The 56603-nt window shown below is 58.0% G+C and carries 56 protein-coding genes (2 of these 56 cut by a window edge); 25 read left to right on the top strand and 31 right to left on the bottom strand.

Going from position 1 to position 56603, the window contains the following annotated elements; translation table 11 throughout:
• The 3 genes from glxR to pyk all read left to right on the top strand — a co-directional run.
• Positions 1–602: the 3' portion of a 2-hydroxy-3-oxopropionate reductase gene (gene glxR / locus D3871_RS16670; RefSeq protein WP_274381775.1), read on the top strand. The gene continues 307 nt to the left of window position 1, outside the view; the window shows 602 of its 909 coding nt (coding positions 308–909); its start codon lies off the left edge, out of view; it ends in the stop codon at positions 600–602.
• A 50-nt stretch (positions 603–652) separates the two neighbouring features.
• Complete coding sequence (locus D3871_RS16665) at positions 653–1921, top strand: glycerate kinase type-2 family protein (RefSeq protein ID WP_119770244.1); 1269 nt, start codon at positions 653–655, stop codon at positions 1919–1921.
• A gap of 84 nt (positions 1922–2005) precedes the next feature.
• Positions 2006–3433 (top strand): pyruvate kinase, encoded by a 1428-nt coding sequence (gene pyk, locus D3871_RS16660; protein ID WP_119770243.1) that lies wholly within the window; start codon positions 2006–2008, stop codon positions 3431–3433.
• A gap of 141 nt (positions 3434–3574) precedes the next feature.
• Here the strand turns inward: pyk and D3871_RS16655 are convergent, their stop codons facing one another.
• The 9 genes from D3871_RS16655 to D3871_RS16610 form a co-directional block, all read right to left on the bottom strand.
• Positions 3575–4942 (bottom strand): pyridoxal phosphate-dependent decarboxylase family protein, encoded by a 1368-nt coding sequence (locus D3871_RS16655; RefSeq protein WP_119770242.1) that lies wholly within the window; start codon positions 4940–4942, stop codon positions 3575–3577.
• Positions 4943–5106: 164 nt separating this feature from the next.
• On the bottom strand, positions 5107–7230 hold the full coding sequence (locus D3871_RS16650) for a catalase (RefSeq protein ID WP_119770241.1): 2124 nt from the start codon (positions 7228–7230) through the stop codon (positions 5107–5109).
• A 65-nt stretch (positions 7231–7295) separates the two neighbouring features.
• Positions 7296–8027 (bottom strand): intradiol ring-cleavage dioxygenase, encoded by a 732-nt coding sequence (locus tag D3871_RS16645; RefSeq protein ID WP_119770240.1) that lies wholly within the window; start codon positions 8025–8027, stop codon positions 7296–7298.
• 452 nt (positions 8028–8479) lie between these two features.
• Complete coding sequence (locus D3871_RS16635) at positions 8480–8932, bottom strand: bacteriohemerythrin (RefSeq protein ID WP_119770238.1); 453 nt, start codon at positions 8930–8932, stop codon at positions 8480–8482.
• 11 nt (positions 8933–8943) lie between these two features.
• The gene (locus tag D3871_RS16630; RefSeq protein WP_119770237.1) at positions 8944–9813 is read right to left on the bottom strand and encodes an alpha/beta fold hydrolase; all 870 of its coding nucleotides are present in this window, start codon (positions 9811–9813) and stop codon (positions 8944–8946) included.
• An 84-nt stretch (positions 9814–9897) separates the two neighbouring features.
• Positions 9898–10953, bottom strand: a complete 1056-nt coding sequence (gene dmpG / locus D3871_RS16625) for a 4-hydroxy-2-oxovalerate aldolase (RefSeq protein ID WP_119770236.1) — start codon at positions 10951–10953, stop codon at positions 9898–9900.
• A 13-nt stretch (positions 10954–10966) separates the two neighbouring features.
• A complete protein-coding gene (locus D3871_RS16620) occupies positions 10967–11908 on the bottom strand; it encodes an acetaldehyde dehydrogenase (acetylating) (RefSeq protein ID WP_119770235.1) in 942 nt (313 codons plus the stop codon).
• A gap of 25 nt (positions 11909–11933) precedes the next feature.
• Positions 11934–12716: a 2-keto-4-pentenoate hydratase gene (mhpD, locus tag D3871_RS16615; protein ID WP_119770234.1), complete on the bottom strand. Its 783-nt coding sequence runs from the start codon at positions 12714–12716 to the stop codon at positions 11934–11936.
• 171 nt (positions 12717–12887) lie between these two features.
• Positions 12888–13847, bottom strand: coding sequence for a 3-carboxyethylcatechol 2,3-dioxygenase (locus D3871_RS16610; RefSeq protein ID WP_199724826.1), 960 nt, complete (start codon positions 13845–13847; stop codon positions 12888–12890).
• Positions 13848–14148: 301 nt separating this feature from the next.
• Between D3871_RS16610 and D3871_RS16605 the strand changes: the two genes are divergently transcribed.
• From D3871_RS16605 to D3871_RS16565, 8 genes are all read left to right on the top strand, one after another.
• Positions 14149–15417, top strand: coding sequence for an aromatic ring-hydroxylating oxygenase subunit alpha (locus D3871_RS16605; RefSeq protein WP_119770233.1), 1269 nt, complete (start codon positions 14149–14151; stop codon positions 15415–15417).
• A 29-nt stretch (positions 15418–15446) separates the two neighbouring features.
• A complete protein-coding gene (locus D3871_RS16600; RefSeq protein ID WP_158597956.1) occupies positions 15447–15932 on the top strand; it encodes an aromatic-ring-hydroxylating dioxygenase subunit beta in 486 nt (161 codons plus the stop codon).
• Positions 15933–16005: 73 nt separating this feature from the next.
• Entirely contained in the window at positions 16006–16983 is a 978-nt protein-coding gene (locus D3871_RS16595; protein WP_119770231.1) for a Bug family tripartite tricarboxylate transporter substrate binding protein, read from the top strand.
• A gap of 17 nt (positions 16984–17000) precedes the next feature.
• Positions 17001–18056 (top strand): alcohol dehydrogenase catalytic domain-containing protein, encoded by a 1056-nt coding sequence (locus D3871_RS16590; protein ID WP_158597955.1) that lies wholly within the window; start codon positions 17001–17003, stop codon positions 18054–18056.
• 12 nt (positions 18057–18068) lie between these two features.
• The gene (locus tag D3871_RS16585; protein WP_119770229.1) at positions 18069–19025 is read left to right on the top strand and encodes a PDR/VanB family oxidoreductase; all 957 of its coding nucleotides are present in this window, start codon (positions 18069–18071) and stop codon (positions 19023–19025) included.
• Between the two features lie 64 nt (positions 19026–19089).
• Positions 19090–19899: an IclR family transcriptional regulator domain-containing protein gene (locus tag D3871_RS16580; RefSeq protein ID WP_119770228.1), complete on the top strand. Its 810-nt coding sequence runs from the start codon at positions 19090–19092 to the stop codon at positions 19897–19899.
• Positions 19900–19983: 84 nt separating this feature from the next.
• Positions 19984–20832 carry an alpha/beta hydrolase gene (locus D3871_RS16575; RefSeq protein ID WP_119770227.1) on the top strand — a complete coding sequence of 283 codons (849 nt, stop codon included), beginning with the start codon at positions 19984–19986 and terminating at the stop codon, positions 20830–20832.
• Between the two features lie 365 nt (positions 20833–21197).
• Entirely contained in the window at positions 21198–21992 is a 795-nt protein-coding gene (locus D3871_RS16565; protein WP_119770225.1) for an alpha/beta fold hydrolase, read from the top strand.
• Positions 21993–22145: 153 nt separating this feature from the next.
• Here the strand turns inward: D3871_RS16565 and D3871_RS16560 are convergent, their stop codons facing one another.
• On the bottom strand, positions 22146–22529 hold the full coding sequence (locus D3871_RS16560; protein WP_119771395.1) for a cupin domain-containing protein: 384 nt from the start codon (positions 22527–22529) through the stop codon (positions 22146–22148).
• A 485-nt stretch (positions 22530–23014) separates the two neighbouring features.
• On the opposite strand from D3871_RS16560, the gene D3871_RS16555 reads away from it, so the two are divergent.
• Together D3871_RS16555 and D3871_RS16550 are read left to right on the top strand one after the other, a co-directional pair.
• Positions 23015–23413 (top strand): LysM peptidoglycan-binding domain-containing protein, encoded by a 399-nt coding sequence (locus D3871_RS16555; protein WP_199724825.1) that lies wholly within the window; start codon positions 23015–23017, stop codon positions 23411–23413.
• 225 nt (positions 23414–23638) lie between these two features.
• Complete coding sequence (locus D3871_RS16550; RefSeq protein WP_119770223.1) at positions 23639–24328, top strand: DUF4197 domain-containing protein; 690 nt, start codon at positions 23639–23641, stop codon at positions 24326–24328.
• 231 nt (positions 24329–24559) lie between these two features.
• Here D3871_RS16550 and D3871_RS16545 read toward each other — a convergent pair whose 3' ends face one another.
• Positions 24560–25492 (bottom strand): helix-turn-helix domain-containing protein, encoded by a 933-nt coding sequence (locus D3871_RS16545; protein ID WP_119770222.1) that lies wholly within the window; start codon positions 25490–25492, stop codon positions 24560–24562.
• Positions 25493–25772: 280 nt separating this feature from the next.
• On the opposite strand from D3871_RS16545, the gene D3871_RS16540 reads away from it, so the two are divergent.
• Both D3871_RS16540 and D3871_RS16535 read left to right on the top strand, forming a co-directional pair.
• Positions 25773–27671 (top strand): tannase/feruloyl esterase family alpha/beta hydrolase, encoded by a 1899-nt coding sequence (locus tag D3871_RS16540; protein ID WP_119770221.1) that lies wholly within the window; start codon positions 25773–25775, stop codon positions 27669–27671.
• Between the two features lie 277 nt (positions 27672–27948).
• Positions 27949–28263 (top strand): monooxygenase, encoded by a 315-nt coding sequence (locus D3871_RS16535; protein WP_119770220.1) that lies wholly within the window; start codon positions 27949–27951, stop codon positions 28261–28263.
• 175 nt (positions 28264–28438) lie between these two features.
• On the opposite strand, the gene D3871_RS16530 is transcribed toward D3871_RS16535, so the two are convergent.
• The 6 genes from D3871_RS16530 to paoA all read right to left on the bottom strand — a co-directional run bounded on the left by D3871_RS16530 (position 28439) and on the right by paoA (position 34640).
• Positions 28439–28720, bottom strand: coding sequence for a hypothetical protein (locus D3871_RS16530; RefSeq protein WP_119770219.1), 282 nt, complete (start codon positions 28718–28720; stop codon positions 28439–28441).
• 306 nt (positions 28721–29026) lie between these two features.
• Positions 29027–29875 (bottom strand): carboxymuconolactone decarboxylase family protein, encoded by an 849-nt coding sequence (locus tag D3871_RS16525; protein WP_199724824.1) that lies wholly within the window; start codon positions 29873–29875, stop codon positions 29027–29029.
• Positions 29876–29919: 44 nt separating this feature from the next.
• Positions 29920–30432 carry a (R)-mandelonitrile lyase gene (locus tag D3871_RS16520; RefSeq protein WP_119770218.1) on the bottom strand — a complete coding sequence of 171 codons (513 nt, stop codon included), beginning with the start codon at positions 30430–30432 and terminating at the stop codon, positions 29920–29922.
• A gap of 330 nt (positions 30433–30762) precedes the next feature.
• The gene (paoC, locus tag D3871_RS16515) at positions 30763–33030 is read right to left on the bottom strand and encodes an aldehyde oxidoreductase molybdenum-binding subunit PaoC (protein ID WP_119770217.1); all 2268 of its coding nucleotides are present in this window, start codon (positions 33028–33030) and stop codon (positions 30763–30765) included.
• A 9-nt stretch (positions 33031–33039) separates the two neighbouring features.
• On the bottom strand, positions 33040–33984 hold the full coding sequence (locus tag D3871_RS16510) for an FAD binding domain-containing protein (RefSeq protein ID WP_119770216.1): 945 nt from the start codon (positions 33982–33984) through the stop codon (positions 33040–33042).
• The gene (gene paoA, locus D3871_RS16505; protein WP_119770215.1) at positions 33981–34640 is read right to left on the bottom strand and encodes an aldehyde dehydrogenase iron-sulfur subunit PaoA; all 660 of its coding nucleotides are present in this window, start codon (positions 34638–34640) and stop codon (positions 33981–33983) included. The genes D3871_RS16510 and paoA overlap by 4 nt, the downstream gene beginning before the upstream one ends.
• Before the next feature lie 750 nt (positions 34641–35390).
• Between paoA and D3871_RS16500 the strand changes: the two genes are divergently transcribed.
• Positions 35391–35780 carry a hypothetical protein gene (locus D3871_RS16500; protein ID WP_119770214.1) on the top strand — a complete coding sequence of 130 codons (390 nt, stop codon included), beginning with the start codon at positions 35391–35393 and terminating at the stop codon, positions 35778–35780.
• 95 nt (positions 35781–35875) lie between these two features.
• Here the strand turns inward: D3871_RS16500 and D3871_RS16495 are convergent, their stop codons facing one another.
• Positions 35876–36607, bottom strand: coding sequence for a FadR/GntR family transcriptional regulator (locus tag D3871_RS16495; protein ID WP_119770213.1), 732 nt, complete (start codon positions 36605–36607; stop codon positions 35876–35878).
• Positions 36608–36702: 95 nt separating this feature from the next.
• Here D3871_RS16495 and lhpH point away from each other — a divergent pair, with 95 nt between their 5' ends.
• Both lhpH and D3871_RS16485 read left to right on the top strand, forming a co-directional pair.
• Positions 36703–37713, top strand: coding sequence for a trans-3-hydroxy-L-proline dehydratase (gene lhpH / locus D3871_RS16490; protein WP_119770212.1), 1011 nt, complete (start codon positions 36703–36705; stop codon positions 37711–37713).
• Between the two features lie 9 nt (positions 37714–37722).
• Positions 37723–38637 carry a delta(1)-pyrroline-2-carboxylate reductase family protein gene (locus D3871_RS16485; protein WP_119770211.1) on the top strand — a complete coding sequence of 305 codons (915 nt, stop codon included), beginning with the start codon at positions 37723–37725 and terminating at the stop codon, positions 38635–38637.
• Between the two features lie 33 nt (positions 38638–38670).
• On the opposite strand, the gene D3871_RS16480 is transcribed toward D3871_RS16485, so the two are convergent.
• The 4 genes from D3871_RS16480 to D3871_RS16465 form a co-directional block, all read right to left on the bottom strand.
• Positions 38671–39459 (bottom strand): DUF899 domain-containing protein, encoded by a 789-nt coding sequence (locus D3871_RS16480; protein WP_119770210.1) that lies wholly within the window; start codon positions 39457–39459, stop codon positions 38671–38673.
• Positions 39460–39572: 113 nt separating this feature from the next.
• Positions 39573–40259, bottom strand: coding sequence for a Vgb family protein (locus tag D3871_RS16475; protein WP_119770209.1), 687 nt, complete (start codon positions 40257–40259; stop codon positions 39573–39575).
• 45 nt (positions 40260–40304) lie between these two features.
• Positions 40305–41525 carry a helix-turn-helix domain-containing protein gene (locus D3871_RS16470; RefSeq protein WP_119770208.1) on the bottom strand — a complete coding sequence of 407 codons (1221 nt, stop codon included), beginning with the start codon at positions 41523–41525 and terminating at the stop codon, positions 40305–40307.
• 122 nt (positions 41526–41647) lie between these two features.
• Positions 41648–41854, bottom strand: coding sequence for a DUF6494 family protein (locus D3871_RS16465; protein WP_119770207.1), 207 nt, complete (start codon positions 41852–41854; stop codon positions 41648–41650).
• Between the two features lie 385 nt (positions 41855–42239).
• Between D3871_RS16465 and D3871_RS16460 the strand changes: the two genes are divergently transcribed.
• From D3871_RS16460 to D3871_RS16450, 3 genes are all read left to right on the top strand, one after another.
• A complete protein-coding gene (locus tag D3871_RS16460) occupies positions 42240–43646 on the top strand; it encodes a selenium-binding protein SBP56-related protein (RefSeq protein ID WP_119770206.1) in 1407 nt (468 codons plus the stop codon).
• Positions 43643–44305: a hypothetical protein gene (locus D3871_RS16455; RefSeq protein WP_119770205.1), complete on the top strand. Its 663-nt coding sequence runs from the start codon at positions 43643–43645 to the stop codon at positions 44303–44305. The genes D3871_RS16460 and D3871_RS16455 overlap by 4 nt, the downstream gene beginning before the upstream one ends.
• A 131-nt stretch (positions 44306–44436) precedes the next feature.
• A complete protein-coding gene (locus D3871_RS16450; RefSeq protein WP_119770204.1) occupies positions 44437–44769 on the top strand; it encodes a GYD domain-containing protein in 333 nt (110 codons plus the stop codon).
• Positions 44770–44807: 38 nt separating this feature from the next.
• On the opposite strand, the gene D3871_RS16445 is transcribed toward D3871_RS16450, so the two are convergent.
• Genes D3871_RS16445 through glnH form a run of 7 tightly spaced genes read right to left on the bottom strand, consistent with a single transcriptional unit; the run spans position 44808 to position 50951 of the window.
• A complete protein-coding gene (locus D3871_RS16445; protein ID WP_119770203.1) occupies positions 44808–45410 on the bottom strand; it encodes a carboxymuconolactone decarboxylase family protein in 603 nt (200 codons plus the stop codon).
• Positions 45411–45412: 2 nt separating this feature from the next.
• The gene (locus D3871_RS16440; RefSeq protein ID WP_119771393.1) at positions 45413–46750 is read right to left on the bottom strand and encodes an aspartate aminotransferase family protein; all 1338 of its coding nucleotides are present in this window, start codon (positions 46748–46750) and stop codon (positions 45413–45415) included.
• Positions 46751–46810: 60 nt separating this feature from the next.
• On the bottom strand, positions 46811–47731 hold the full coding sequence (locus tag D3871_RS16435; protein ID WP_119770202.1) for a MurR/RpiR family transcriptional regulator: 921 nt from the start codon (positions 47729–47731) through the stop codon (positions 46811–46813).
• A gap of 23 nt (positions 47732–47754) precedes the next feature.
• Entirely contained in the window at positions 47755–48786 is a 1032-nt protein-coding gene (locus D3871_RS16430; protein ID WP_119770201.1) for a C45 family autoproteolytic acyltransferase/hydrolase, read from the bottom strand.
• Between the two features lie 4 nt (positions 48787–48790).
• Positions 48791–49519, bottom strand: coding sequence for a glutamine ABC transporter ATP-binding protein GlnQ (gene glnQ, locus D3871_RS16425; protein ID WP_119770200.1), 729 nt, complete (start codon positions 49517–49519; stop codon positions 48791–48793).
• Complete coding sequence (gene glnP / locus D3871_RS16420) at positions 49516–50172, bottom strand: glutamine ABC transporter permease GlnP (RefSeq protein ID WP_119770199.1); 657 nt, start codon at positions 50170–50172, stop codon at positions 49516–49518. Before glnP ends, glnQ begins: the two co-directional genes overlap by 4 nt.
• Before the next feature lie 29 nt (positions 50173–50201).
• On the bottom strand, positions 50202–50951 hold the full coding sequence (glnH, locus tag D3871_RS16415) for a glutamine ABC transporter substrate-binding protein GlnH (protein ID WP_119770198.1): 750 nt from the start codon (positions 50949–50951) through the stop codon (positions 50202–50204).
• 90 nt (positions 50952–51041) lie between these two features.
• Between glnH and D3871_RS29860 the strand changes: the two genes are divergently transcribed.
• Both D3871_RS29860 and D3871_RS16405 read left to right on the top strand, forming a co-directional pair.
• Positions 51042–51878 (top strand): hypothetical protein, encoded by an 837-nt coding sequence (locus tag D3871_RS29860; protein ID WP_147376828.1) that lies wholly within the window; start codon positions 51042–51044, stop codon positions 51876–51878.
• A gap of 65 nt (positions 51879–51943) precedes the next feature.
• Positions 51944–52441 (top strand): DUF1801 domain-containing protein, encoded by a 498-nt coding sequence (locus tag D3871_RS16405; protein ID WP_119770196.1) that lies wholly within the window; start codon positions 51944–51946, stop codon positions 52439–52441.
• A gap of 720 nt (positions 52442–53161) precedes the next feature.
• On the opposite strand, the gene D3871_RS29855 is transcribed toward D3871_RS16405, so the two are convergent.
• Positions 53162–53821 carry a hypothetical protein gene (locus D3871_RS29855; RefSeq protein WP_147376827.1) on the bottom strand — a complete coding sequence of 220 codons (660 nt, stop codon included), beginning with the start codon at positions 53819–53821 and terminating at the stop codon, positions 53162–53164.
• 1042 nt (positions 53822–54863) lie between these two features.
• Here D3871_RS29855 and D3871_RS30885 point away from each other — a divergent pair.
• Complete coding sequence (locus tag D3871_RS30885) at positions 54864–55313, top strand: phage integrase N-terminal SAM-like domain-containing protein (protein WP_233575679.1); 450 nt, start codon at positions 54864–54866, stop codon at positions 55311–55313.
• 48 nt (positions 55314–55361) lie between these two features.
• Positions 55362–55763, top strand: coding sequence for a tyrosine-type recombinase/integrase (locus D3871_RS30880; RefSeq protein ID WP_338016863.1), 402 nt, complete (start codon positions 55362–55364; stop codon positions 55761–55763).
• On the opposite strand, the gene D3871_RS31380 is transcribed toward D3871_RS30880, so the two are convergent.
• On the bottom strand, positions 55760–56603 hold the 3' portion of the coding sequence (locus tag D3871_RS31380; RefSeq protein WP_119770194.1) for a methyl-accepting chemotaxis protein. Its footprint extends 827 nt past the window's final position; only the last 844 of its 1671 coding nucleotides appear in the window; the start codon falls outside the window, past its right edge; the stop codon is at positions 55760–55762. The genes D3871_RS30880 and D3871_RS31380 overlap by 4 nt on opposite strands.

Genomic DNA, 56603 nt, shown 5'->3' with positions numbered 1-56603 from the left:
TCGCCACCAAGGGCTTTGCAAAGAAGATCAACGAACTCGGCTGCCAGTATCTCGACGCGCCGGTATCCGGCGGCGAAGTCGGCGCCAAGGCGGCATCGCTGACCATCATGGTGGGCGGCTCCGAAGGCGCGTTCAACGACGTCAAGCCCTTGTTCGAGTTGATGGGCAAGAACATCACGCTGGTCGGCGGTAATGGCGATGGCCAGACCACCAAGGTGGCCAACCAGATCATCGTTGCGCTGAACATCCAGGCAGTCGCGGAAGCCTTGCTGTTCGCGTCCAAGGCCGGCGCCGATCCGGCGCGCGTGCGCCAGGCATTGATGGGCGGTTTCGCTGCTTCGCGCATCCTCGAAGTGCATGGCGAGCGCATGGTCAAGCGGACCTTCAATCCAGGTTTCCGTATTGAATTGCACCAGAAGGATCTGAATCTCGCGCTGCAAGGCGCCAAGTCGCTCGGCGTGTCGCTGCCTAACACGGCGGCTGCCCAGGAATTGATGAACGCCTGCGCCGCCAATGGCATGAGCGGACTGGATCATTCGGCGCTGTGCCGGGCGATTGAAATCATGTCGAACCATGAGATCGCAAAAGCAGCGGACGCGTAATTGCGTACAATAAACCCAATGCCGTTTCTTTAACCTTGCTCACGACTCTCATGCCAGACATTAATCCCCGTCAGTTGCTGCTCGACATGTACACCGCGGCGGTCGATGCCGTCAGTGCGGAAAAATGCCTTCCCGCTTTCCTGCCCAAGCCGTCGATCACTGGCCGTACGCTGGTCATCGGTGCCGGCAAGGGCGCGGCGGCAATGGCGCAGACGGTGGAACGGCATTGGGAGGGTGAGCTCAGTGGCTTGGTGGTCACACGGTACGGCCATGGCGCGGACTGCAAGCGCATCGAAGTGGTCGAAGCGGCGCATCCGGTGCCCGATGAAGCGGGCCGCCGCGCCGCCGGTCGCATCATGGACATGGTGCAGGGCTTGAGCGAGAACGACCTTGTGCTTTGCCTGATTTCCGGTGGCGGATCGGCTTTGCTGGCCTTGCCGGGCGAAGGCATCACGCTGGAAGAAAAGCAGGCGATCAACAAGGCCTTGCTGAAAAGCGGTGCGACGATTTCGGAAATGAATTGCGTGCGCAAGCATTTCTCCGCCATCAAGGGCGGACGCCTTGCGCTGGCGTGCGCGCCGGCCCGGGTCGTGACCCTGCTGATTTCCGATGTGCCCGGCGACGACCCCGGCGTCATTGCCAGCGGGCCGACCTTGCCGGACCCGACCACCTGCGCGCAGGCGCTAGCTATCCTGAACAAGTACGAAATTGCAGTGCCGCCGGTCATGGAAGACTATCTGGCATCGGGTGCCGGCGAAACACCCAAGCCCAACGATCCACGCTTTACCGGCAATAGCCATCATGTGATCGCCACAGCGCAGCAGGCGCTGGAAGCTGCAGCCGCGAGTGCACGCGCGGCCGGCATCACGCCCTATATCCTGTCGGACGAGATGGAAGGCGAGGCACGCGATGTCGGCATGATGCACGCCGCGCTGGCGCGCCAGATCGCATTGCGCGGCCAGCCTTTCGCCAAGCCTTGCGTCTTGATCTCCGGCGGTGAAACCACCGTTACCGTGCGCGGCAAGGGCAGGGGAGGGCGCAACGCCGAATTCCTGCTCAGTTTTGCCGCCACCGTGGGTGGTCAGCGAGGCGTGCATGCGATTGCCTGCGATACCGATGGGATAGACGGTTCGGAAGACAATGCCGGCGCGATTTGCGGTCCCGATTCGGTGGCGCGCGCCGAGGCGATGGGTATGCGCGCACGCGCCATGCTCGACAACAACGATGGATACGGTTTCTTCAACGCGCTGGGCGACCTGATCGTCACCGGGCCGACACGCACCAACGTCAATGATTTCAGGGCAATCCTGATTCTCTGAGTTTTATCCGTTTTTAACGACAGGCGGGCGTCACGGGACGGTCCGGTGGTCGCGCACGCCTGTACGAACTGCAAAGTGAACAACATGCGACGTCAACGCAAGGCAAAAATCGTGGCAACCCTTGGACCGGCAAGCTCGACCATGGAAGCCATAGAAGCATTATTTCAGGCCGGAGCCGATGTGTTCCGCTTCAATTTCAGTCATGGCTCGCACTTGGACCACAGTGCACGCTACGACATCGTGCGCGAAGTCGAACGCAAGGTGGGACGGCCTATCGCGATCTTGGCGGACCTGCAGGGCCCCAAACTGCGCATCGGCCAGTTCGCCGAAGGCAAGGTCACGCTCGCCGCGGGCGCGGAATTCATACTCGACCGCAATCCCGATCCTGGCACGGCTGCACGGGTTTGCCTGCCGCATCCGGAATTGTTTGCGGTGATCGGCGCGGGCCAGGCACTGCTGATCGACGATGGAAAACTGCGACTGGAAGTCATAGAAAGCAATGGCGACTGTATCCGCACGAAGGTTGTCGCCGGCGGCGTCGTATCCGACCGCAAGGGCGTCAATGTGCCGGATGTCGTCCTGCCGATTCCCGCGTTGACCGAAAAGGACAGGCGCGACCTGGAGTTTGCGCTGGCGCTGGGCGTGGACTGGATCGCCTTGTCTTTCGTGCAGCGTCCGGAAGACTTGCTGGAAGCACGGGAACTGATCAAGGGCCGCGCCGGGCTGCTCGCCAAGCTGGAAAAACCCGCCGCGCTCGACCGGCTCGACGACATCGTGGGCGTATCGGATGCGGTGATGGTGGCGCGCGGCGATCTCGGTGTCGAATTGCCACCCGAGCGCGTGCCCGGCGTGCAAAAGCGCATCCTGCGTGCCTGCAGCAGACAGGGCAAGCCTGTGGTCATTGCGACGCAGATGCTGGAATCGATGATATCGGCGCAGGTGCCGACCAGGGCTGAAGCATCCGATGTCGCCAGCGCGATCTATGACGGCGCCGATGCGGTCATGCTGTCGGCCGAATCGGCCAGCGGCGCCTATCCGGTCGAAGCGGTGGCAATGATGGACCGGATCATTTCGGAAGTCGAGCGCGATCCCTTGTACCGCAGCGTGATCGATGCCCAGCGTGGCGATCCCTTGCCGACGCGCGGCGATGCGATTTGCGCGGCACTGCGCAGCGTCACGCAGATTCTTGGCGCCCGCGTCACGATTACCTACACCACGTCGGGTCATACCAGCCTGCGTGCCGCGCGCGAGCGGCCGGCCGCACCGATCCTCAGCATCACGCCGCATCTGTCGACCGCGCGCAAGCTGGCGCTGGCGTGGGGCGTGCATACCACCGTCAGCCCGGATGTGCGCAGTGTGGATGAAATGGTGTCGGCGGCCTGTCGCACGGCGTTGCGGGAGGGATTTGCACAGCCCGGTGATCAGGTGGCGATTGCTGCGGGTATGCCGTTTGCCGAGTCGGGAACGACCAATCTGTTGAGGATTGCCGAGGTGTGGGCGCAACCGGCGTAATGCGTGATCAAGCGATAAGGTCGGTTAGGTCATTGGGAATTTTTGTGAGGCTGTACCATTGCCCGGCCTTAGGCACCGCGCAGGAATAACTTGCACGTTTTTTCTGGCCGTAGCTCGCTACGGCCAGAAAAAACGTGCGATTTATTTCTTGACAGGCCCTTTGTACTTCGCGGCTATACGCAAGATCGCTTCGATACTCCGTTCCACGTCCGCGTCAGTCGTGGCCCAGCATACGACACTGATCCGCATCGCCGTATGGCCCTGCCACAGGGTACTTCCACACCAGCACGTCCCGTCGGCTTGAATGTCGTCGATCACGCGCTTCGTTATTTCGGGCGTACCGAACGAGACTAAAACCTGATTGAGCACAACCTCATTCAACACGTGATATCCCGCAGACGTCAGTGCCTCGGCAAAACGGCGAGCATAACGACACGTGCGTTCAATCAGATCGGACAACCCTATACGCCCCAATGAGCGTAAGGCGGCCCAAACCTCGACCCCGCGCGCGCGTCTCGAGAGTTCAGGGGTGTAGTCTGCAGGATTACGATATTCACTCACCGTCGGGAGGTAATCGGCAGTAATCGCCATGGCAGCTCGTAATGCATCCGGGTCGCGAACAAACGCCACACCGCTGTCGTACGGTACATTCAGCCACTTATGCGCATCGGTCGCCCAGGAGTCAGCGCCTTCGATACCCTCGACAAGATAGGCACGTGACGGGGCGGCTGCAGCCCACAGCCCAAATGCTCCATCAACATGCACCCATGCACCTACATCATGTGCGCGTTCGCAGATCTGCTGAAACGGATCGAATGCGCCCGTGTTAACGTTTCCCGCCTGCACACAGACAATTGTGGAACCAGTCATAGGAGGCAATGCATCAAGGCGCATGCAGCCTTGACTATCGACTGGCACTGTCACGACGCGACTACGCCCCAGGCCCAGCATGCCTAAGGCCTTCAACACTGTTGGATGGACTTCTGCACCGACGATGACCGTAATGGGTGGAGCGCCGAACAATCCATCGGCTTCCACATTCCAGCCAGCTTTTGCCAGAGCAGCATGCCGTGCCGCAGCGAGTGCAGTGAAATTCGCGACGGTCGCACCCGTAACAAATGCACCACCACTTTCAGGCGGCAATTTCAGGACGTCGAGGAGCCATCCGAGTGCGATTTGCTCAAGCGCCGCAGTGGCCGGAGTCACATTGTAGAGGCCGCTATTTTGATCCCAGGCAGTTATTAGCCAGCTGGCGGCTAATGCCGCAGGAAGCGAACCGCCGATGACAAAGCCGAAGAAGCGCGGCCCTGCCATCGCCATTGTCGCCGGTGAGCCAAGTTCATCCAGTTGCTGCAAGATGGATTCCGGGCTGGTGGGTTCATTTGAAAGTGGTATATCAAGCGAGGCAAGGCGAGCAACTGCATCTATGCTTGGAGCAACACTCCGAGTCCCCAAATCTTCGAGATAACAAATTGCCCGTTCAGCAGTCGTCGATAATAATTCTCTCATGCCAGTCCTCGTTTGATGCGCATCTATCAGGCTAAGGCACCGCGCAGGAATAAGTTGCACAACTTATTCCTGCGCGGTGCCTAAAGCCAACCGGAGACGAAATCCTGACATCGTCGTCGCACGGAGACTCTGATTTGCGTTTCTACATAACCTCGGTCGATCAACTACGCCAGAATGCGCACCGATTCTTCGCGCTCCCATTGCCGTGTCTTGGCCGCCGCGATGAAGCCTTTCATGTCCTTCGCATCGAGCACACCTTTGTCTTTCTCGATGTTCGCTTGTTCGAGCAGTGACCGGCCGCCCTGATCCGCCGCGATCGCCTTCAGGTGGCCGAACGCGTGACGCACGAAATCGATAGCCGCGGATTCCTTGCTCAGTAGCTTGACTCCTTCATCGGACAAGACAACGGCAATCGCGTCGAACATCACCGAAGGCGTGCCCGCCAGTTGTCCGTCGGCTTCCATCATCGTGCCGTCGGCAAGCTTCGCGCCGCCCACCTTGGGAGCGACGACCTTGACCTTCGCGCCGGCCTCAGCTGCGACTTTGATGATGTCGCTGACGATGGCGCCGTCCGAACCGTCCGCAATCAGAATACCGATTGCGCGTCCTTCTAGCGTGTCCTTCATCCTGCCGATGATTTGCAGCGCCGGCGATTGATCGAAGTCCTGCACCGGCGCTGCGGCCTCTGCGGGTTTCGGCAAGGTGCCGAGACCAAGGCCATCGGCTACGCGCTGGGCCAGTTCTTCTTCAATGTGGCGCAGATGTGCAACCATCGCCTGCCGCACATGCAGATGATCGACTTTCGACAGCTCAAACACCAGCGCAGACGCGATATGTGCCTGCTCGTACTTGCTCTGGCTGCGATAGAACTGACGCGCCTGGCTGTAATGGTCGGCAAAGCTCTCCGCGCGAATGCGGCCTTTTTCGCCGCTTTCGCTGACGCGTGCGCTAGGGAAACCCCTGTCCGGCGTTTCTCGCGGGGCGGTTTCCGACAACGAATTCGGCTCATATGCGACCCTGCCTTTCGGCTGCGTCATTTGCATCTTGCCGTCGCGCTGAAGGTTGGCGAAGGGGCACTTTGGCGCATTGACCGGAATCTGGTTGAAATTCGGCGATCCGAGCCGCAGCAATTGCGTATCCAGGTATGAGAACAGGCGGCCCTGTAGCAGCGGATCGTTGGAGAAGTCGATGCCGGGAACGATGTTGGCGGGACAGTAGGCGACCTGTTCGGTTTCCGCGAAGAAGTTGTCCGGCCACCGGTCCAGCACCATGCGGCCGATTACTTGTAAGGGCACCAGTTCTTCCGGGATCAGCTTGGTCGCATCCAGATGATCGAATGGAAATTTATCCGCCTGCTCCTGCGTGAATAGCTGGACCGCAAACTCCCACTCGGGGAAATCACCTGCTTCGATCGCCTCGAACATGTCGCGGCGGTGGAAGTCCGGATCGGCGCCGGCAATCTTCACTGCCTCATCCCAAATGGTCGATTGCAGGCCCAGCTTCGGCCGCCAATGGAATTTGACGAAGGTTGAGTCGCCCGCTTTGTTCAGGAGACGGAAGCTATGGACGCCGAAGCCTTCGATCATGCGCAGCGAGCGCGGGATCGTGCGGTCGGACATGATCCACATCACCATATGCATGGATTCCGGCGTCAGCGAAATGAAATCCCAGAAGGTGTCATGCGCCGTTGCGCTTTGTGGAAAGCCACGGTCCGGTTCCATCTTGACCGAATGGACGACGTCGGGGAACTTGATCGCGTCCTGGATGAAGAACACCGGGATGTTGTTGCTGACCAGGTCCCAGTTGCCTTCCTTGGTGTAGAACTTGACCGCGAAGCCGCGCACGTCTCGCGGCGTGTCGACCGAACCTGCGCCGCCGGCGACCGTCGAAAAACGCGTAAACACCGGTGTCTTTTCACCGACCTCGGTGAGGATTTTTGCTGTCGTATATTGCGCTAGCGACTTGGTCAACTCGAAGTGGCCATGCACCGCAGTGCCGCGCGCATGCACGATGCGTTCAGGGATGCGCTCGTGATCGAAATGCGTGATCTTTTCACGCAGAATGAAATCTTCCAGCAGACTGGGGCCACGCGGATTGGCGCGCAACGAGTTCTGGTTGTCGGCAATCGGGATGCCTTGGTTCGTGGTCAGTGCGGGATGCTGCCCGGTGGCGACCTGGTGCAACTCGCCGCCGTTGCCTCGATGGACATCTGCACCTGGATTTGCACCGCGCGGCGTGGAATTCTTTTTCTGCTTTCCTGCATTGCCGGTCTTCTTTTCTTTGCTCATGATCGATGTCCTTTGTACGTTGGCGGATTAGGGCCTGTTAACAATTTCGGACGCATGCGGCGCACTCAAGCCGTCTGCACGCCGATGTCGAAGCTTCCCGCATACCCCGGACCGTTTTCAAGCAGTGGCAGAATCAGTTGCCGGCCACCGCGCCGGAACAAGCCATCCGTGTCATTGGTCTGGCGGCGTCGGCCGTTGCGCGCGTAGGGCGCTTGCGCCAACACGCGGTCGGTGATCGCGTCGTCGAAGTACAGTTGCGACGTGAATTCGTAGGGGCGGCTCGACGTGGGTGACGTGGGTTGTATACGCACCTTGAAATGGATGTGCACCGTTCGACCGGGATACCATCCGGGATAAATGGTAAGGAAGCGCACTACACCACCGTCGTCGGTGATTTGATAACCGCGCAGAAATTTTTTTCCGCTTGTGTCGAAGCGAGGATCGGTTACGTCCGAATAAACGCCATCGGCATCGCAATGCCAGACGTCCACCATCGCGCCGGAAACGGGAGTACATCCGGTACCGCGAACAGCCAGCACGCGCAAGGTCAGCGCGAGCGGAACGCCGGCGCGTACTGTCCCGCCCGCAGGATCGGTGCGTATGTCGGAACGGTTGAGCCGGTCATCAACAAAGTACGGTCCTTCTGTTTGTTCCGGAGTGAGAATGCATGCGGGGCGTCGCGACTGACGCGCGTCGCTTTGCGCTGTTGCCCGGCTGACGAGCATCGCCGCGCCAAGCATCATGATCGCCTTGCGCCGGCTCACTTGAAGCGTCGGCCGCTTATCGTCCTTTTCCATAGTGCAGGCTGTAATCACACATCAGATAGGGAAGTAGAAATCTGCCTCGGCGATTGCATCTTTGATGCTGCAATTCCACGCAACGCCAGCTCGACGCCGAATGTCGCATAAACCTGAACCAATGACTGATGGCATTGGTCGGTGCATAGGGCGTGCCGTTTTCCTGTCTCCCGCGCGCGCTCAATACCGACGTCGATATGACACTTGCGATGCTGCCGGAAACCGCGCCGTCGCGAAACACCTGTCTCCAATTATTCATACTCTTTCCAGAAGATATCGTTGTAACTGCACCCCGCGCATCATTAATGAGTCGTAATAGCGTCTTCATTGGGACGCTGAAAAGCAGGCGTGGTTCCCGATGCAAATGTAGAATAAAGGAGGCGGAATTGGTCGTGCTGCTGACCGGAGCGAATGGCTTTATGTGAAGACCTCGATCTGAGCGCTTGCGCTTTTTAGCGGGATACGATGTTACTGTTGATCGAGCGGCGAAAAACGACTGGTTTTGCTCCCAGACGGCGCTTACACATCCAGTGCGCCAGCGCCGAGTCGAGATGGGTAGCATGGCTCGGGAACCAGTCAGCTAGCGCCTGTACCAAGGCACGGCATATCCGGGTATTGCCTTGAGCAAGCAACTCTTGCACCTCATGCACCGACTTAAGCACGGCATCATGCTGCTCAATGTGGCAGTCACGCGGCGGGAACTCGCTTTCGCGCATCCAAGCGTTTTCCTCGCCGAAATGTGCCTGAAGATGTCCTTCCATGGCGCTAAGCAATTCGTGCAGTTCATCATCTCGAGCCCCCTGTAGGCGAGCGACCAACTGGACGAATTCTTCATGGATCTGATCCATCGGTGCGTAGCCCAGCATGTGGGCATCGCTCCAGTTCAGTGGTCGGTTTTCATCCATGATGCTTTACCTTAATGTGATAGGAAATCCAGCACCATGCGGTTGAAGGTGTCCGCATGCTCCCACTGAGCCCAATGGCCGCAGCGGTTGAAGATGTGCATCTGAGCGTTCGGGATGCCCCAGATCAGGCGCAAGCCCACATCCATGGGCACGAAGCGGTCATCGCGTCCCCAGATGACGAGCGTGGGTGCGGCGACCTCGCCCAAGCGGTGCCCCAGGTCGGGGAACTGCTTGGGATTGGCCTCAGAGCTCTTGACGAAATTTTCCAGGTGGTCACGCCGCGCCAGCATGTTATCCAGGCGCGCCTGGAATAACTCCTCGGTCAGATGGCTTGCGTCGTACACGAACACATTCATCATGCGTTTGAGGTTCTCGATAGTCGGGTTACGGTAAAGCGCACCGATCAGCTTGATGCCCTCAGTCGGCATGGGCACGAACTGGCTCGGGCCGCCCGTGCCACCGCCCATCAGCACTAACTTGCCCACCCGCGTGGGGTTGGACAACGCAAAGGCCACGGTGCTGTGTGCACCCATCGAATTGCCGATGATGTGAGCCTTTTCCAGTCCAATGGCATCCATCAAACCCTTGAGCGCGCGCGCGTTGAGGTCCGAGCGCGAGCCGGTGTTTACGATAGGGTCGCTCTTGCTCCAGCCCGGGCAGTCCAGCAGGATGACGCGGTAGCCGGCGCTTACCAGCGGCTCGATGTTGCGATTGAAGTTGGCCCAGCCGCTGGCACCCGGTCCGGAGCCGTGCAGCATGACGACGGTCTCGGCACCCTGGCCTACGTCGTTGTAATGCAGTTGGAGCTTGAGGTCGCCGTCCTGGATGCGAACGAACTTGCTGGTTGCGGCTTCGGTCAGCGCAATGGTATTTGCAGACATAGTCATTTCCTTCTTCGTTGGGCGGTACTTTAATGCGACAACCGCTACTGTGACAGTGGCGGCTCGTCTTCGGGTCAGGGGTGGTCAGTCCGCCTCGCCCATCACCGGCTGCGCGTGCATGCGCTCATGCTCCCGGGCTTTGAGCAGATCCAGCGCCACGTCCACGATCATGTCTTCCTGGCCGCCCACCATGCGGCGCTTGCCCAGTTCCACCAGGATGTCGACCGGCTTCAGGCCGTATTTCTTCGCTGCCACTTCCGAGTGGCGCAGGAAGCTGGAGTAAACGCCTGCGTAGCCCAGTGCCAGCGTTTCGCGGTCCACGCGCACAGGGCGGTCTTGCAGCGGACGCACGATGTCATCGGCCGCATCCATCAGTTTGTACAAGTCGCAGCCGTGGTTCCAGCCCAGGCGCGCGGCGGCGGCGATGAACACTTCCAGCGGGGCATTGCCCGCTCCGGCGCCCATGCCGGCCAAGCTGGCGTCCACGCGGTCACAGCCTTCTTCGACGGCGACGATGGAGTTGGCCACACCCAGGCTCAGGTTGTGGTGGGCGTGCATGCCGGTCAGGGTTTCGGGCTTCAAGATGTCCTTGAAGGCGCGGAAACGGTCACGCACGTCGTTCATGTTCAATGCACCGCCCGAATCCACCACGTACACGCATTGTGCGCCATAGCTTTCCATCAGTTTTGCCTGCCCGGCCAAGCCCTCGGGCGTCTGCATGTGGCTCATCATCAGAAAGCCAACGGCTTCCATGCCTAGGTGGCGTGCGTATTCGATGTGCTGCCTGGAGACATCGGCCTCGGTGCAGTGTGTTGCGACACGCACGATGCGGGCGCCGGCATCGTAGGCCGCCTTCAGGTCGTGGACGGTGCCGATGCCTGGCAACAGCAGGGTGGCGATCTTGGCATGCTTGACGACGCTGGCCACGGCTTCGATCCATTCGACGTCGGAGTGGGCGCCGAAACCGTAGTTGAAGCTGCCGCCTTGCAGGCCGTCGCCATGGGCGACTTCGATGGAGTCGACCCTGGCGTCGTCCAAGGCTTGGGCGATTTGTTTGGCTTGCTCGACGCTGTACTGGTGGCGTACGGCGTGGCTGCCGTCGCGCAGGGTGACGTCGGAAATGTAGATTTTCTTGTCCATGTCAGTTTCTCCTTTACGCGGCAAGCATGCGGGCAGCCATCTGTTCGGCGGTGCGCAGACCGGCACTGGTCATGATGTCCAGGTTTCCGGCATAGGCGGGCAGGTAGTGGGCAGCACCTTCGACTTCCAGGAAGATGGACGTCTTCAGGCCGCTCATGCGAGGGCCGACGCCGGGGATGTTGATGGGCGTGCTGGCTTCAATGCGGTCGAACTGTACTTTTTGTTTCAGGCGGTAGCCGGGCACGTAGGCCTGGACGGCGGCGACCATACGCTCAACCGATTCGGCAATTGCAGCTTCGTCGCCAAGCTCGCTGAGAGTGTAGACGGTATCGCGCATGATCAGCGGTGGCTCAGCGGGGTTCAGCACAATGATGGCCTTGCCTTTGGACGCGCCACCCACCGCTTCAATCGCTTTGGCGGTAGTTTCAGTGAATTCGTCGATGTTGGCACGGGTGCCGGGGCCGGCACTCTTGCTGGAGATGGAGGCGACGATTTCGCCGTAGTACACCTTGGCAACGCGATTGACAGCTGCCACCATTGGAATGGTGGCCTGGCCGCCGCAGGTGACCATGTTGACATTCAAGGCGTCAAGGTGGTCTTCATTGTTGACGACCGGGATGCAGTACGGGCCGATGGCCGCGGGGGTCAGGTCGATCATGCGGATACCGCGTTTGAGCCTGCGCAGGAAGGCGTCGTTCTTGATATGGGCACCGGCGCTGGTGGCGTCGAACACGAAGTCGATGTCAGCGAAGTTAGGCAAGCGGCTCAAGCCGTCTACGCCTTCGTGAGTGGTGGGCACACCCATGCGGGCGGCGCGTGCCAGGCCATCGGAGGTCGGGTCAATCCCGACCATGGCACCCATTTCAATGTTGACGCCGTGCCGCAGGATCTTGATCATCAAGTCTGTGCCGATGTTGCCGCTGCCGATGATGGCAGCCTTGAGTTTTCGGGGCATAGGAATCTCGTGTGTTTTCTGTTATTTAAGAGCCAAATCGTGCGCGCACGCTGCCCACACCACTGATGCGGGCTTCAAACGCGTCGCCGGGTTGCACGGCCACCATGGGGCCGAGCGCGCCGGTCATGACCAGGTCGCCCGCGCGCAGGGGCTGGCCCAGCGTGGCGAGTTTGCGAGCCAGCCAGACGGCAGCGTTCAGCGGATGTCCCAAGCAGGCACTGCCGCTGCCTTGCGCGACGACCGAGCCTGCGCGTTCGGTGGTCATCTCGCACAGTTTGAGGTCCAGCGCATTGAGGCGCGTAGGTATGGCGCCAAGTACGACGAGGCCGCTGGAGGCGTTGTCGGCCACGGTGTCGATGAACTTGATGTTCCAATTCGCGATGCGGCTGCCTACAATCTCGATGGCCGGCAGTACGTATGCAGTGGCATTGATTACGTCCACCAGCGTGGCATCGGCCAGATCGAGGTCGCGCTCGAGCACCAGCGCCACTTCGGCCTCGACCTTCGGCTGCAGCGTGCGTGCCCAAGGGATTTCCTCATCATCGCCATAGACCATATCGGCGAACAATGTACCGAAGTCAGGTTGGTCGACTCCCAGCTGTTTCTGAACGACAGGCGACGTGAGGCCGATCTTGCGGCCCACGATGCGACGGCCTTGTGCCTGAGCATGGCGGACATTGACCAGTTGCACCGCATAGGCGTCGTCACCGTTGGTAATTTCGTCACGCAGGGGCGCGATCGGAGTGGCGGTCTGCTCGGCACTGCGCAGCCGCTCGGCCCATACATTGATCTGTTCTTGATTGCTCAAAGGGTTCTCCTAGTGGGTTACTTGGCAATGGAATACGCAAATAAAAGCGATGGATTTTTGTGCCAGGCAAGGCGCGAACCGCAGCGATAGCCGTTGCTATCGCGAGGATTCGCAACGCTGCATGGCGCAAAAAGACGCGCTTTTATGCGTATTCCGTTGCCAAGTAACCCACTACGTTGGTGTGTCTGCGGTGTGCATGAACAGGACTCCATAGCCCGCAATCAGCTCGGGAATGGCTTGGTAGTAACGCAGTGTGCAAGGCAGACGATGATCGATCGGCAACGCTGCTCGCGCCACCAACCACGTTTTGGACTCATGGGCAGACAGGCCTGCCTCCTGCGCGATCGATTCTTCTCGCCACTGAACCAAGCTGTCCAGTTCACCAAACTCCAGTGCGTCCATCCAGCGGGCATCCCACTCGGGGTTGAGCGGTTTCATGTCCGACGTTCCGCTCGCCAAGGCCATGCCGGCAGCCATCACGCGCTGGGTCTTGGCGTCGCGTTCGGCCTGCGTGGGTTCGCGTTTGACGGTAATGCGCTCACGTATGGCAGGGTCCGGATGCGCCAGGGTGGGTACCGGTGGTTCGTGAGACAGTCCTCCGGACCCAATCAACAGTGTGCGACGTGGTTCCTTGTCCAAAAAGCGGCCGATTGCCTCTCCCAGTTGGCGACAGCGCCGCAGGCGCGCAATGCCGGGCTGTGCAACGGCGTTGAGGAAGATCGGTATCACCGGTGGCGTCTCGAGGCCGCCCCATATGAACTGGAGGGCCTGCACAAAGCCGTGATCCACCTGCATTCGCCTGGACAAGGCAATGTCAAAGTCATCATCCATCAGTTGATCGGCCAGAGCTACCGCCGCATATTCATCGACGTTGAGACTGCCCGGGGGTGTCAGGTAATCACCCACGGATGTGGCTTGGCTGCCAATACAAAACGGAGGCATCAACTCATTGAAAAATCCGTTGTAATGGTCCGGTCCGATCAGCACTACCAGCTCGGGATCAAAGCGCGCAACCTGCTCGCGAACCCGGGCAATAGCACCTTGGAGATCTTTTTCGAGTTCGCTGCTGATGGGGTTAAGCCCTAACAGTGGCGAATGTGACATGCCCAAGAATGCGCGTTTTGCTCTCATGTCAGTTTCTCCTCGCCTGCAGCAGGTCAATGCTTGCGCAGCAGCATTGATCATCAGACGTATTGCAGAGCATTAGGGCGGCATCCAATTGTGAGTCTTCGAAATCAGAGGCGGATAGTGTGGACATATGTGTCTCCAGTGCGTATGAGCGGTCGAGCCTTTGATTGCCCTTCAGTGCGATTAAATATAACGTTCAACGCACTTCAGGGGGGTGCACAATGTGCACCCAAATCGACGTTCACGTTGCCTCAGATGGGAGCAAAACATAGGATTCAGTCAGTTTGTAAGAGGAGATGACCGAATGAACGCAAGACTGGATCACAGCACTCTCACCTCCATGGTGGATGAGCAACCCCACGAGTTTCGCGTGGCCACCGCGGCTTACCGTGGCCCAGAAGTTTTCGCGCAGGAAATGGAGCAGGTCTTCTATAAAACCTGGATCTACTTGTGCCATGAAAGCGAGATCGCCAACCCTGGCGACTTCAGATCGACTCAGATCGGTACGCGCCCCGTGATCGTGGCCAAGAGTCGTGAGGGTAATGTTCATGCCTTTCTGAACGCGTGCACCCACCGGGGTGCCACCATCTGCCGGGAAGAAAAGGGCAACACCCGCGCCTTTGTGTGCCCATACCATGGCTGGTCATTCCGCACCTCGGGCGAGTTGATCGGCATTCCCGATGAGGCGCGCTATCACGAAAACTTCGACAAATCTGACAAAAACCTCAAGCCTGTACCGCGCATTGCTTCCTACGGCGGGCTGGTCTTTGGCTCGTTCAATCCGGACGTGGAAGATCTGGAAATCTTCCTGGGCGGTGCCAAACAGCACATTGACATCTGGCTCCGGCGTACAGCTGGTAGCAGCTACAAAGTTGCCACTTCGCACAAATACGGCTATGAGGGCAACTGGAAGTTCCAATCCGAAAACGTCTATGACGGCTACCACCCCGGTTTTGTCCACCGCTCGGCTTTCAACACCGTGCGCAAGTTCGAAGGCTCGTTTGAGAACCGGGCGCTGGACGTAGCGGTACGTCAGCAGGGTTATACGCGCGGCTACCCTGAAGGCCATGGCACGCTGGAAGCCGGTGCCCCGCTCGAGTCCGGCGGCATTGATCCCGCAGTTCGGCAAGCCTACACCGACAAGCTCACCGCTCTTTATGGTGCAGATGGGGCCGCGGAAGTGCTTACTAACAGACAGTTTTTGATTTTTCCGAATCTGGTGATCTTTGACTTCAACATCCGGGTGATTCAGCCGATCGCTCACGATTGTACGGAGGTGTATTCGTACCCCTTGCTGATCGAAGGCGCACACGACGACATCAACAGCAACCGCATGCTGGACGCACAAACGCGAGTGGGCACGGCCGGAATTCTGTCGGCCGACGACATCGACGTCTTTGCGGGTGGTCAGAACGCGCTCAAGACCGAGGTTTTTGAGTGGATCACGCTCAGCCGGGGCCTAGGCAAGGAAGAGGTCAAGCCCGATGGCGAACGAGTTGGCGTCTATAGCGATGAAGCTCCGCAACGCGCCTTCTGGCGCAAATGGTGCGCCCTGATGGCCGCCGCTTCTTAATCACCCGCCGGATTCCTGAAGGAGACCCCATGACCCACCCCGTCCAGAAACTTATTCTGCGCGAAGCCCAACTGCTCGATGAAGGACGCCTCGACGACTGGCTGACGCTCTACACCGAAGACGCCAGCTACTGGGTGCCGATCGATGAAAACGCCGATCCGCTCAAAGACTCGTCCGTCATTTACGATAACCGTCTCCGACTGGCCATGCGGGTCGAGCAGATCATGCGACAAAACCGCGTCGCGCAGAACCCCGGATCGAACACGCTGCGTATGGTGTCGAACATCGATATTGAGGATGTCGACGCTAACACCGCCATGGCCAGCTTTGCGTTGCAGCTGACCGAAGTGCGGTCAGGCGACTGGCGTCAGCAGGGGCTCGGTGAAACACGCCTGTTTCCCGGCCGCTGCAAGCTGGTGTGTAAAAAGGTAGGCAACGACTGGAGGATTCAGCACAAGGCCATCGTGCTGCTGCACCGGAAACAGCCAATCGTGGGACTGTCTTTCATTATTTGATCGACCTGATTCCCCTCATCCCATCTGACTCCGAGCCGCCAACGCCCCGATCAACTAAATCAGGAGACACATCATGCTGAATATTTCAACTCGCCACTTTCGTATTTGGGCCGCCAGTGTCCTTTTGGCCGCCACAGTATTACCAGCCGCTGCACAAACAACCTACCCGCAAAAGCTCGTCAAGATCGTCGTTCCCTTTGCTCCGGGCGGATCTTCGGATAACGCAACGCGGATACTGGCCGAACAACTCGGCACCAAGTGGAAGCAGTCGGTCATCGTGGAAAACAAGCCGGGTGCCAATGGGACGATTGGTGCTGCTCAGGTCGCCAAGTCGCCGGCTGATGGCTATACCATCTTGCTCGCACCTGTCTCCATCGCCACTGTCAAGCTCTTTGTCAAGAATCCCGGCTTTGATCCCGTCAATGACCTGATGCCTGTCACACAGATCGCACAAGGTGATTATGTGCTGTCGGTTCATAAAGACGTGCCTGTCAATAGCATGGGCGAATTTGCTGAATACGCCCGCAAGAACCCTGGGAAGGTGTTCGACGGAACGTTCGGTGGAAGTTCCATGCTGGCTTTCCAACAATTTGCCGACCTGATGAAGTTCGAGCGCCAGAACGTCCTCTATCGCGGGGAGGCGCTTGCACTGAACGCACTGCTGAGCGGCGAAGTTCAGGCGGTATTGTCCACCTTAACCGGAGCCAAGCCTTTTATTGACAGCGGTCGCATCAAAGCCTTGGGCATCCCGGCCAAGGTCCGCTCGCCTATCGCTCCAAACATAAGGACCGCCGATGAGAGCGGGGGCAAGGGTTTCTATGCCGATTTCTGGTTCGGGTTGATGGTGCCCAAGGGAACGCCCGAAGATGTACGCAAGAAGATCGGCTCGGATGTCGCTGAAGCGCTCGCCAAGACAGAAGTCAAGGCACGTTTGTACAGCATGGGGCTGATCGCCAAGTCTTCGACTGCCGAGGAGTTTGGCAAGCTGATCCAGTTCGAAGCCACACGATGGGTGGATGCGGCCAAGGGCGCCGGCCTCCAGCCACAATAACCATTCCCGAAAGGCAAATGATGCTGGCTTTGAACAAAGTGCAGCCCGGTGTGAACGGGCTGGCCGTAATGGAGCGCGATATACGCGAACCTGGCGCGGGAGAAATGCTGGTCAAAGTGCATGCCGCCGGCGTGTGCGGCACCGACATGCAGATCTACCAGGGCTCGGGCGCGTTCGCCCAGCGCGTGAAACTGCCCACCACCCTGGGGCATGAAATGTGCGGAACTGTAGTGGCACTGGGGCCTGAGGTCATAGGTAGTCATGGTACCGGCCGAGTGAAAGTGGGTGATGTGGTGAGTCTGGAGAGCCATATCCCCTGCTGGAATTGCAAAACTTGCCGAACTGGCCGTGCCCATGTTTGTACCAACACCAAGTACCCGGGCATCGACATCGACGGCACTTTTGCCGAGTACGTCACCGTTCCGACCTCGATCGCCTGGGTTAATCCACCCGGCGTTGCCAAGGAGATGGCTGCGCTACTGGAGCCTTTGGGCATTGCGGTGCATGCTGCGCTGGAAGGGAGCGGGGTGTCAGGGCAAACGGTGGTGGTAAATGGCTGTGGTCCGATCGGATTGATGAACATTGCGGTGGCACGGTATTTCGGCGCACGTCGGGTGATTGCTGTGGACCCCAACCCCAAGCGTCGTCAGACTGCCTTGGCGATGGGCGCCGACCGAGCGATCGACCCGGTCGCGGAGTCGCCGGTCAATGTGGTACGCGACATGACAAATGGCGAATTGGCGGACGTGGTGTTTGAGTACACCGGCAGCCACGATGGCGTCAGGAACTGCTTTGCTATGGTCGGCTCTCTGGGTGATGTGCGCTGGTGCGCCACGCCGACCAAGCCGATGGAATTCGACTTTGGCGCCTGGCGCAAAAGCCGGCCCACGATCTACAACATCCACGGCCGTCGCCTTTGGGATACCTGGGAAATTGCCGCACCGCTGGTGTACGACAACAAGATTGATCTGCGCCCGATTGCCAGCCACCAGATCCCCTTGTCCGAAGGAACGCGAGCGTTCGAGCTCATCCTGTCGGGCGACGCAGTCAAGCCCCTGATCCTTTGTTCCTGAATTGCACATCTTATGGATACCAACATTCCATTACGCGTCCAGCGCATTCACGATATTGCGTTAGGCGTCAAGCTGTTTGACTTGGTGCATGTGGATGGAGTCGCCCTGACGCCGTTTGAGGCTGGGGCGCACATCGAAGTGCGGTTGCCCAACCACTTGTCGCGAAGCTATTCCCTGCTCAATGCGCCGGGCGAGCAGCACCAGTACCAGATCGCCGTGCACAACTCTCCTGACAGCGCGGGCGGATCACACTACATGCATGAGTCGCTACAAGAGGGTGATGTGCTGCTGGCCAGTCTGCCGCGCAACAACTTTCGATTAAATGAATCATCCGGGTACAGCTGCCTGGTAGCCGGCGGTATCGGCATCACGCCACTGCTCGCGATGATGCACCGGCTCAATGCCTTGGGACAGCACTGGGAACTGCATTACTGCGCTCGCACTGCCGCGCATGCGGCATTTGTGGACGAGGTGCGTATACTTGCCGCCACTTCCGGGAATGCCGCATATTTCTATTTCGACCAAGAGCCTGGCGGCCAAGCACTGGACCTGGCCGCCCTTGGCCGAAGTGTGTCAACCAACGTCCACCTCTACTGCTGCGGCCCACGAGGAATGCTGGATGCGTTCGAGCAAGCCACTGCGCACTGTCGTGATCGTGCACATGTCGAATACTTCACCGCCAAATCCGAAGCGGCACTTGACGGAGGTTTCACTCTGGAACTGGCGCGCAGTGGCATGACGCTGCAAGTTCCGGCGGGGTGCTCTATTCTGGATATCGTTTTTGATGCAGGCGTTTCTGTGCCATCCTCCTGCAGGGAGGGTATTTGCGGCAGCTGCGAGACACGTATCCTTGCAGGTAAAGCAGACCATCGCGATGCGTTGCTGTCAGATGCGGAAAGATCAGCTAACAAGTCAATGATGATTTGTTGCTCGGGTGCGAAGAGCGATCGACTCGTGCTAGACCTCTGAGCAAAAGCGGGCATGCGGCCGGTCGTATAATCAATCGTCATTCTTTCGATGGAGGATCTCGACCATGGCGCAGGAACCCTCCAGTAGCTACCGGCATTGCCAGTCGCTGGTTAAGGGGCTGGATATTTTGGCTGCGCTCAATCGCAGATCCAGCGCCTCTGCCTCGATTACCGAACTGGGCAGGATGACAGGACTGCATCGCACAACCATCAAGCGTTTGCTGGAAACCTTGCGTCAAGCGGGCTACGTGGAATGCGATGCGGCAACAAACCTCTATCGCCTAACATTCCGCATACAACAGCTGAGTTATGGATTCCGGGATAACGTCCAAATCTCGGAAATTGCATGGCCTCAAATGCGTGTAATTTCCAAGGCTTTGGTCTGGCCTTGTTCATTGGTTTCACTGGAAGGGGATGAGATGGTGGTCCGCGCATCCACGCGGCCTTACAGTCCCTTGTCATTTCACTCAGGCATGCCCGGCAGACGCATGCCGTTGCTGACAACCGCCGCAGGCCGCGCGTATCTGGCCTTTGCTCCGGAAGAGGAGCAGAAGGTCTTGCTTGACATGCTGCGCGAACGCTCGGACATCGACGCTGTACCCGCTAAAGACGCCCACTTCATACGGACCTTGTTATCTGAAACGCGTCAACGGGGCTACGCTCTCAATCGGGGAGAGTGGAATGCGGAGCCCAAGTTTGGCGGTGTTGCAGTGCCTTTGAAATTTCAGGACCGTGTCCTGGCCTGTCTAAATGTTATTTTTTTGATCCGGGCAGTCAAAGATGAATCAGCCTTAAGTGCTATTGCCTCTGAACTCCTTGCGCACGCCAAAATAATTGAGCAAGGCTTTGCCGCATATCAACAGCGGTCGGCATGAAAGGAAGTAAGCGGGTCTTGCTTGTTGGCCAAGTTCAAGAACAAGCGAGTCCGACGCCATTTTCACCCTCTTTTGGGGCGGGCCATGGAAGTCTTGCTGAAAGTGTTGACCGTGGGTGGCACAGGGTATATCGCACTGTTGGCCGTGATGTTCTTGCTGCAGGGCGCTCTCATCTATTTTCCTGACACGGGACGGCAGATCCTGCGCACCCCCAAAGATGTCGGGCTCGACTACGAGGTAGTCTGGCTGACGACGGAAGACGATGTGCGCATCGAAGCCTGGTTTGTTCCTGCGCCGGCGCCGCGTGGAGTGGCGCTTCTCGCCCATGGCAACGCGGGCAACATTGGCTACCGGGTGGACTACGCCCGCCTGTTCCATCGCCTCGGTTTCTCGCTTCTTCTACTCGAGTATCGCGGTTACGGCCGCAGTGAAGGAAAACCGAGCGAGGAGGGCACCTACGCAGATGCTCGCGCCGCATGGCGCCATCTCGTGATGGAGCGGGGATTCCCTGCAGAGCGCATCGTGCTGGTAGGCGAGTCCCTGGGCGGTGCCGTGGTCGCCCGGCTCGCAGTAGACCAGCGTCCAGCGGCGCTGGTACTTGCCTCGAGCTTTGTCTCCGTGCCGGAACTGGCTGCGGAGCTGTATCCCTGGCTGCCGGCACGGCGGCTCGCGCGCTACCGCTACGACACGCTAGAGGCTCTTAAGCGCGTGTCGTGCCCGGTGCTGATCGCCCATAGCCGCGAGGACGACATCGTGCCGTTTCACCACGGCGAGCGACTGTTCGCCGCGGTCAAGGGAACGAAAGCGTTTTTGGAGATGGACGGCGGCCATAACGAAGGCTTTCTATTCACCCGTGAAGTATGGCGCGAGGAGTTGGGGCGCTTCCTGGAACAGCATGTTCCAGAAGGCACCGCCAGCATTGGACCACGGTAAGAAATTCAGATGCAATAGTTTTATTGGCAAGTGATTGACATCGGCCAGTTCAGGTCTGGTCGATGGGTTCCGGGAGCGATGCTTGGTTTGGCAAACATCGCATCAAGGTATTGACTATTGTCGAAGACTTCACCAAGGAGGCCATCGATCTCGTGGCGGATTTCGGTAGTTCAGGGCACTACGTGACGCGAATCCTGAGTCGGGCGGCCCGATTTCACGGCGGTCCGATCCGAAGTGGAAGAGGTTTGCCCGCCCCAGCGCTAGCGCTCGTCACACACAAATGGCGGTGTTAATATCAATCTCGACGGCGCGATCGTTGACGCGTTCGACCTCTTCTTCGCGTCGCTCTGAACCCGGAGAAGCAAGTGCCATACGTAACGTCCGACGGTGTTTCGATCCACTACGAGGTCAAGGGCCAAGGTTCGCCTGTGCTTCTTCTGGCGGGGCTTGCGGGAGTTGGCGCATCCTGGGGCCCGCAGATCGAGCTATTCGCGGAGCATCACCTAGTGATCGAACCTGATCACCGCGGCACCGGCGCGTCCGAGCACACTGCACGCGACATGACGATTACGCAACACGCGCGGGACATGGCGCGGGTCATCGAGGCGGTCGGATGCGGGCCGGTCCATTTGGTCGGCTCCTCGACCGGGGGCGCCATCGCGCAGTTGCTGGCGATTAATCACCGCGAGCTATTGCGCAGCGCGACAATTATCTCGTCGATTGCACGCGCGGATGCGTTCTATCGTCGTCAGTTCGACATGCGGCGACGCATGTTGACCGATTCCGGCCTGCGCGCGTCCACCGAGGCAAACGCACTATTCCTCTTCGATCCGAAATTCATTCGCGAGCACCCGGAGCAGGTGCAGGCGTGGGTGGACGCTTCATCGGCTGGCACATTCGAACCGGAAATCGGCTTTGCCCGGATCGACATGATCGTAGGGCACGACGCCTTCAATGATCTTCAGTCGATCGCGACGCCGACGCTGGTACTGGTGGGCGAGCGCGACTTCTGCTCCCCGCCGTACTTCTCTGCGGAGCTAGCAGAGCGGATTCCGGGAGCCGAGTTTGCCACTCTGGACGGTGGTCATCTCATCTTCCTGGAGAAGCCGGTACTACTGCACGACGTTGTTGAAGCTTTCATCGCCAAGCATGAACGATGATCAGCTCGGCACTCTAACGGAAGGCGGCCGCCTCCCGTTAGAGTGCCGGCGCGAGCTGGCCGGTGAAGGCAAGGTTACTTCTTACGATTTGGGACCAACCGGCAGATGAAGCTCCTTCAAATTCAAGGAGCCAGAGACTATCTTATACGCGTATCAATGCGGTTTCGCATATTTTGCGACGCCAGTCACATCAATAACGACGCAACGCTCATTACCGATGATCCATGCATCATGGCCAGGGGGCATATAGAAAAAATCGTTAGGGCCGTACTCAACCTGAGAACCATCATCCATCTGCACCATCATCCTGCCCTGAAGAATCAAACCGGTATGGGCAGCCTTACAGGAATCGGTTCCCGCAATCGGTTTTACATGCTGACTCCATTTCCAGCCTGGCTCAAATTCCCCCTTGCCAACAATGAGATCCCCCAATTCATAGACTTGCATCCTTCCCATGCCGTCCACGAACGGCCTAGTTTCATCAGGCTGGTCAGCAGGCTTGCGGACCAAGTTGTGTTTTTCGACCACGGTGCTCATGATGATCTCTCCTTGCATAAGACGTTGCTTGACGCTGGTGGTATGGTGCAGCCACACAGACAGCGAAGCCGAAATCCTGGCCGACACAGTGACCTGTGCACCTGCCCAACCAGCATAGGATAGGCCAGTGCAAGGTCAAGCGGCTTGCCATCTGGTTGCCCCCTGTCAGGTTCATGCGGCCTTCTTGCCCCTCCAGAAAATTTTTCTAGGCTTTCGCGCTACTCGTGATCACCAACCCGAAGTCGCCAAGCGGATATTAGATTTTCGAATTGCTGAGTGTCGATAGTGGTGGATTTTCGATAGTTGACACTCACTTCGAGTCGCGGTCCGTGAACTTGATAAATCATAAAGTACGGCTAAGAAATCTAAATACACTTAATTTGATGTCTTATGGAACGGGGCAGACATCCTGAAATCAGGTCATGACAGGTCAACGATCCACTCGGGTCTTGATCGATCCCATTCCGACATGGAAAGGAATCAGCATGAGACGTTTTATCCCTCTTGCAATGGTGTTTGCTGTCACAGCTTGCGAGAAGAAGCAAGAAGCCGCGCAAGCCCCGCCGTCTTCTCCAGCCGCGCAAACCGCCCCTCAAGCGGCACCGCCGCCGGTAACCGCCACCGAACGGGCCCAAACCGCCCCCCAAACTCCGGCCTCTAAGCAAACTGCACCGACTACCGGACAACGTTCCGGCTCCTCGGGCGCTTCGGGCTCCTCGGGCGCTTCCGGGTCTTCCGCAGATTACATTGTGACCGAGGGTGATACGCTATCCAGCATCGCGCGAAAGCACGGCCTGAATTCTCAAGACATCGCAAACTGGAATAACATCGAAGATCCGAACCGAATCCGCCAAGGCCAGACACTCAGGCTGACACCAAGATAAACAGCCGAAGCGGTCATTTTTTGGAGAATATGAGGGGTTACTTGACCAATTGGCAGGCCAGGTACCTGACAAGTACAGTGGTATGGCCCCGACTCCGCGATGGTCGAGATACTCAAACTTCCGCGATTGCGTGGCATTCCAAGGTTTCATTGCGGTTAGCTAAATTGCGGTTGCTAGCATAGACTGGCAATGCCCGCCCAAGAAACCTGAACATAGGAGTTCGCCATGTCCATGCTCCCCCCAGCGAAGTCACTGCTATTCATGCTGTGCCTGTTCGCATCAAGTGCCATGGCAATCTCCCTCGACGATCTGTCAAACCAGGACGCCACTAATGGCTTGAAGGCAGCACTGGAAAAAGGGTCGCTTGCCGCGGTCGCCAAACTTGGGGTCCATAATGGTTTCCTGAACAACGACAAGGTCAAGATCCAGCTGCCGCCCATCCTCGAGCAGGCTCGCCCACTGCTGAAAATGACAGGCCGCGGACAACAACTTGATGAGCTGGTGGTTTCGATGAATCATGCGGCCGAGGCCGCCGTGCCGATGGCCAAACCGCTGTTGCTCAATGCCGTCAGGTCGATGTCAGTGGCCGATGCAAAGCAAATCCTGACTGGCGGCGATACCTCGGTGACAAATTTCTTCCGCGACAAAACGTCCGCCCAGCTCGCAGTGATGTTTTTGCCGATGGTGAAGAAGGTTACCGATCGCTCTGACCTGTCGGCGAAGTACAACAGCGCGATGGGCCAGGCATCCAACCTGGGCTTGGCGTCGCAGCAAGCGACCGTAGAAGACTACGTGACACAACGGGCGCTCGACGGCCTGTTTACGATGATTGCCGAAGAGGAAAAGGCGATTCGGCGCGACCCGATTGGCACCGGCAACAAAATCATCGGCAAGGTGTTCGGGGCCTTGCGTTGAATGCGAAGATCTTGCTGCCGCATTTACGATCCCGAGCGCGACGGCAAGACCAAGCTCTTAGGAATGTGTACGGAATAAGTTACCGATTTGGACGCGTCCGACGGGATGCGCTGCAAGGGGCCCGCCGAGGGGCGCGAGAAGGAGTCATAGCGAGCTATGGCGACGCCGAGCAACGCTGCAGCGCGCCCGTCAGACGTGAACCAAATCGGGAAATTATTTCGTGCACGTTCCTTAACTATGGTTCCATTGCTTACGCAATTTGATCGGCGGGACGCCAAATCGGCGGCGGAACACATCTGACATATGAGCTTGCGAAGCAAAGCCAGTTACGGCGGCAATTTCTGCTATCGTCCGATCTGATTTCAGTAAGCGCTGTGCCTCCTGAATGCGCTGTTCCGTCACATAGCTGTGCGGCGCCATTCCAATTGTTGCTTTGAATAGCCGGGCAAAGTGATACGGACTTAGATTTACCAGACTGGCCAGTTTATGGAGACTCAGTTCGTTTGCAAGATTTTCCCGGACATACGATTTCACCTTCTGTAGATTTTGCCCAGCCAGCTTGTTGCCAATACTTTTGAGCGGCTTGCCGTTGGCATAAGTCTGCGTCAGATACGTGACCAAAGCGATCGACAGGCTTTCCGCGTAAAGCCTGCCGGAAGGACATCCATTCCGGATCTCCATCTCCATCAGGGATAACAGGTTGTCGAGGGCCTTATCCTTGGTGATCTGAAAACCGGATAGGCTGAGCGTTTTTATCTCCTCAGGAAACAACAGATTCAGCTCTGCCGGTCGAATTGCTAACGCTATGCCTGCAAAATCGGTCGTCTGAAAACTTGATCGGTCAATCTCGAAGTTTTCTTGCACGAATAAAGTATCGCCAGGGCCAGTCACAGCGTCGTAGGTGTAGCAGCCAGAAGTCATTCTGCTCATCCCGCATCCAACTTTTCCATGCCAAAGGAATACATCTGGATGGTACATGGAAGGAAGTTGATCGCTTTTGGCTTTACCTGAAAGAAACTCAATCGGAAACCCATGCCATGGCTGAGCAGGCTGCGGCGTCACACTTTCTGCACACTTTGTCGCCTCATCAAGTTGCACCAGCTTTCCTTCGACCATGACTTGGATGGGCGAATTCGGCAATGCACTGATTTGTTGGATTGACATGGTTGGTTTTCCATTAAGAAATATGGGTCCCGCCCTTCACTGGCTGAAAACAGCAAGCTTTCGGAAAAAGAGAGCAATTTTCTGGAAGCATGCAGGATAGTGCATCTATACCATTGATTTGCAGGGTGTGTTTGCACTATAGCGCATTAGGATGATGTTGACACCTTCATCTTTCGCTTGATTCCTCACCCCTGCTCAAGCCATCACCCGATCCCGAAACGTCGGTCAGATTGCATTACGCAAGAGTAGTAAAAACCCAAAAATTACATTGGAGACGCTTATGAACTTGATTCACCATGACGTCAAGGCTTCCCATGTCGCTTCGGCGATTGCGACGCTTCTGTACGTCGCCAGCTTGTCTGGCTGCGGCAGCGACACCGCCACCACCAACACTTCACTTCCCGACCAAACCGCCGGGCAAACTACCTTAAGCTGTGACGATTCCATCAAGACTGGGTTTAAGCCCGATGCCAATACCACAGTGTTGCTAGTAAAGGCGTTTAAAAAAGGGGAACCTCTGCTGCTCACCGGCTCACCAACCGCGACGACGCCGACCGCCGCCAATGATCTGTGCCTGGTCAAGCTTAACGTTGGCCCAGGTAATCCCGGCCCGGCCGACGCGCCATCGACATCGCCGGGTATTGGCATCGAGGTCTGGCTTCCCGCGAAACAAAACTGGAATGGCCGTTTTCATGCGACTGGTAATGGTGGTTTTGGGGGATCTACAGAAGGTTCGATAACAGCACTGAGCGGAATCGGTGCCGCGAACGATGTACGGAGAGCTTCAGCGATTGCCGGGACTGAAGGAGCTGTAACGGCGTCCGAGAATATGGGCCACACCGATCCAACGGGTAGCGGTTCATGGGCGATGAATCCGGATGGAACGATTAATACTGTCCTCTGGAGAGATTTCTCCGAGCGCAGCGTGCATGAAATGGCCGTCAAGGCGAAAGCGCTAGCTACCGCCTACTATGGTTCTGCACCGAAGTATTCGTATTTCGATGGTGCCTCCACAGGCGGCCGCCAAGCGCTGAAAGCAGCTCAGGCCAATCCGGCTGACTTCGATGGCATTATTTCCGCCGTCCCCGCGATCAACTGGACGAAGTTTACGACTGCCGAACTCTATCCCCAGATCGTCTGGCAGCGCGATCTGGTTGACAAGGGAATTCCTATTCCCACGTATGAACAACAAGACTTGGTATCCAACGCAGCCATCAATGCCTGCGATGTGGTCGGTGAACAGCACCTTGGCTATATCCTTGATCAATCACAGTGCGGGTACGATCCTACCAAGGATGCGAAAGTTCTTTGTCCGGGTGTAGTAGGTAATGGCGGTGTGGTGGGGGCCAGTACGTCACCGTCCTGCGTCAATGTCGCTCAAGCCCAGGCTATCAACAAGATCTGGTATGGCCCGACGGCGGACGGTAATGTTCCGGCCCCGGCAATTGACAACGGCTGGAATGTGACCCTTAGCGGAGCACAAAAATGGTATGGCTTGCCGCGGGGGACCTCTCTATATCAAGCGTCCTTCACCAAAGCTACTGGTCTGCCGTTTGGTTTGGCAAATCCAAATGCGGCATTCAGTATTGGAACAGATATGGTTGCACTGGAACTGCAAAACTCCAAGATTGCAGGACCAGGCTTACGCAACGCGACGGGCAATGGCGTAAACGGTTGGAAATCACTGTCATACTCTCAGTTTTCCAATGCATTCGACCAAGGTGTCGTGCTGCAGCCGCAATTCGCCAATATCAACACCGATAATCCTGATCTGACAGCGTTCAAGAATCGTGGCGGAAAGATTCTTCACTACCACGGCGTCAATGATGAGCTGATTTTCTCGCAAGGTTCAGTCAACTATTACAACCGGGTGTTGAATCAGATGGGTGGGATGGCTAATGTCCAAAACTTCTATCGCTTTTTTCTGGTGCCTGGCAACGGTCATGGCTCTGTAAATGCTACTTCGAATGAAGCTGCTACCCCGCCTACGTTCGTACCCGGACAAATGTATAAGCTCATGACGGATTGGGTGGAAAAAGGCATTGTTCCCGACCGTATTAATCTCAATTCGCTACCAGGAAGTCCGACGCCGATCAGTCAGCCAATCTGCCCGTACCCGCAGAAGGCCACCTACAGGAGCGGCGATCCGAAACAGGCGGCAAGTTATACCTGTTCTTGATCGAACGACTTAAGTAAGGCCATAACGCCCTTGTGACATCACGAGGGCGTTTCCACTTTTGCCGTACAACGGTGCTTTGAGAGCCGGGATCGATTTGGCGAATCTTGGCAGCTACATCTTCCCGTCAAAGCCGCGGATCGCATCAAGAGAGGATAAATGCAATAAGGGGTTTATCCATGCATATATCTCATGTCAGGCATGAATTTTTACCGCTTGATGCGCGGATGGCTGTCTATAGACTAGGGTCATCGTTCACGCAGCACCACAGGAGATGCAGATGATTATTGTCTTTACTACGTTCACCTTGCCAAAGCCGATCACTCGCGAGGAAGCTCGCCGCATCTTCCTGAGCACTGCGCCAAAGTATCGAGGCGTACAAGGTTTGTTTAGTAAGCATTACGTGCTCTCCCAAGACGGGGCAACAGCAGGTGGCGTCTACCTTTGGAATTCGAGGTCAGAGGCGGAAGCCATGTACACGGAGTCATGGCGTTCATTCGTCCGAGAGAAGTACGGCACTGATCCAACCGTCACCTACTTCGACAGTCCCGTGGTGGTCGACAACGTGGCTCAGCAGGTCCTTACCGACGAGTAGGAAAGCACCGTCCTGCAGCGCCATGATGCTCAATCCTTCCATCGAGCGGATATGCTTCGGCGGGTTTTGCCCGCCTGCGCACGCCGCTCGGCGATACGCGCTGTGGGTGCAAATGGACAAACATGGCGCATCGCCCGACCGCTCTATTCCATAAAACTCGGAACAGGACTTCCCGTCAGTAGACCTGGATCGGTATGCCGTTATAGGCGGAGGTCGCCCCATCGGTGGCGCGCAATACGGCGTCGCCAATCAGAGCATCAAATTTTATTGGCCTGTCGGCGGTGTTAATCACCCAGCCCACGAGGTATCCCCGTTCATACGGCGGCACCGGGACTCGTTGCGCGGTCATCGAGGCCGAGGATGCTCCCGGACCGAGATTTCCACCGAGGACAGATGCCATTGCCTTGGCATCCAGTTCTTCGTTGCGGGGCAGGTCTTTGATGATGAGGGTTTTCATTGCAGTTCTCCTGAACGAACGTATCGGTCGCGCTATCTGGTTGTGCGCACCCGACCAGCGCTGCAGGGTCCGTGCCAGCCATCTCCGGTGATCGGCGAACAACCATTCAAGTGTTTGAAAAATATGAATCTGTAGGCTGCGCTGCGGCTGTTTCGAAGTAACGAGACGGGAGCCGCGAGTGACGGCTGGCATCCAACAGGCAGGTAGCTGTGTTGGATGGCGGGAAACACGTCCGACCCTTCTGCGACGACTATCTGTTAGCTCTCTTTAAGAGAGTCTGGATATCGCGCTTGCACATAGGACATCTTAAATCGCCTTTAGGAGATCCGGCGCGTGTGAGGAAATTGCCATGCCATTACTTGGCTGTTGCAGCGGGCGCTTATCGAACACACTCTTTGCCACTGGCAACGCCGAGAACACATTCGGCCAGCCCGCATAGAACGCCAGGTGCGTGAGCATCTCCGATGCCTGCGGCTGCGTCAGGCCATTGTCCATTGCTCGATTCAGGTGATACGGAACCTGTGCGACCTGCCCGGAGGCAATGAGCGCGCTTACCGTTATCAGGCTGCGGTCACGCGGTGCAAGACCGGGACGCAGCCACAAATCGCGGAACAAGACCTCGGCTGTGTACTGAACAACTCCTGGAGACACTGCACCGAAGTCTTGCTCGACTCGCGCTGCCCGTTGTGCCTCCGCAGCTTTATCAAGTGGGAGGGGCTTGTCTGTGGCGGGAGGCAGCTGGTCGGCCTTGATACTGCGCCCGGAGAAGACTTCTTGCGCATGACTCACGGCAGCCATCGCGTTTCCCCACCCGGCGTAGAAGGCGAGATGTGTGATGATCTCGGAGATTTCGCCAGGCTTGACGCCGTTATCGAGCGCCAGATTGAGGTGGTACTGCATCTCAGCCGGCTGGTTCCGCGCGATGAGGGCTGCCATCGTGACGACACTGCGGTCTCGCGGCGACAAATCGAGACGCCTCCATACTTCGCCAAAAAGTCGGCCTTGCCCGTACTTTTCTAGAGCCGGTGCGACCGCCCGGACATCATCCAGCGATTGCATGGTAGTTATCCCCTTTCCTGAAGCTGACGCCTGTCCATGCACCGAGGCCGTAGCCATGAGCATGATTAACGTGGCGGTTGCAGTAAAAGCGTTCATATCCGTAACCTTTCAATGTCCTGGCCTGACTTTGACTATCCGTCTCATTTGCGGTATTGCTCGTCGCTGACTTTCTCCATCCATTCAACGTTCTTGCCGTTGAGCGTTCCCGTGAGTGCGATATGTGACATTGCCGTTGTAGGCGCGGCACCATGCCAGTGTTTGACACCGGGCGGACACCAGATCACGTCGCCGGCACGGATCTCCGCCACCGACCCACCCCATTCCTGGGTCCAGCCCACGCCTGAGGTCACAACCAGATATTGGCCAGCAGGATGCGTATGCCATGCGGACCGGGCGCCGGGCTCGAAGGTCACCATCGCACCAGAGTAAGGAGCAGGATCTTTCGCCGCAAACATAGGATCGACACGGACGCTGCCAGTGAAGTACTCAGGCGGGCCTTTGACGGAGGCCTGAGATCCAGGCCGGGTGATCACCTGCGGCTGCCTGGCATTTTCAGGTCGGGGTGTTTCATTTGCAGAACTGGCTGCGCCCGCATATAAACCCGATGAGGCAAGCAGGATGAGCGGCAATACCCGGATGCTGAGATGCGTCATGTCTTTCTCCTAGTAGATTGTTGAAGTTAAAACGATGTGTCCTGTCATGGTCACGCAACGGTTCCGATGTCGCGCGGTTTCAATACACGGAATTTCAGTACATGACCTTGGGTAGAAATTGCTGCGCTTCTATTCCTACTGCGTCACGAACGTGCTCCCCCTTGCAGGGGCGCCCGGCGTAGGGGGAGGGAAATGGACAGTGATGTTTTGTGACGCAGTAGAACTATGCAGTATTCCAGCTGGCCTGAACGGGTTCGTCATGCGTGAAGTCAAAGTGCTGCAGCAGGCGCTCGCGCCGCCGCTGGCTTCGGCTGTGCTGAAAAATCCAGTTCAGACTGGCGGCGGCATTTTCTCGATCAGTTTGTCAAGCGTGATTGGGTAATCGCGCACCCGCACCCCCGTGGCGTTGTAGACCGCGTTCGCCACGGCTGCCGCGATACCGCACATGCCGAGTTCTCCGACGCCTTTTGCCTTCATCGGAGATGAAACGGGATCGGTCTCATCGAGGAAAATCACCTCCTGATGGGGAATGTCGGCGTGCACGGGAACCTCATATCCGGCGAGGTCATGATTGACGAAGAAGCCATACCGGGTATCCACCGCCAGATGTTCCATCAGTGCGGCTCCCACACCCATGGTCATGGCACCAATCACCTGGCTGCGCGCTGTCTTGGGATTGAGGATGCGTCCTGCCGCACAGACTGCGAGCATGCGCCGCACGCGGATCTCTCCGGTCACAGCATCGACACCGACCTCGACGAAGTGCGCACCGAAGGTCGATTGCTGGTATTGCGCGTTCAGCTTGTCAAATTCGATCACATCCTCCGCAACGAGACCCCGGCCACCAGCCAGGTCGGCCAGCGCAATGCTGCGCGACCCCGACCGGATGTGGCCATCTGAGAAGACGGCGTCGGTGGCGCTGAGTCCTGCCTTCTGTGCGACCGCTTCGCGCAGTTTCATGCAAGCCGCATAAACGCCGGAGGTTGAGCTGTTGCCACCCCATTGTCCGCCCGAGCCGCATGACACCGGAAAGCTCGAATCACCCAATCGCACTCTTACCTTGTTCAACGGTACGCCCAACATCTCGGCCGCCGTCTGCGCAATGATGGTATAGCTGCCGGTCCCGATATCCGTCATGTCGGTTTCAACGGTCACGGCGCCCTGATTGTCCAATCGCACCCTTGCCGCCGACTTAGTCACGAGATTGTCGCGGAAGGCCGATGCCACTCCCATTCCGATGAACCATCGCCCATCGCGCACCTGACCCGGTTTCGGATTGCGCCTGTCCCAGCCAAAGCGTTGCGCGCCGATCTGGAAGCACTGCACCAGTTGCCGCTTCGAGAACGGCGGATGCGGATTGGGTTTTTCCGTCTGCTCCGCTTTCTTGGACTGCGGGTCGCTTGATCCAGGTGTGGCCGGGAAATCCGGAACCACTTGCGTATCGTTCCTGATGCGAAAATCAATGGGGTCCATCGCCAGTTTTTCGGCCATCTCGTCCATCGCAATTTCCAATACTGCAAGGCCGGGGGCCTCGTTTGGCGCACGCATTGCATTCGCTTCGGGAAGGTCGAGCACTGCAAGCCGGTTCGATGTCATGCGGTTGGCTCCTGCATAGAGCGCCCGCGTCTGCACGGCGCCAGCCTCAAGACCGCCGCCCGGCAGGTTGCCGGACCAGCTTTCATGTCCGATGGCAGTAATCTTTCCATCCCTGGTGGCGCCGATCCGCACGCGCTGGATCGTCGCCGAGCGGTGAACCGTATTGTTTGGAATCAGGGCACGCTGTAATGCGACTTTGACGGGACGCCGGGCGGCGCGGGCTGCGAGCGCCGCCATCAAAGCATCGGAGCGCAGGAAGAGTTTCGCGCCGAAGCCGCCACCGACGTAGGGTGAGAGGACACGGATCTTTTCCTTCGATATTCCCAGCGTCTTAGCCATGTCGCTCACGGCCCAGGCGATCATCTGATTGGAGGTCCACAAGGTCAGCTCGCCGCCGTCCCAAGCAGCAACTGTTGCATGCGGCTCCAGCATAGAGTGGGATTCGTGCGCAGTCGAATACATCGCATCCAGCTGTACAGCCGCTGGAGCGAAGGAACCCATGAAGTTGCCAACCGACGTTTCTCCAGCGGCGTTAAAGACGTCCGCCGGGGTCGCCTTGCCCTTTACCGCAGTCAGGTCATACGTGCCCTTTGAACGTACGTAGTCCACGCGTACAAGCTCGGCCGCTGCGCGTGCCTGCTCAAAGGTCTCGGCAACAACTACTGCAATGGCCTGGTGGTAGTGTTGAATGTCAGGTCCACCCAATAACCGGGCGGTATTCAAATCGCCTTTCACAAGCTTTCCGGCATTTTGCGCGTTGACGATAGTAATGACGCCCGGAGATGTTTTTGCGGCCGTCAGGTCCATTGAAAGAATACGGCCTTTCGCGATCGCCGAGCCCAGCACATACCCGTATGCCTGATTCGGCACCACGTCGTATCGGTCATAGGCATAGGGGGCTGTTCCGGTCGTCTTGGGCGGGCCATCGATGCGATCAACAGGCTGTCCGATGACTTTGAGCTGGTCGATCGGATTATTACCGGCAGGAGTGTCGAATTTCATGGCTCAAACCTATGCTTTGTTAAGGATGGACGCGAGCGTGCGCTCTACCAGGGGAACCTTGAATGCGTTGTTGTGCGTCGTGCGTGCGTCGGCGAGAAGCCGGCTTGTGACGGCCCTTGCTCCACGCGGCATGTCATGTTCGGCGCCTTCCACCCGCCATGGCTTGTGTGCAACGCCCCCGAGCGCGACCCTCCCGGTGCCATCCTGCTGAACGATGGCCGCCACCGACACCAGCGCAAAAGCATAGGAAGCGCGGTCACGTACCTTCCGGTACACCTGCGTGCCGCCCACTGGCTGGGGCAGCGTGACGGCAGTGATCAATTCACCCGGCTCAAGTGCATTCTCAATATGCGGCGTATTGCGAGGCAGGCGGTGAAAGTCGGCAATCGGAATGGTGCGCGTTGATCCGTTAGGGCGCATCGTCTCGACGGCCGCATCGAGCACACGCATCGCCACTGCCATATCGCTTGGGTGCGTGGCAATGCAAGCATCGCTTGTACCGACGATGGCGTGATGCCGGCTATATCCGCCAATTGCCCCGCAGCCAGTGCCGGGCTGGCGTTTGTTGCATGGCTGATTGGTGTCGTAGAAATAAGGGCACCGGGTACGCTGAAGCAGGTTTCCAGCCGTTGTGGCCTGATTGCGCAACTGACCCGATGCGCCGGAAAGCAGCGCACGTGACAACACAGCGTAGTCGCGCCGCACGCGCTCATCTGCAGCCAGATCGGTATTGCGCACCAGCGCACCGATCCGCAATCCGCCCTCCATGGTTTGCTCGATCTTGTCCAGGCCAAGGTCATTCACATCGATCAAATGCGATGGCGTTTCGATTTGCAGCTTCATCAGGTCGAGCAGGTTGGTACCGCCGGCAATAAACCTTGCCCCTGTGGTCCGGGCCGCTGCCGCCGCCGCTTCGGCGGGCGAGGCAGCTCTCTCATAGGTAAAAGGCTTCATGCTTTCACCCCCGCGACCTCAGCGATCGCCTCCTGAATATTCGAATAAGCACCGCACCGGCAGATGTTGCCGCTCATCCGCTCACGAAACTCTTCGGTCGTCGCTGCAGGCGGCTGGGTCAGATCGGTGGTGGCATGACTAGGGATTCCGGCTTTGACTTCATCAAGCATGGCAACGGCAGAGCAGATCTGGCCAGGCGTACAGAAGCCGCATTGGTAGCCGTCGTGCTTGATGAAGGCCGCCTGCATGGGATGCAGATTCACCGGCGTCCCCAAGCCCTCGATCGTCGTGATGTCATGTCCTTGCTGCATCACGGCCAGCGCGAGGCAAGAGGTGATGCGGCGCCCGTCGACAATGACGGTGCAGGCGCCGCACTGGCCCTGGTCGCATCCTTTCTTGCTGCCGGTCAGATGCAGGCATTCACGTAGTGCATCGAGAAGCGTGATGCGCGGATCGATCATCAACTGGTGTTCGGTACCGTTGACACGCAGTAGAACGTTCATGGTTGCTGGCGTCGTCGCCTGCGGCGGCTGTGCCGGTTGCGCGACAGGTGCAGCTCCTGCCTCGGGGGCCAGCCGTCCTACGATCGCGGCGCCGCTGGTCGCCACTGCAGTGGCTTTGAGTAAATTCCACCGTGACGGATTGAATTCGGTCATTGTGTTGCTCCTAAGATCGTCGAGAAAACAGGCCCTGTGATGAGCCGTGATTCACACCGTATCGCACCGATAACAAGTCAGCTTAGCCATCCTCACATCAAAGGCAAGTTGCCTGTTACGGCTTTATTGCCGCACTGAATCGATAGATGCAAGTACCATCATCTGCGCGCTCTGAGCCTGTCGCCTATCAGCGTTGCGGCAACGGAAATATGGATGAGTACATGGCGTCGGTCGAAACGCCCCGCAATGATTGCGATGAGCAAGCTCGTTACTACCGTAAAGAGGCCGGAAACCGAAATGGCCTGACCGGACGCTACAAAACTACTTTGTATAGATGTTGGAAGGCCCGGCACATATCTGACCGTTTTATGCAAACTGGAGCTTATGTGACGACTAAAAGCTTGCTCCGTTATTTGGCAACAACTCGGAATTTCCAACGCTCTCAATCGTTACCGTGTCCGCTTTCCGGAAAAGTCGAGGCTCGATGAGGCATACGCCGGCCAATTGCTGTCAGTTACTGGTATTCCATAAAGCGGGCCATTCCTGCAAGCCAGATATGCTATAAATGTGACGCTTCTCTGGCCCTGTTACATTGCGTGGTTTGTCGGTTCTGTTAAACCTGTGGATGGATACAGGCAATCGGCGGAAAGCGAATAGGAATGCGGGTTATGAGCCTGCAGGGTGTTCGTGTTAAACGACGCGTCTCACCGTCATCATCTGGGCTTCATGCTCATCACGTAGGAACAAACCATGACAACCTCGAAGCACGTGCTAATTGTTGGCCTGCAGCCTCAGTTGATTGACTTCTCCGCTCCTGACTTCGCAGCCTTCCCTGGCTTGAACGCGGACAAGGTCTTGGAAGGGCTAAACACCGGAGTAAGGAGCCTTGCCGCACTAGGGTATGACGCTTCGCTTTGCCTTACTGACTTTGGCGATACAGCAGAGGACGTGCTACGGAACGAGCTGAAGGCCAAGAAATACGACTGCGTCATGGTTGGTGCGGGAGTTAGGACAGTTGACACGCACTTTCTTCTCTTTGAGAAGATCATCAATATCATTCATGAGTACGCACCTGACGCGCGGATTTGCTTCAACACCAAGCCAAGCGACACTGCAGATGCCGTGAAGCGGTGGGTATAGAAGGGCTCGGCTTAATTCAGGCGTTAAACGTCCGCTTTTAGGAAAGTCCAAAGGCTATAACGGGTCGATATCACCAGGCAGCGAGTGGAAGACTCCTAGCCAAAAGTGAGCATGTCCTTTTGAACTCGTTCCAGATGTTGCCGAACATAAAAGCCGGCCGCTTCCTGGTTGCCGGTTGCAATGGCTTCATAAATCAACCGGTGTTCATACACATACAGACGGGCGCGAGCGGGATCATGAATGCCAGTATCGCGTAGCTGCCGCCATAACGGCTCGTCCACGGCAGTCGCGATCACGTTGGCAATACCAATCATGACGGGGTTTGCAGTCATCAACGCAATTCGCTCATGGAATTGCCGATCGTGCTCATTCCATTCGTGCCGTTGTCTCGGATCAGCCAAGTTGCTGACTGATTCCATCAAGTCTAAAAGCCGCTCCAGCTCCGCATCACGTTTCCCAATCGCCGCGGCAAATTGAGCAATCAACGGCTCGATCGCTAATCTAGCCGCCAAGGTCGACAAAGGGCTGGTGTCTGGGCTTACAACTGCCTTTGTCTGCCGGATCACCTCCATTGCTTCTTGCAAGACATACGATCCGGAATTTCGCTTGGTCTGGATGACGCCTTGATTCACCAGTTCCGCCATTGCTTCACGCACAGCGGCGCGTCCTACGCCCAACGACGATGCCAATTGGCGCTCAGCCGGAAGGCGCGTTCCAGGCGGGTACGTCCCATCAAGAATCAGGTTTTTCAGTCGCTCAGCTACCAATTCGTATAGCTGAGGGGCCTTTAGGGAAGCAGAAAGTTTGTGGCCGCTATCAATAAACATATTATATTTGGCTCTATATAAATACCAATCTGGTTATACTAAAACCAAATGCGTCGGGGTGCAAACCCCTCCACATATTCAATGACAAGTGAACAATGCTCAATTTTCTTCGTACGATCCAAACCATTGACGCACATACCGGCGGCGAGCCGTTGCGCATTCTCACATCCGGCATGCCGCCGATACCCGGGAAGAACATCCTGGAAAAACGCGCATGGCTCAAGGAAAACCGGGATGACCTCCGGCAGTTCCTGATGAACGAACCACGCGGCCACGCGGATATGTATGGCGCGTACTTGCTCCCGCCTACGACGCCTGATGCGGACTTCGGTGTGATTTTCATTCACAACGAGGGGTATAGCGACATGTGCGGTCACGGCATCATCGCACTGGGCAAAGTGCTGGTCGAAATGGGTTATGTCGAACGACAGAGCCCGACCACGCGTATCGGTTTCGACTCGCCGGCTGGCTTCATCGAGGCTCACGTCGAATGGGATGGAGTACGCGCCGGTGCGGTCACGTTCAGGAACGTTCCTGCCTTCATCCTCATGCGGGATGTTGAAGTTGACACACCATCGTTTGGGCGTATCGTCGGCGACATTGTCTTCGGCGGGGCGTTCTATTACTACATCAATGGCAAACAGGCTGGCCTTGAAATCCGGCCCGATCTGGTCCGCTCACTGATCCAGCTTGGCGCTGAAACGAAAGCGGCCGTGAAAGCCAAGGTCAAGATCCAGCATCCACTGGAACCAGGCCTGAACGAGCTGTATGGGACCATCATCGACGGCGCGCCAAATCGGGCTGGCGTTGACCAGTCGAATGTCTGTATCTTCGCTGATCGGGAGGTTGACCGCTCTCCTACCGGAACAGGCACGTCGGGACGCGCCGCACAGCTTTATTTGCGCGGCGCACTTCCGCTTGATCAGGCCTACGTCAACGGCAGTATCGTCGGCAGTAGCTTCACGGTCCGCGTGACCGAATCTGCACGGGTCGGCGAGCTTGACGCAGCCATCACAGAAGTCACGGGCACCGCGCACATCAGCGGTTTCAATCAGTGGGTGTTGGAGGACTCCGACCCGTTCCCCACTGGTTTCTTCTTTCGATAATGACGTCTCATGCAAATTTTCAATCGAGACCAGACGGTCCAGGCACTTCCTTATTCCAAACTCGTTCCCGCTGTTGCCGAAGCAGCCAAGGAACTGGCCGCCGGCACTATTGTTGCGCCGGAACGCCAAGTAGTGACCATTGACGCCGCCAGCGTGCTGTTATGCATGCCCGCAATCGGCAGTGACGTCAGTGCCACCAAGCTGATCACCGTTCACGGCAACAACGCCCAACACCAACTGCCAGCAATTCAAGGTGAAGTCGTGGTCTTTGATACGGCGACAGGCCGCAGGCTTGCCCTGCTGGACGGCCCCACGGTCACTGCCCGCAGGACTGCTGCCATGACGCTCCTGGGTATTGAAACGCTGGCTCGCCAAAAGCCTGCCTCAGCGCTCATCATTGGCACCGGGACGCAAGCCGCCGCCCATGCTGATGCACTCGTCGAGTATTTCGGTGTGTCGAAGTTCTGGATTGCCGGCTTTACCCACGCAGGTGCCGAATCGTTTGCATCTGCTCTGGGACAACGGCATGGGGGATTGAATGTGCAGGCGTTTGCCGCCGAATCGCTCAAGCAGGAGGTCCCAGAAACCGACGTAATCATCGCGCTGACGACCTCGACTGTTCCGGTGATTCCGGCAAAGATCCCACCCAGTACACTTGCCATTGGAGTAGGTGCATTCAAGCCGAATATGGCGGAGTTTCCGCCTGAGCTGCTGCATGCCCGGCAAATTATTGTCGACGACTTGGATGGTGCGAAGCATGAGGCCGGCGACCTGATTCAGGCAAACGTCGATTGGACTGGTGTCGTCCAATTGGGCGACCTCCTTTCAGGCAAAGTGCCACATCCAACGGCTATTCCTGTTTTCAAGACGGTCGGCCAGGCAGCATGGGATCTGGCTGCGGCCAGGGTGGCAATCAGGAGCTAAGCCGGAGCGCCCTCTGAATGAGGGTGTCGTCCTTCAGGCGCGCGCATGGCAGCACGAGCTGGCCGCAGGCGCCGGCTTCGCGACCGGTACCGGCTCGTAGCGATCGTGGTGCCGCACCCAATCCATGGTGTCGACCGAATTGTGTTCATCACGGCCCTTGGGTGTGAGATCGAGCAGGTTATACGTGCCCATCATCACCTCCACGCCGCGTCCATAGGTCGAGTAGGTGTGAAAGATTTCGCCAGCGTAGTCCTTGTAGAAAATGCTGATGCCAGGCGCTTCTTCCATCGGGAACGACTGCATGACGTAGTTGTAGGGGACCTCGCCCTTGGCTTGTTCTTCCGGCGTGAAGCTGACGCCGAAATCGTGGTTGAAGTCGCTGCCATGCGAGGACACCCACTTGAATTGCCAGCCCATGCGCTGGCGAAAGCGCTCGATCTCGGCCAGCGGCGCGCGCGAGACGACCAGTAGCGTGACGTCGCGATGCGCCAGGTGCACGTTCATGCCGTCGATGTGGTCGGCCATGAAGGAGCAGCTCTTGCAACCTTGCTCCCACCCCGGGCCGAACATGAAGTGCTGCACCAGCAGCTGGCGTCGCCCTTCGAACAGGTCGGCGAGCGTGCGCCGGCCTTCGAGCCCGTCGAAGACATAGTTCTTATCAATGTGTACCCATGGCAAAGCGCGACGCTCGCGGGCGATCTGGTCGTGCAGGCGCGTCAGTTCCTTTTCGTGCGCCAGCAGCGTCTTGCGCTCGGCAATCCATCTGTCCCTGGACACGACGGGATGGTTCATGGTGCTCACTTCGTCAATGGGGGTGTTCATGGACTGCTCCTTGGCTCGAAGAGCCGTTTGCGTTTCATCGTTTCGTCAATGCGCCGCTCCAACCATTCTGGTGGCGGGTGCGCTCGTCTTCGGTCGGCTGACAGAAGCGGGTCCTAAGGTGCTGAGTCCGATGCGCCTTTCGGACGCCGCACGGCGCGGACCTTTCCGCTCTCTCCGCCGCCGCAATAAAAGAGATCGGCTCCGTCGGATTCGAGCCCGCTGACCCCGGTACCGCGCGGCAGCTCGAGCCGCTCGAGCACGGCGCCGCTCTGCGGGTCGATTCGGCGGATGTCGCTGTCATCTCCTTCCCAGGTTCCGTGCCACAGCTCGCCGTCGACCCAGGTCACGCCGGTGACGAAGCGGTTGGACTCGATGGTGCGCCTGATGGCGCCGGTCGCCGGGTCGATCTGGTGGATCTTGCGATCCCGGTACTGGCCTACCCACAGACTACCTTCTGCCCAGGTAAGCCCCGAGTCGAGCCCGTGGCCGGGCGCCGGGATCGATGCCACCACGTCGCCGGTGGCGGGATCGATCTTGTCGATGCGTGCCTCGGCAATCTGATAGAGGTACTTGCCGTCGAAGGCGGTGCCGGCATCGCAGGCGCGGTCGAGCGTGCGCCTGGACTCGCCGCTCTCGGGATCGAAGGCAATCAATCTGGTTCCGGTGGCGGCCCAGACATGCTGGCCATCGTAGGTAACGCCGTGTACGCGGTCGGCGCCGGCGAAAGGACCATACTCGCGTACGATCTCGGCTGCACACGCCGTGGCCCGGGGTGTGTCTTTGCTTGTCTTGCTGGTCATTGATGGCTCCTTGTGGCGCGCCTGGGTAGGCGCCGTAAGACAACTCTACACAATCGACAGCGCAGCCGGGAGTAACAAGATCGTCGTGAATTCTGCCAGCGGTGGCGACAGCCAGCGACGCGCCCGCGCCCGCCCGATTGAGCGCACCCGTCCGACGGCCTCAAGCTCGGCGAGTGCGCGCTGGACGGTACGCTGGCTCGCCCCCAAGGCGAGTGCCAGGGCAGAGGTCGACCACGGCGCGCCATCGGAGAGCAATGCCACCAGCGATGCCTGATCGCCGTCGATGGGGGGCGCCAGCACGACGACGGCGCGTTCACCGCGCGGCCGGAGAACGAAGCCTCGTGCGGTGGCTTCGATATGTGCCAGCGCCGTGACGAGCGCGCGCAGACGGCCGATCTCGACCCTTAGGCGCGCCCGATGTGACTCGTTGGGGCGTCGTATTCGGAATGCGCATGCGATCAGGGCTTCCCGGTCGGCATCGCCAGGCCATGCCTCGGCGAGCGCGCGCGCCAACGCGAACAGCACCGGCCGGCGCGCCAGCGGCTGCCACGCGGTGCCGACGCCCAGCCGGTGACGACAGGCGTCGACCACCAGCGCCTCCGAGGCCAGGAGCGCCGAGACCTCGTCGAGGCGCAGCGCTTGTTCGCCGGCGGCGTCGAGGCGTCGGGCGGCAGGGCGCTCCAGAGCAGCCCGCGCTTCCGCCACTTCGGCCAGGAGCGCTGGAACGCGTGCGCGATCGGCCGCTTCGTGCGCACGTGCGAGCGCCGTCCGCGCCGCGCCAATGTGCAGCGAGCGTAGCGCAAGCTCGGCCGCGGTCAGCTCGGCCACCGCCACCAGCGACGGGGGCAGGTCACGCGCATCAAGCCGCGCTAGTGCGGCCGCAGCCTCGTCGAGGCGGCCGAGCAGCAAGAGCCGGCGCGCTGCAATGAGCCGCGCGTGCAGCGCGTTGGCGCGATCGGCATGCGCCTCAAGCGTTGCCGAGGCTGCCGCCAGCGAGCGCGGCGAGCCGCCGAGGTCGCGCATGGCCAGCGCCACCTCGGCCTCCGCAACGACGCAGCGAGCGCGCGCCAGTTCCTCGTGGGTGCCGAAGCCACGGGCAGCGCGCCGAAGGAGTTCGCGGGCGCGCGGGTGCTCACCGAGCTGTGCCATGGCGATGCCGCGCAAGGCCAGTGCCGGCGGGTCGTCGCGCAGGGCGACCCGCTTCAGGGCGCCGAGCGCGTCGCCGGTGGCAAGTGCGCGTGCGGAGGCGGCAATTAGGGAGTCCATGACGACAGCTTACACGGTCGCGCAGTTGCAGTTCCGCGCTTGCAACTCTCCAGGTACGGACCTGCGCGGCCAAGAGCAGCCGCTTGGACCTGAGTAAGACTCTTCCAGTCCGAAAACGTCGGCTACTCCAGTGCGATTTTCCCCTCGAACTTTACGTTCAGGTGGATACCGGGAATGTCGAGGGTCATCGTTGCCGGCAAGGTCTCGGCCCCATTAATTGCCTTTTCAGCCAGTGCGCGTGCGACCGCCTTTTCAATTTCCCCTTGAGAACTCACACCCACCATCTTCAAGAACTTGCGCAAGCTCAGATTGAATGTCTCGTCGTTCATGGTTCGCTCCTTCTTTGTTGGAATGGTCTTTTTACAGTACACGCTTGTCGAAATCCAATTGACAGTTGGATCAACGATTTCTCAAATCTTGGGAAGAAAACCGGAACAGCCGCTTCACCCAGGCAGGAAATCATCGCCTCCTGCAAGTTGCTTCAGTTTTCTTTCGGCCAGTCATGCATTGCTTTCATGCCGGTGCGCAGCACAAGATCGTAACGCAGGAAAACGTTGCGGAAGAACCAGGGATCGTGCCCCGTACGGAGCACGTTATCCAAGTCACGCCTTGCTTGACATCGGAGGGTGCAACGTACAGGATGAAAATTGGCGCGAACGGTGATGCAAGGCTGAATTGTCAGGAGTCATCACTGCGCCGAGAAGGAGGGCAGCCATGCTGGAAACATTGCGTCCCGATCCCAGCTTCTATCCATCGCCAAAGCTGGCAATGGAGGCTGAAGCCGAGCATCTTTCCTACACTGCGTTGTTGTCGCCGGATCGGTCCCGGCCCGACGCGCTTGCGGTGGTGGATGTCGATCCCGCATCGAAAACCTATGGTTCCGTTCTGCACCGGCTAGACATGCCGCATGCCGGAGACGAGTTTCATCATTTCGGCTGGAATGCCTGCAGTTCCGCACTGTCGCCTCTCTCCGCACATGCAGAGCTTCGACGGCGGTATCTGATCATTCCCGGCATTCGCTCGTCGCGCATCTACATCGTCGATACCCATCCCGATCCGGCCGCGCCGAAACTCGTCAAGACGATAGAGCCGGAAGAGGTCATGCGCAAGACCGGCTACTCCCGTCCCCATACCGTGCATTGCGGCCCCGAAGGCGTCTACCTTAGTACCTTGGGGGGCGCCGGCGAGAGCGGCACCGAGGGGCCGCCCGGAATCTTCATTCTCGATTGCCAGAGCTTCGAGATCCTCGGTCGATGGGAGATCGATCGCGGCCCGCAGAAACTGCATTACGATTTCTGGTGGAATCTTCCCCGTGACTACATGGTGTCCAGTGAATGGGGACTGCCGCCGCAATTCGAAAACGGCATCGTGCCTGAGGACCTGCTCGGCAACAAGTATGGCCACGCTCTGCATTTTTGGGACTTGCGTGATCGCCGCCATGTGCAGACCATCGACCTCGGCGCCAATCACCAGATGGCGCTCGAGATTCGCCCGGCGCATGATCCTGTCCGAGAGTACGGTTTCGTCGGCGTGGTGATCGATACCACTAATCTGGAAGCATCGATCTGGACCTGGTACCGCGAGAACGGTAAGTTTCATGCCAGGAAGACGGCAACGATTCCGCCCGAACCTGCGGACGCGGACAAGCTTCCGCCGCTGCTCAAGGGTTTTGGCGCGGTGCCTCCGTTGATCAGCGACATCGATCTTTCGCTTGACGACCGCTATCTTTACGTCGCCTGCTGGGGCACCGGCGAACTTCGGCAATACGATGTGAGCGATCCGATGAAGCCGCTGCTGGCCGGCAGCGTTCGGGTCGGCGGCATCGCGCACAACACGCCTCATCCGTGCGGCAAGGCGTTCGACGGCGGCCCGCAGATGACCGAGATCAGTCGGGATGGCAAGCGAGTCTATTTCACCAATTCGCTATACAGCACCTGGGATACGCAGTTCTATCCCAATGGCGTCCGGGGCGCGCAGGCGATGTGCAAGGTGAATCCGGACGGCGGGATCACCCTGGATCCGGATTTCTATGTCGACTTCGGGCCGGACTACGCCGCCCACCAGATCCGGTTGCAGGGGGGCGACTGCTCAACCGATTCATTCTGTTACCCCTCTGCTTGAATGCCAGCGCGTCACTGTGGTCGACGATAGTCGCAATCGGCCTGTATCACGGCATCAACCCGGCGATGGGATGGCCGATAGCCGTGGCGAACGGCATGACCGTACGCCGGGCAAGCGCGGTGTTTTCCACCTTGCTGCCGCTGGGTGTCGGCCATTTGATGGCAATGATGGTTGTGCTGGTGCCGTTTGCGTGGCTGGGCTGGTTCATGGAATGGAGCCGGGAGATCCGAATATCCGCCGGTGTCCTGGTGTTGATGTTCGGCGTACGCATGCTCATCGCGCGCGGTCATCCGCGCTTTCTGGCGCGGATCAAACCGACACAGCTCGCATGGTGGTCATTTCTGATGGCCACGGCCCATGGGGCGGGCCTGATGCTGCTGCCGGCCATGCTCGGCCTGTGCGTCTCGGAAACGGCAGAAACGGCGATGAGCGGACATGCCACGGTCATGAGCTATCTCGTCCGCTCCAGTACCCTTGTTGCAGTTCTCGTAGCGGCTGTCCATACGCTGGCCATGCTGCTCGCGGGAACGGCGATGGCATGGATGACCTATCGCTATCTCGGTCTGGGCTTTCTTCGGCGCGCCTGGCTCAACCTCGATCAGGTATGGGCTGCCAGCCTGATTGCCGCAGGTGCCGCAGGCATCGCCTTTGCGCTGTAGGCTGCCGGCGGCCTCCTTGTCGTCTCTGGATGATCATTGGACGCATCAGGTAGAACGTTTCATGGCATCGCCTGTGCTTGACAATGAAAAGACTCTGCACCAACACTGAATGATAAGGAAAGGAGGGCACCATGTCCTTGTATCTCACCCGCTTCAGTTACACAGCAGAAACTTGGAGCGCTATGATCGAGCGTCCGGAAGACCGACGGGATATGGCGCGCGTGATCATCGAGTCGGTCGGCGGCAGGCTACACGGCTTCTGGTACGCCTTTGGCCAGTACGATGGCTATACGCTCTGGGAAGCGCCTGACAATGTCAGGATGGCGTCCGTCGCCCTTGCCCTTTCCTCGCGCGGCGCGATCAAGTCGCAGGAAACCGTTGTGCTTCTGACCGTCGAGGAAACCCTTGCAGCCCTGAAAGGAGCAGCACACGTGCCCTATCGTCGCCCGGGTAGCAGCCATTAGAGCCTACATGGACGGCCCCGGGTATAGCCCCGAGTCACTCAAATTTGCTGAAGGTGAGGACTGGCTACCTGGCAAAACTCGGGCAGGTGCGGCAAGGGCTGCGCCCCGGAGGGCGGCACCTCGGTGCGCGCAGCATTCATCACCATCGAAAGGAAGGTGTAATAGCCATTGATGCCAATCAGATCCACCACACCCTGCTCACCGAACAGCCGCATGGCATCGGCCCAGGTGGTATCACTCACCGATCGGTTCTGGTGTAGTTCCATCGAGAAGGCGTACAGGATCGCTTCGTCTTCGCGCAATCCCTTGGGCAGCCGGCCCTCGGCAATCGCGGCAATCGTTTCGGCTGCGACACCCTCGCGCTCGGCGATCGGCGCATGAATTGCCCACTCCACCCGCTGCGACCACTGGCGGGCGGTGATCAGGATGGCTAGCTCCGACAGGCGCAGGTCTAGTGCGCTGCGGTAGCGCAAGTATTCGCCCATGCGCTGGGCATGGGCCATCAATTCGGGACTGCGCAACAAGGGGATGAAAGGGGAAATCAATGCGCCGCGCGGACCGTCAATGATTTCCTGGGCGTAGACCCGTTGTTCGGCAGTCCATTGTTCCGGCGCAATTGTCGGCAGGCGGTCGGATTTCATCGTCATGGCTCCGTCAAGGCCGGAATGGCTTGCTCGACCGATGTGGCGAGCAAATCGACGACCTGATCGATGTCGGATTTCGTCATGATGAAAGGCGGCGCCAGCAGGATATGGTCGCCCCGCTGACCGTCGATAGTGCCGCCCATGGGATAGATCATCAAGCCGTTGTTCATGGCCTGCGCCTTGATCTTTGCATGCAATTTCAAGTCCGGATCGAATGGCATTTTCGTGGCCCGGTCCTTGACCAGTTCCACGCCCATGAACAGCCCGCGGCCGCGGATGTCACCGACATTCGGGTGATCGCCGAGGCGCTGCTCCAGCGATGTTCTCATGTGTTCGCCAAGTATGCGCACGCGCGACATGAGCTGGTCGCGCTGTATAACTTGCTGCACCGCGAGCGCAGCGGCACAGGCGGTGGCGTGGCCGATGTAGGTATGCCCGTGCTGGAACAAACCGCTGCCATTGCGTATTGGATCCATGATCCGTTCGCTCGCCAGCAATGCGCCGATAGGCTGGTAACCGCCACCCAGGCCCTTGGCAATGGCCAGAATGTCGGGCACTACGCCATCCTGCTCGACGGCGTAGAGTGTGCCGGTGCGACCCATACCGCACATCACTTCATCGGCGATGTACAGGATGCCATAGCGGTTGCACAGCTCGCGCACGCCCTTGAAATAGCCCTGCGTCGGCGGTACCGCACCGGCGGTGGCACCGACCACGGTCTCCGCACAAAAACCGATCACTCGCTCAGGTCCGACTTCCAGGATTTTGTCTTCCAACTCTTTCAGCAAACGCCTGGTGTATTGCTCCGGCGTCTCGTCGTCGCGCCGGTCGCGGTATTCATAGCACGGCGACACCCGAGCCACATCGACCAGCAGAGGGGCAAACTGCTTGCGTCGCCATTCATTGCCGCCAACGGCCAGTGCACCCAGCGTATTGCCGTGGTAGCTCTGGCGCCGAGCAATGAATACAGTCCGTTCGGGCTGGCCGATTTCGACGAAATACTGCCGCGCCAGCTTGAGCGCCGCTTCCATCGCTTCCGAGCCGCCGGAGACAAAGTAGACATTGTCCAAGCCCTTGGGCGCATGCGCGACCAGATGATCGGCCAGCTGCTCCGAGACTTCGGAGGTAAAGAAACCGGTATGGGCATAGGCAAGCTTGTCGATCTGGGCATGCATTGCAGCAACGACATTGGGATGGGCATGTCCGAGGCAGGATACGGCCGCGCCGCCGCAGGCGTCGAGGTAGGCCTTGCCGGCACTGTCGAAGATGTGAATCCCTTTGGCGCCCGCTGCCACGGGCGGCGTCGTACGAAGATTGCGATGGATGATATGAGTCATGATCGTTTCGGAGTAGAAGTGACGTTCGGATGTTGTGATCGAGACTGCCGGCAATGCAGCTCAGTCGGTCTCGATGTTGAGTTCGTTGATGAAGCCTTCGCGCCGCTCAAGCGCCTGCAGTGCATGGTCGCCCAGCTCGCGCGCCACCAGGTTGAGCAAGCCTTCGCAGAACACCACATAGGCGCCCATGCTGTTGCTGATGAAACTGCTTTCATGGGGAATGAAGAACGCGTGGCGCGCCGGCGGCACCAGCGGTGAAGCCCGCGTGTCGGTCAATGCAATGACTGCAATCCCGGCTTGCTCGGCGGCGCGCGCGACATCCACCACCATACGGGTATAGGGCGCCACGCTGGATACCACCAACACATCGCCTTTTTCCATCTGGGCCAACCCTTCCGCCACGCCGAGCCCCGGGCCGTCAAGCAGGGAGACATCGGCCCGCATCATCCCCAATCCATAGGTGAGGTAACTCGACAGGGAATGGATCTGCCTTAGTCCATAGGCGCGCACACGCCTGGCGCGCGCCAGTAATCGTGCAGCGCCGGTCAGGTCCTTGGTGTTGAGTTGCGACAGGAAGCCGTCGATATTCCTGATCGATTCCTGTGCCAGTTTCATGACCACGCCGATTTCCGTGGTCGGTTCCGACTTTGCAGCATCGTCGATCAGGCGATGCGCCTGCTGCGTGTAGAACTTGCGCGACGATTCCGTCACATTGTTGCGGAACACGCTCTGGAAATCGGCAAAGCCCGCATAGCCCAGCCTAGTCGTCAAGCGGGTGAGGGTGGAGGGATTGACGCCAAAGCTATCGGACAATTCGGTAATGGTCCGCACCGCCACGTCGTTAGGTCGGTCCACCAGTTTGGCCAGGACGGCATGCGCCTTGCCGCCCAGGGATACGGCGGCATCGCCGCGTCCGATGGCAATCACCAGTTCGCGTAATTGCTCTATCGTTCGGGGCACGGGGCTGCCGGTCTTGGCCATGTTGAAAACCTTTCGTCGTTGGATCAGCGTTGGGCGCCATTGATCATGTGGAACAGGGGAACTCGGGACTTCCGAGTATAAACCTCCCACTCGACGCTATCGGCATGGATACGGATGCTCGCGGTTGCCATGGTGTTTTCCTGATCGCTGTCGTCCGGGGCGTCACGAAAGATCGGAAACTTCGCATTGCCCTGGTCGAACAGGATGGACAGGGGATCAAGTGCCGTGCCCTGCGCCGCCGACTGTTGCAGCAACTCATCGCCGCGTATCTGCCGGTAGCCGGAGGAGCCGGTGACGATCTGGGGCTGGTTCGCCATTGCCGCATGGATCATATGGTTGGCGTGGAGGGCCGGCTTGTTGAGCTTTACCACTGAACACAGGGCGGCATTGAATTCGACGCTAACCAGATCCGGATTTCCCGCCTGACCCAGGGTGAGGTGGAAGCCGCCGGATCTCGGGCAGCTTTGCAGATAGCCTAACGCCGACGCGACGTCGGCAAGATCGAGGATCGCGCGGGCCACCACCATGCGTGGCAAGCCGAAGTCGGTGTGCAGGGTGCGCAGGTTGTTGACTGTCATTGCCAGGCCGGCATCGCTAACGGCAAAGGTATGACCGGGCAGCGATCCGGGATAGACGAAGGATGCAAAGCGGCGGCGGCCTTCCACCGTGATTTCCGCAATGGCGCATTGGCCGCTGAAGCCGGGATCGCCGTCTTCATTGTGGGCGAAGGCAGGATGGTCCGTGCCAGGCACCTGCACCGTGGTACAGCCATCGGGTGCCATCGCCCAAACATCGCCACGGCAGTTCCATAGCAGCACTTCATCGAAGGGAATTTCCAGGCCGGCTGCCATGCCTTGCAATTCCTGCCAGTACTGCGGATGTCGCTGCTGTACCAGCCGGCCCATCTCGCGCACAGCTTCGCTGCCGCGCCATTGCATGACGGTTGCCCATGCCTCGGTATTCTTCATGTAGGCATGCATCGCCGGGGCGCCGAAGCGTCCGAGGGCGGCGCCTACATCGAACGGGGATCCTTGTATCTTCAAATGGGACAGCATGTGATTACTCAACGTGTTGGAGAAACTCCCGCAAGCGCGGATTCTTCGGGTTATCGATCAGTTCGGCGGGCGGACCATCGACGGCAATGTGGCCGTGCTCCATGAAGATCAGGCGCGTACCGACCTTGCGGGCAAAGGCGATCTCATGGGTGACGACGATCATGGTCATGCCTTCCTCTGCCAACGACTGCATCACGCGCAATACTTCCTGGCGCAGTTCCGGGTCGAGGGCAGAGGTCGGTTCGTCAAAGAGCATCAGCTTGGGCTTGACCGCTAGTGCCCGGGCGATCGCAACGCGTTGCTGCTGTCCGCCTGAGAGCTCGCTTGGATAATGGTTCTTGCGCTCGGCAAGGCCGACCTTGCGCAAAAGTTCCGTCGCCTGTTTTAAAGCCTCGGCATTCGGTGTTCCGCGCACTTGCCGGGGTCCGAAGGCCACGTTTTCCAACGCCGTCATTTGCGGAAAGAGATTGAATTGCTGGAACACCATGCCGGCTTCCTGGCGGATTTCCCGCACCGTGGATTTTCCGCCGCGTACGCTCAGGCCATCCACGCGCAAGTCACCGCCGTCAATGGTTTCAAGCGCATTGATACAGCGCAGCAGCGTGGACTTGCCCGACCCTGAAGGCCCGATAAGCACCACCACCTCGCCCTGCTTGATCGCGAGATCGACCTTGTCGAGCACCACGGTTTGACCAAAGCGTTTGCTGACCTGTTGGAAATCAACCATGTTCATAGTATGCGCATTCGTTTTTCGACCATCCGCAGCGCTAGGGTCAGCGCGCCGATCAGGCACAGGTAAATGATGGCCACGGCGGACCAGATTTCCACGGCGCGGAAGTTCGCCGCCATGATTTCCTGTCCCTGGCGGGTCAGTTCGCCGACGCCGATGACGATGAAGAGCGAAGTGTCTTTCAGGCTGACGATAAATTGATTGCCCAGCGGCGGTGTCATGCGGCGGAAGGCGACCGGGCCGATCACGAAGGCCAGCACGCGCCATACCGGGACGCCGAGGGCAAGACCAGCTTCGCGCAAGCCCTTGGGCACTGACAGGAAAGCGCCGCGCACGATCTCGGCGATGTAGGCGCCGGAATTGACGATGATGGCCGTAACCGCTGCCGTCATCGGATCGACACGGATATGCGCCAGCATCGGCAGGGCGAAATAGATGAACATTACTTGCACGACGATGGGCGTGCCGCGTACCAGTTCGACATAGGCAAAGCCGATCGAACTGAACAGGCGATTGCCATAGGCGCGCATGAGGCCGAATAAGAGGCCCACCAGGCTGCCGCCGACCAGGCCGGCAACGGTGATCAGCACCGTCAGCTTGGCTCCCTGCAGCAACGCCGGCAAGGCGTCAACAATTACTAACCAGTCAAAATCCATGGTGGGTCTCTTGTGGGTTCAATGAATCATCAAGGTTTCGGCGGTTCGACGCCGAACCACTTCTTGTAGATGCTGCTGTAGCGGCCATCGACTTTCATTTTGGCCAGTACCGCATTGACCTTGGGGACGAGCGGACTGCCCTTGGGGAAGCCAATGCCGTACTGATGCGCCATCATCTGCGTACCGACGACCTTGACCCGGCCCTTGCCTGCGGTGGCGGCGTAATACAGCACGTTCGGCGTGTCATGCATGGCGGCATCTACGCGGCCGGTGGCCAGTTCGAGATAGGCATTGTCGATATTGGGGAACTGGCGCAGTTCAGTGCCGGCGAAATTGGCCTTGGCATAATCGGCGGCCGAGGTGCCGGTCTTGATTGCGAGGCTCTTGCCCTTGAGGTCTTCGCCGCCCTTGATCGGACTGTTGGCGGCCACCATCAGCATGAAGCCGCTGTCGTAATACCCGTCAGAAAAATCGATGACCTTCTTGCGCTCATCCTTGATCGTGATGCCGGCCAAGGCAACGTCGACGTTCTTGGTTTGCAGCGCGGGAAGAATGCCGTTGAAGTCCATCGGCTGCAGCTTGTAGGTGACGCCCAGTTCCTTGGCGATGGCATCCCACATGTCGATGTCGAAGCCGACATACTTGTCGCCTTGCTTGAATTCAAAAGGAACAAAAGCAGTGTCGCAGGCAACGGTCAAGGTTTCCGCCTGCGCGGCAATGCTGAAGAAAGAAACGGCGGACAGTGCGGCGGCCAAAAACTTTCTGCGATGTGACTTCATGGCTGACCTTTCGGTGGAAGTAATCGGAGCGCACCAATATCGTGATTCCCGGTGCACCAAGATAATGCATTTTGAATTTGCGTATGCATTATGAATGCAAATATATTTGCATTTAAAAGTCGATGCAAGTCTTTTTTGCGTGCGATCTTTCCGAGATGCACGATCGCCAAAGCCGACTGCCCCAAAGATCGGACCCCGACGCCGACCCCGATCACGATTCGTAACCGTGCAGGTAGCTGCCAGCAATTGAAGCTAATCGAGAGAGACAGACCGGATAACTATTCCGCTCAGGCGCGGATCCTCAAGGCGGTGGTAGCAAGCTATGTCACCTCCGAAGAACATCCATCTCGGCATCTTGGGAACGTAGGGGTAATCGACAATTCTCGTATCCTTGCAAGCAACGCCGCCATGCACGTCGAAGTGGCTGGAGTCGACAGGGCATCGAGTGGGAATGAGCTCCAAGCCTTGCACGAACCCGGTACCAATTGGCAAATACTGCTCTTATCGCCAGAATGGCGGTATAGTCCAGTGCCGTCTTTCATCTACGCCAGTATGTCCTTCATCGTCCGCTTATTTTTCATCTTCTTTTATGGCCTGCTTCCGGCAGCGTCTTCTATGGCGGACAACGGGCGGGAAGCTGCCATCGCGATTGAAAGGGCTGTCGCTTCCTGCCGGGGTGACCAGCAATGCGAAGCGGCTGCGCGCAAGCGCGAAATATCGGTGGCGGAAAAACAGCAGCAGCGTGAGGCGGCGGACAATGCATTGAAAGCGTCCGACCCGGGCGCCTATTATCTGACGCTACTCGGCAGGTTTCTGACAGCTTTTGCATTCATCGGCGGCGCAGCCGGCCTTTATGTGCTTGTCATGCATTTATTATTTGGCAAGCGGAAGCGCCGCCCAAAAAACCAGACCGATCTTCCCGATTGAATCCCATGTCACCTGATAGATTCGACAAATCTATTTGGACATCAGAATAAGTTGGAGAATGAACCATGGCACTAAAACCAAAGAGTAGTGAGCCAAAGGCAGGCGCGAAGGCCAAGCCAGGTCCGGAAGCGAAGCGCACGACCGTGGAGGTCTCTCGTATTATCGACGAGCGCATCCGGTCTCTGGGTGACTGGCGCGCCGAGACCGTGGCGGAGGTTCGCCGCATGATCCACGAGGCAGACCCGGACATTGTGGAGGAGTGCAAATGGATCAAGCCCAGCAATCCATTGGGGGTACCCACCTGGTCCCACGATGGGATCGTCTGCACGGGAGAGACCTACAAACAGGTAGTCAAGCTGACCTTCGCCCGAGGTGCCGCCTTGGAGGACCCTCGGGGGCTCTTCAACTCCAGCCTGGAGGGGAACACGCGTCGCGCCATCGACATCCGGGAGGGAGAGGTGCTCGACGCTGAGGCGTTCAAGGCCTTGATCCAGGCCGCAGTCGCGGAGAATCAACGGTCAAGGGCATCGAAGTCAGTTGGGCAAAAGGCGTTGCGGGCATGATGCCCAATGCGGCGTTAAACATCATCAATGACATGCCTAACTCACACAACGGACCAGAGATTTCCAGACGCAAAAAAACTCCACTGGTTTGACCAAGGAGGGCGGTGCGGGTTACGGCTCACTAGCGCAGTCGTATTTACCATGGCGCTATGTAATGCCAATCCCAACCCGTAACGTGCCATGACATCGCGTCTTTTTCCGCCTGCCTGCGTTGCACTCGTCGTCAATAGCATGGCTATTGACTCCTCCTGCGCCTTGCCAGTCGAAAAAATCCATCGATTTCATTTGTCACGTTATGGATCAGGATTGGTATAAGTTGTAAGCGTCCGGTCTGAACCGAATTGACGTTCATCGATGGGTTCACGCTAAGGCAACCGAGTCGCCTTAGGCGACTTAGTGTTGACCGCCGTGTTAGAGCGGAACAGACTTTGAACAATCGATCCAAAGAACAGAAACATAAATAGCCCTATGACCGCAGGTACTCCGACAACCAATGCAAAGGTCACCGCCCGGAAGCCTACAGAATTGGCCATTACTACTTCATCTGGCGGCAATGAACCAGAAAAAATAAAGACAACGATGTACAGACATACCGTCAATACTGCCCAAACCACCATGACCTTTCGTAGACTTTTCATAGCTCTAACGCCGCGCTAACAGGCAGGCGCCATGTGCCGCAAAGCGGCAAGATTTTGCTCAGTGTCCTGGTTCAGCAAAGAGTTAGAGCGCATTTGCGACCGCCTTTGAAATATTTTTGAGATATTCATCTGCCCAGCTTTTCCATGCATTCCATTTAGGAGGAGCCAAGCTAGGAATTGTAAAAATAGTCATTTCTCCGACGTCCACGGGCGACGGGGTAGTTAAAGCTGTAGGAATAGGAGGAAGAGTCCTGTTCAGCACCTTGCCAAGAGTTTCGCATGTGCCCGAACCATGGGCAATTAGTATGCGTGGTTTCACGAAGCGAAGAAGCGTGGTAAATATTTCAGTCCCCCTTAATGCACCTCCTCTATGCTCATGATGCTGCAGGTGAGCGCTCATCGGCGTGGAGTAACAGATTACATTGGTTTCCAACACTTGCGATACGCCTACAGATCGTAGCAGCTCTCTAAATCGATCAGTATTCAATCGGGTCGGAGATGGATTTCCATTCGTCATTTCATCATATACCTCACGGCAGCTTTCACCACGTCTATTAAACAATGCATCCAGATGGCGAGTATGGCTAAGCCTTGACGAGTCAAATCCGTTGCGCTGGTTCTTACCCACGATGAAAACATTCGCAGAAATCGGATCCGAAACGTCGGTCATCCATGGCCTCGGCAATTGTCCATTGATTGGTTGAGTCAACTGCGCAATGACACTTTCAAATTCAGTATTCACAAGTGCTCCCTATCCATACGTTCTAACGACTTAGGTAACCAACATGCCGCTTGCGCGCATGTTGACGTTGACCGGCGAGTTAGATTTACAACCATTTTTTCTCCAATGCCCAGAAAGACAACACAAGCATAGTGATGAGTATGTGCCCATATGCGAAGCGTCTCGCTTGAGGTCGGTTCCTTTCTCTATCTCTTAGAAGTAGCGCCCAGATAGCGGCCAGTGGCGCAGCCCAGAAAAAAATGATGATGCCAAAACTTATGCTCAACGCGCTTAAGAAATGCTCTGCGTCTCGAATTATCATAAACGCCCCGAAAAGAATTAGCATCGTAGCTAGGCTGACTGATCGCCAAACAACACTCTCAAGGCTTCCAAATTTCAAATCCAGCTTGCAGCGCGAATCGAGATAAGCACTGATAATAAATGCCGCGAACAACGAGGAAACGAAAGAGAAACCTTGGTGCGATAGAAAGGAAGTACGCTCGGCTATCACTGCTCCCGCAAATACGAGGCAGAGCAAGATGGATAAAAGGCCAAGGATGTGTTCCACGCTTCGAAGCTTCATGAAATCTAACGAATGAAAGGGACTTCCCCGTCCCAAGCGAGCGGCGAAGTCATCACCGCCTGTAATAGCGGTATAAGGATGGAGATTCCGATCAACATCAATCACCAAACGAGAGGGGAAGTCATGAGCAAGATTACCATTATTGTTGCCTGAAATGTCAGTCTGGAAGGCGTTGCCGTAGTCGGTATTGACCTGGCTAAGAACGTGTTTGCCGTAATGGCGTTAATTCCGCTGGCAAACCAGTGTTATCTCGGGTACCTGTTCGAGATATTTTCTTCGAAATCGTCCGCGTCCACGACGTAACGTTTCGGCGCCATATATGAATCCGTGCTCTCCAAGCAAAGCGATTTTTCATGTTCGCTTTGACTCCTTAGCCATTTCGAAATCTCAGACTCCCTCGTCGATTCTCGAGGATGATTTGCATATTCGCTTGGAGTCATGGCCTCGATTCGCTATGCATAACTTGTTATAAATCGCAAAATGCCAGATTACCATGGCGTGGAGTCGATAAATATTGGAGCGATGCCGCTTCGGATTGCATTGGTTAATGCTGCATATATGTGCAGTATTAACAGCAACGGCAAACATGACAAGCCGGTTTTGACTTCTACTCGATTACTCGATCAGCTGCGTGAGCGTTTGCGCTATATGCACTACTGCTTGCGTACGGAAAAGAACTACATCTACTGGGTGCGCTGGTTCATTCGTTGGCACCGTCTCAAAATATCCCAGAGACATGGAGGCAAGGAAGTTGAGGCATTTTTATCGATGCTGGTTAATGAGCGGAACGCGGCACCTTCCACCCATCGCCAGGTTCTGAGCTTTGTTGTTTTTGTACAAGGAAGTTCTGGATATCGAACTGCCATGGATGCAGGACATTGGCCGGCCCACGCCGACCAAGCGTATTCCTGTGGTGTTGTCCGTCGCTGAAGTGCGGCAAATACTTGGCCTCATGGAGCGAGTAACCGGCCTGCTTGCCTGACTTCTATACGGCACCGGGATGCGCTGCGTGAAGGTCTGGCATTGCAGGTCAAGGATATTGATTTCGAGCGGCGCGTCATCATCGTGAGGCAAGGCAAGGGTGGCAAGGATCGGGTCGTGATGCTGCAGGACGTACTCAAGCCGGCTCTACGGGAACCATTGGGTTATGCCCGGGCGCTGTGGCAGGCGGATCGGCAGGCCAACTTGCCAGGGGTGTATCTACCGCATGCACTGGAAGCGACGTACCCTCGGGCTGATGGTGGCTGCTTACGGCGCGAGGATGACGTGGTGAAATCCAACCCCGGAATGACTACAGGCAGCCGCGTGGGGCCGCCTGTAGTCAATGTTTTGGCTTCAAGTCGCCAGGCGTGCTTTCAACCAGCTACGCTATCCACTTAAAACTCTTCCCACTCATCTCCGCCACGCTGTGGCGCCGGCGCAGCAATACGCGCGCGATTGCCCGCACGTACCGGCATCGGAGCAGGTGCGCGTAGCGCTACCGGCGCTGCAACCGCAATGGCCGTCCCGGTATTGAATACACTCACAACTTGAACCAGATTGGCGGCCTGTTCCTGCATGCTGGCCGCGGCGGCCGCTGCCTGTTCTACCAGTGCCGCATTTTGCTGCGTCATTTCATCCATGTGGCCGATGGCGCCGTTGACTTCCTCGATACCGCTGCTTTGCTCATTGCTGGCCGCAGTGATTTCGCTCATGATGTCGGCGACGTGTTTGACCGAGTTGACGATCTCCTGCATCGTACGGCCTGCCTCGTCGACCAATGCGCCGCCGGCGTCGACTTTCTCGACCGAGTCATTGATCAGCGATTTGATTTCCTTGGCGGCTGCCGCCGATCGTTGCGCCAGAGTGCGCACTTCCGATGCGACGACGGCAAAGCCACGTCCCTGCTCGCCGGCACGCGCTGCTTCCACCGCGGCGTTCAGCGCGAGGATATTGGTCTGGAACGCAATGCTGTCGATCACGGCGATGATCTCGACCACCTTGCGCGAGCTATCCTTGATCGAGCCCATGGTGCTGACGACACTGTCGACGACTTGTCCGCCCTTGATCGCCTGTTCCGACGCATTGATCACGAGTTGATTCGCCTGCTTGGCATGTTCGGCATTCTGCCTGACGGTGCTGGTGAGTTCCTCCATCGACGATGCGGTTTGTTCCAGTGCACTTGCTTGCGATTCGGTACGCGATGACAGGTCGGCATTGCCGTTCGCGATTTCGCTCGAT

The sequence above is a fragment of the Noviherbaspirillum saxi genome, from assembly GCF_003591035.1.
Classification (GTDB): Bacteria; Pseudomonadota; Gammaproteobacteria; order Burkholderiales; family Burkholderiaceae_D; genus Noviherbaspirillum; species Noviherbaspirillum saxi.
Note: the sequence above shows the minus strand (reverse complement) of the source record. Positions and strands in the feature narration are given on the sequence as shown.

Excerpts from the sequence above, each read along its gene's own strand:
- D3871_RS16665 (WP_119770244.1), top strand. The coding sequence starts at position 653 with ATGCCAGACATTAATCCCCGTCAGTTGCTGCTCGACATGTACACCGCG.
- pyk (WP_119770243.1), top strand. The coding sequence starts at position 2,006 with ATGCGACGTCAACGCAAGGCAAAAATCGTGGCAACCCTTGGACCGGCA.
- D3871_RS16655 (WP_119770242.1), bottom strand. The coding sequence starts at position 4,942 with ATGAGAGAATTATTATCGACGACTGCTGAACGGGCAATTTGTTATCTC.
- D3871_RS16650 (WP_119770241.1), bottom strand. The coding sequence starts at position 7,230 with ATGAGCAAAGAAAAGAAGACCGGCAATGCAGGAAAGCAGAAAAAGAAT.
- D3871_RS16645 (WP_119770240.1), bottom strand. The coding sequence starts at position 8,027 with ATGGAAAAGGACGATAAGCGGCCGACGCTTCAAGTGAGCCGGCGCAAG.
- D3871_RS16635 (WP_119770238.1), bottom strand. The coding sequence starts at position 8,932 with ATGGATGAAAACCGACCACTGAACTGGAGCGATGCCCACATGCTGGGC.
- D3871_RS16630 (WP_119770237.1), bottom strand. The coding sequence starts at position 9,813 with ATGTCTGCAAATACCATTGCGCTGACCGAAGCCGCAACCAGCAAGTTC.
- dmpG (WP_119770236.1), bottom strand. The coding sequence starts at position 10,953 with ATGGACAAGAAAATCTACATTTCCGACGTCACCCTGCGCGACGGCAGC.
- D3871_RS16620 (WP_119770235.1), bottom strand. The coding sequence starts at position 11,908 with ATGCCCCGAAAACTCAAGGCTGCCATCATCGGCAGCGGCAACATCGGC.
- D3871_RS16610 (WP_199724826.1), bottom strand. The coding sequence starts at position 13,847 with ATGAGAGCAAAACGCGCATTCTTGGGCATGTCACATTCGCCACTGTTA.
- D3871_RS16605 (WP_119770233.1), top strand. The coding sequence starts at position 14,149 with ATGAACGCAAGACTGGATCACAGCACTCTCACCTCCATGGTGGATGAG.
- D3871_RS16600 (WP_158597956.1), top strand. The coding sequence starts at position 15,447 with ATGACCCACCCCGTCCAGAAACTTATTCTGCGCGAAGCCCAACTGCTC.
- D3871_RS16595 (WP_119770231.1), top strand. The coding sequence starts at position 16,006 with ATGCTGAATATTTCAACTCGCCACTTTCGTATTTGGGCCGCCAGTGTC.
- D3871_RS16590 (WP_158597955.1), top strand. The coding sequence starts at position 17,001 with ATGATGCTGGCTTTGAACAAAGTGCAGCCCGGTGTGAACGGGCTGGCC.
- D3871_RS16585 (WP_119770229.1), top strand. The coding sequence starts at position 18,069 with ATGGATACCAACATTCCATTACGCGTCCAGCGCATTCACGATATTGCG.
- D3871_RS16580 (WP_119770228.1), top strand. The coding sequence starts at position 19,090 with ATGGCGCAGGAACCCTCCAGTAGCTACCGGCATTGCCAGTCGCTGGTT.
- D3871_RS16575 (WP_119770227.1), top strand. The coding sequence starts at position 19,984 with ATGGAAGTCTTGCTGAAAGTGTTGACCGTGGGTGGCACAGGGTATATC.
- D3871_RS16560 (WP_119771395.1), bottom strand. The coding sequence starts at position 22,529 with ATGAGCACCGTGGTCGAAAAACACAACTTGGTCCGCAAGCCTGCTGAC.
- D3871_RS16555 (WP_199724825.1), top strand. The coding sequence starts at position 23,015 with ATGAGACGTTTTATCCCTCTTGCAATGGTGTTTGCTGTCACAGCTTGC.
- D3871_RS16550 (WP_119770223.1), top strand. The coding sequence starts at position 23,639 with ATGTCCATGCTCCCCCCAGCGAAGTCACTGCTATTCATGCTGTGCCTG.
- D3871_RS16545 (WP_119770222.1), bottom strand. The coding sequence starts at position 25,492 with ATGTCAATCCAACAAATCAGTGCATTGCCGAATTCGCCCATCCAAGTC.
- D3871_RS16540 (WP_119770221.1), top strand. The coding sequence starts at position 25,773 with ATGAACTTGATTCACCATGACGTCAAGGCTTCCCATGTCGCTTCGGCG.
- D3871_RS16535 (WP_119770220.1), top strand. The coding sequence starts at position 27,949 with ATGATTATTGTCTTTACTACGTTCACCTTGCCAAAGCCGATCACTCGC.
- D3871_RS16530 (WP_119770219.1), bottom strand. The coding sequence starts at position 28,720 with ATGAAAACCCTCATCATCAAAGACCTGCCCCGCAACGAAGAACTGGAT.
- D3871_RS16525 (WP_199724824.1), bottom strand. The coding sequence starts at position 29,875 with ATGAACGCTTTTACTGCAACCGCCACGTTAATCATGCTCATGGCTACG.
- D3871_RS16520 (WP_119770218.1), bottom strand. The coding sequence starts at position 30,432 with ATGACGCATCTCAGCATCCGGGTATTGCCGCTCATCCTGCTTGCCTCA.
- paoC (WP_119770217.1), bottom strand. The coding sequence starts at position 33,030 with ATGAAATTCGACACTCCTGCCGGTAATAATCCGATCGACCAGCTCAAA.
- D3871_RS16510 (WP_119770216.1), bottom strand. The coding sequence starts at position 33,984 with ATGAAGCCTTTTACCTATGAGAGAGCTGCCTCGCCCGCCGAAGCGGCG.
- paoA (WP_119770215.1), bottom strand. The coding sequence starts at position 34,640 with ATGACCGAATTCAATCCGTCACGGTGGAATTTACTCAAAGCCACTGCA.
- D3871_RS16500 (WP_119770214.1), top strand. The coding sequence starts at position 35,391 with ATGACAACCTCGAAGCACGTGCTAATTGTTGGCCTGCAGCCTCAGTTG.
- D3871_RS16495 (WP_119770213.1), bottom strand. The coding sequence starts at position 36,607 with ATGTTTATTGATAGCGGCCACAAACTTTCTGCTTCCCTAAAGGCCCCT.
- lhpH (WP_119770212.1), top strand. The coding sequence starts at position 36,703 with ATGCTCAATTTTCTTCGTACGATCCAAACCATTGACGCACATACCGGC.
- D3871_RS16485 (WP_119770211.1), top strand. The coding sequence starts at position 37,723 with ATGCAAATTTTCAATCGAGACCAGACGGTCCAGGCACTTCCTTATTCC.
- D3871_RS16480 (WP_119770210.1), bottom strand. The coding sequence starts at position 39,459 with ATGAACACCCCCATTGACGAAGTGAGCACCATGAACCATCCCGTCGTG.
- D3871_RS16475 (WP_119770209.1), bottom strand. The coding sequence starts at position 40,259 with ATGACCAGCAAGACAAGCAAAGACACACCCCGGGCCACGGCGTGTGCA.
- D3871_RS16470 (WP_119770208.1), bottom strand. The coding sequence starts at position 41,525 with ATGGACTCCCTAATTGCCGCCTCCGCACGCGCACTTGCCACCGGCGAC.
- D3871_RS16465 (WP_119770207.1), bottom strand. The coding sequence starts at position 41,854 with ATGAACGACGAGACATTCAATCTGAGCTTGCGCAAGTTCTTGAAGATG.
- D3871_RS16460 (WP_119770206.1), top strand. The coding sequence starts at position 42,240 with ATGCTGGAAACATTGCGTCCCGATCCCAGCTTCTATCCATCGCCAAAG.
- D3871_RS16450 (WP_119770204.1), top strand. The coding sequence starts at position 44,437 with ATGTCCTTGTATCTCACCCGCTTCAGTTACACAGCAGAAACTTGGAGC.
- D3871_RS16445 (WP_119770203.1), bottom strand. The coding sequence starts at position 45,410 with ATGAAATCCGACCGCCTGCCGACAATTGCGCCGGAACAATGGACTGCC.
- D3871_RS16440 (WP_119771393.1), bottom strand. The coding sequence starts at position 46,750 with ATGACTCATATCATCCATCGCAATCTTCGTACGACGCCGCCCGTGGCA.
- D3871_RS16435 (WP_119770202.1), bottom strand. The coding sequence starts at position 47,731 with ATGGCCAAGACCGGCAGCCCCGTGCCCCGAACGATAGAGCAATTACGC.
- D3871_RS16430 (WP_119770201.1), bottom strand. The coding sequence starts at position 48,786 with ATGCTGTCCCATTTGAAGATACAAGGATCCCCGTTCGATGTAGGCGCC.
- glnQ (WP_119770200.1), bottom strand. The coding sequence starts at position 49,519 with ATGAACATGGTTGATTTCCAACAGGTCAGCAAACGCTTTGGTCAAACC.
- glnP (WP_119770199.1), bottom strand. The coding sequence starts at position 50,172 with ATGGATTTTGACTGGTTAGTAATTGTTGACGCCTTGCCGGCGTTGCTG.
- glnH (WP_119770198.1), bottom strand. The coding sequence starts at position 50,951 with ATGAAGTCACATCGCAGAAAGTTTTTGGCCGCCGCACTGTCCGCCGTT.
- D3871_RS29860 (WP_147376828.1), top strand. The coding sequence starts at position 51,042 with ATGAATGCAAATATATTTGCATTTAAAAGTCGATGCAAGTCTTTTTTG.
- D3871_RS16405 (WP_119770196.1), top strand. The coding sequence starts at position 51,944 with ATGGCACTAAAACCAAAGAGTAGTGAGCCAAAGGCAGGCGCGAAGGCC.
- D3871_RS30885 (WP_233575679.1), top strand. The coding sequence starts at position 54,864 with ATGCCAGATTACCATGGCGTGGAGTCGATAAATATTGGAGCGATGCCG.